This window comes from Thauera sp. JM12B12 (assembly GCF_039614725.1).
Lineage (GTDB): Bacteria > Pseudomonadota > Gammaproteobacteria > Burkholderiales > Rhodocyclaceae > Thauera.
The window spans coordinates 3,978,155-4,035,825 of record NZ_CP154859.1 but is presented as its reverse complement, the minus strand read 5'-3'; the positions used below and the strand labels follow the sequence as shown (position 1 = coordinate 4,035,825).

The window sequence follows — 57,671 nt, the reverse complement described above, 5'->3', positions numbered from 1 at the left end:
CAGGGCTCCGCTCCAGCGCGCACCCAGCAGCGCGCCGACGAGGGCGCCGGCGGCATTGCCGCCGAGGTCGAGGTTGCTGGCGATGCGTGTGGGCAGGAAGTTCTGCGCGCTCTCGAGCCCCAGGCTCAGCAGCGCACCGATCAGGGTCGCCACGAGCACCCGCCGTCCGAAACCCCAGCTCCCCGGCAGCGCGGCCGCGACGAGGAAGCCGAGCGGCAGGTAGCCGAGGATGTTGAACAGGAAGTCTTCGAGGATGAAGTACTTCGGCCATGGCGCCCACAGCCAGTCGAACGGTGGCAGCCCGCTGTCGCGCCAGCCGGTGAGCGGATGCAGGCAGGCATAGGCCACCAGCAGCGCGTACGCGAGGGCGAGGGCGCGGGGCAGGGTGGCAGCGGGGCTCGGCGGCATCGTGCAGGGCGTCGTTCGAGGGCCGGCGTGCGGGCCGGTCGTGGGCGCGAGGCCTCCGCGGCACCCGCCGGCAGGGCGCGGATGCAGCGGCGAAGGCGGCGAAAGCCCCGAGTTTAACGGCAGGCGGCGATCCGCAGGACGACAGTCGCCGGCGTCCGGTCCGTTCAGCCTGCGTAGCGGTTGCGCTCGATGCCGTATTTCTTGAGCAGCTTGCCGAAGGCGCGGCGTTCCTTGCCCGCGCGTTGGGCGGCGGCCGACACGTTGCCGCCGGTGGCGGCGATCAGCTGCTCGAGGTAGTCGCGCTCGAAGCGGGCGATGACGGTGGCCTTGGCGGTCTTCATGTCCATGTCGGCGAGCCCCTCGGGGGCGGCGACCGTCGTGCCACTGTGCGCGCAGTCCTCGACACCGAGCTCCAGGCGCAGCGCGCCGCCGTCGGCGAGCAGGAACTGGCGGTGCACCACGTTCTCGAGCTCGCGGATGTTGCCGGGCCAGGCGTAGGCCAGCGCCTGGTGTCGCGCCCGATCGTCGAGTACGGGCGCCGGCCGTTCGTACAGGCGCGCGAAGCGCTGCAGGAAGTGCTCGATGAGCTGCAGCACGTCCTCGCCGCGCGTGCGCAGCGGCGGCAGCGTGACCGACATGATCGCGAGGCGATAGAACAGGTCCTGGCGGAAACTGCCCTCCTGCACCATGGCCTCGAAGTCGCGGTTGCTGGCGGCGATCACGCGCACGTCGGCCTGCACCAGGCTGCGCCCGCCGAGCGGGCGGTAGTGCCCGTCCTGCAGGAAGCGCAGCAGGGCCACCTGGCCCTTGTGCGACAGGCATTCGATCTCGTCCAGGAACAGCGTGCCGCCGTCGGCGTCGCCCACAACGCCGGGCTGGCTCTCGCGTGCGTCGGTGAAGGCGCCGCGGGCATGGCCGAACAGCTCGTTCTCGACCAGGTTGTCGGGCAGGGCGCCACAGTTGATCGGCACGAAGGGCTTGTAGCGGCGCGGCCCGAGGTAGTGCATGGCGCGCGCCGCCAGTTCCTTGCCGGTGCCGGTCTCGCCCTGGATCAGCACATGGGCGCTGGTTCCGGCATAGCGCCGCACCAGATCCATCGCGGCGGCAAAGCAGGGCGCGCGGCCGAGCAGGCCGAAGTCGTCCAGTTCGGCCGCGCGCGTCTCCGTTCGTCCCACTGCGGCTGAAGGGGCCGCGGGCTTGCGTGCCGAGCCCAGGATCATCTTCTGCCTCCTCCCTCCGGGCGTTGCGCCGCTTCGCTCGAAGCCAGGCTGCGAGCGGTCTGCGGTCGAGTCGTTATGGATACGCGATGCGGATGCGCTGCATGCACCGCGCGTGCTTCAATCTGGTTGACTCGAGCGGAGGCGTCAAATGACGTTACATGTCGAACGTTTACGTCAAGTGGCGTCGGGCGGCGGATTGCCCTCGAGGTGTGGGGCGGCGAGCTGCAGCAGGTGATCGCGCAGGACGGCGAAGGCGGGCGGGGGCGTTGTCCGCTCCACCACCACCCGGTGCCGGCGAGCCCCGAGCGCGAGCGCGATCTCGTCGCGATAGCCGTCGCGGCCCGGGGCAGAGACCTGCGCCGGCAGCGCGAAGAAGGCGGGACGCTCGAGCAGGCCGAGGAGCGCGCGCAGCTCCGCATCAGACAGCACGCGTGCAGCGCTTGCGGGCCACGGACCGCTCCAGTCCTCGCCGCGCGCGCAGTTGCCGCGCTCGACCTGGGCGTAGAGCGCGCCGTCGGCAAGCACGCGGATCCGCAGGTTGCCGCGGCAGGTGATGGCCTGGATGCGCTGGAAGGTCACCAGCGCGGGCGGCAGCGATGCCGGGGCGGTCAACTCAGGCTCCACTCGGACTGGGTGATGTCGGGGCTGGTCATGCGGCCCAGGGCTTCCCACAGGGTCACGTAATGCCGCGGCAGCACGTCGATGCCATTGGACATCTGACTTGCCGTGTCGGCGCCCCACACGGCCGGGCCGGGCACGCCCGCCGAGGCGACCAGTCCGGAATAGAGCGTCTGTTGTGCGCCCAGGGTGCCCGTGGTGTTGTTCTGGTATTCGTCGGGCAGGCCGAGCATGTGTCCGAACTCGTGCTCACCGACCGAGTAGCGGTTGCTCGCGTAGCTGGTCTCGAAGGCGTGGTCGACGCTGATCACCGCTCGGCGCTGGCTGGCATCGCCGGGCACGCCGACCGGCCCGCCGCCCAGCACGCCGATCGGATGCGTCACGCCGAGCGATGCGAGGAAGGCGCGCACGGCCAGCGCGCGACGTTCGGCCAGGTCCTCGTTGTGGCGCAGGCCGCCTTCGGCGCTGGCGAAACCGTCGACATGCAGCGGAATCATCGGGTCGGACGGATTCCGGCCCTTGAGCGCATCGGCGAAGGCGGTGAGGCTGGGGACGGCGGCCGGCCGGATGCGGTCGGAATCCGGGTCGAACAGCACGGGCGAGGCGCCTGCTGCCGCGAGTGCGCTCTCGAGGCGCTGGCGCTCGGCGGTGGCCACCTGCGTACTGTTGAAGTCGGCTTCCTCGCGCACGTCCGACTGGTAGAGGTCGGCCGTGCCCGGCCGCTCGGGGTGGGCGACGTCGGGGTCGTTCACGGCCGACTTGTAGTCGATCCCGGGCCCGGGGCTCTTGTGTACGGTGGCGACGTAGTGCGCGTCGCTCGCGTCGGCGGTCTCCTGCGCGCTGACCAGCGGCAGGGCCCGGAAGCCCCAGCACGGCTTGGTCGAACGGATCAGATGGCGGCCGCTCCAGCGGCTCGTCACGCGGCCGATGAAGTCGCGTTTGAAATCCGTCTTCTCGGTGTCGTTCCAGAAGAAGCGGCTCAGGTCCTCCCCGGCCAGCAGGCGTTGCAGCAGGTTGAAGCCGCCCGGCGCGTTGTCGGCCGAGACGAACTCGAAGCGGATCTTGACGGTGACCGGCATCAGGCCGATGAGCGGAAAGTAGTCGGCGTCGAACATGCCGAAGGTGGTCGAGGGGATGTTGCGCTCGACGCGCAGGTGGCGCAGCGCGAATGCGTCGCGCCGGCGCCCTTCTTCCTCGCTTGCGCAGTCGCCGAACAGTCCGCCGAAGAGCGGCGGCGCGGGTGCGGCGGGAACGCCCGCCGGCAGCGGAACGCCCGCATCCGCCGGCGTGGGCGCCGCGCCGGCGGCGAGCGGACCGCCATCTGCAACCCCTGCATCGGCATCCGGCGCGCGCGCGATCATGTGTCCCGCGCTGCCATCGACCACATGCGCGAGTTCGTGCGCGAGCAGGCGTCGGCCCGCGTGCGAGCCGGGCTCATACCGTCCGGGCGCGAACACGATGTCGCTGCCCACCGTGAACGCCCGCGCTGCCAGGCCGCGCGCGAGCTGGCCGTCCTCGGCGCTGGTATGGACGCGCACGGCGCCGAGATCGGCCCCGAAGCGCGGCTCGAAGAAGCCCCGCGCCTGCGCATCGAGCGGCGTGCCCGCGCTCAGTGCCGGCAGCGCCGGCTGGCTGTCGGCCGCCGAGGCCGCGGGGGAGGGGGCTCCGGCCTCGGCTGCACGCATGATCCCGTGCGCACAGGCGGTGCAAGGCGCCGCCGGGCTGCACCCCGGGCAGGGCGCAGCCGACATCACTTCGTCTGCAAGCCGCTCGGCGCGCAGCTCGCTTGCATCCTGCGGCTGCGAGACCCTCAGCCCACGCCCCGCCAGAAAGCGCGGCATCCCCGCCGTGGGCACGCGGTCCGCCGCGGGCTGCACGGGCGCGCGCTCGATCCGTCGCCCCCTGGCCAGTGTGGCAAGTTCCATTCGACCTCCTCGCGGTGCCGCCTCGCTGCCGGCGCCGCCCTCGTCTGAAGCATAGTCCGCGCGCGCCCGATCGGCTGTCTCGCGCGCGGCACGCCCGGCGGAGCACGTCCGCCCGCGCTCAGTCCGCAGCCCCCTCGGTGCAGCCCGACTCGCCCATGTGCTCACGCACCGCCTGTTCGATGTCGTCCCCCCAGATCGCGTCGACCAGCAGGTAGCCGCCGAAGCCGACAAGGAAGCCGATCGCCGTTCCGAGCACGGGCGCTCCCGATCCGATCGCAGCGCCTGCCGCGCCGGCTGCCAGCGCGCCGCCGCCGCCCGCGACCGCGGTGCGCGCGCCGGTGGCGTAGTAGTCGATACGGGTGTAGTCGGCATCGAGGAAGGTCTCCTGGAAGGCCATCGAGCCGAGCGAGATGACGGGGGCGGCCACCGCACCGATGCCGGTGGACACGAACAGGCGACCGCCGAGCGCGGTGCCCGTGCTTGCCATGCCGGCGGTCTGGCCGGGGCCGAGCCCGCGCGTGGCCCAGTTCGAAAGGCCGATCCCCGCGCGGGTTTCCAGCCAGGCGCCGCCATAGCCGACAGGCACCGAGGTGGCGACGTTGAAGGCGCCGGTGGCCACCATGCCCGCGTCGAGATCGCCCTCCAGACCGTGATAGATCAGCCGCCCCGACTCGGTCAGCGCACTCAGGGCGCCGCTGATGCGGGCAGCACGCACGGCATTGCCGCGCGCGACGGTGTTGAGTGCCTCGTCGTGGGCGACGCCGTTGGCAACCAAGCGGTGGTACTCGACCACTTCGGGCGGGAACAGGGTGTTGCGCTGCAGGCGCGAGACCGCCTGCATGTTGAGACGCTGCAGTGCGAGCACCGAGGCGAGCGTGGCGCGCGCCGGCAGCACGCGAGCGCTGGCGCGCTGGGCGATCTCGCCGAATGCGACCTGGGCGCGGGCGGCGGCATCGGCGTCGCCCGAAAGCAACAGGGCTTCGAGCTGCTGCCAGTTGCGTATCGCGGCTTCCCCCTCGCCGACCGGTGCGTTGTGCATGAGCGCGTCGAACATCGGCGCGAGCGGCGCAGCAGCGGCGCGCTCGCGCCAGGCGGAGCGCAGCAGGGCGTCGGCGCTGCCCGCTGCGGCGGCGCGCAGGTTGCCGCCGAGCGCGCGTGCGCGCAACCTTGCCGTCAGCTGGGCGCGGATGTCGCGGTACGCCCGGGTCTGGCTCCGCAACGTGCGTACCTGGTCCCAGCTGGTGTAGGTGGTGCCGCCATGGGTGATCGGTTCGGCGGCGAGCGAGGCATCGATGAGCGCGCGCGCGCCCGCATCCATGCGCGAGGGGGCGGCCGATACGCGGCGCTCGATCTCGCTGGCGAATGCGGCGCGGCTCAGGTTGCCGGTCGACACCAGGGTCTCGACCGCAGCGCGCACCACGGCCACATGCTCTTCCGGTACCAGCAAGGCCGCGCCCGCGGAAGCCTCGAGCGGTGTGGCGAACTGCGGGTACTCGGGGCCGAGCAGCGCGGCAGCCTGGTTCAGGGTCGAGCCTTCCGCGCCCGGGCTCATCATGCGCATGAACTTGTCGAGGTAATGCTCGGGGCTCAGGTTGCCCGTCTCCAGGCCCTGCATCGAGTGCGTGATCGACTCGAGCTGGCCGCTGCGCAGATCGAGGACGTCGAAAGTGGGGGCGTTGGCCTGCAGTCGGTTCAGGTCGATGACCGACGGGTCGACGATCGTGCGCAGGTCGCTGCCCAGATGCAGCTGCTCGAGCATCGTACCGCGCCAGTTCACGCCCGCCCCGCGCATCGATGCGGCCGAGGTCGGGTCCGCGCCGGGCGTCATCACCGGTCGGAGGAAGGCGCTGCGCGCGTAGAGGTCGGTCGGGTTCGCATAGAGGTCCGTGGGCACCAGCGACACCACGCCCGCGGCCGCGCGCGTGCCCGGCCGCGGGGCGAACGGATCCTCCGTCATCCAGTCGTAGGGCGCCCCTGGCAGCATCGGCTCATAGCTCAGGGCAGGGGACGGCGGCGGGGGCGGCATGCGCACGGTGAGGGCTTGCTGCAGCGGGTCGTGAGCGGCGTAGAACGCCTGCAGGTCGACCTGCGGGACATTGTTCTGCGCCAGGAAACGCTCGAACTGGGCAGGGGTCAGGACCTGCCCGTCGTGGCGGAAGGGCAGCCCTTCCTCCCGGCTCGTGTCCGCCGGCACCACCGCCAGGGTCAGCCCGCCGACCGGGAGGATCTCGTAGAGCTGTTCCGGGACGGCGGTGATGCCTTCCTCGGCAAGCCAGCAATGCCCCATGTCTCCGCGACGGCGGCGCTCTGCGGCCAGTCGGCGGCGCAGGTTGGCGTGGTCGTAGCCCGCCTGTGAATCGGGTCGCCGGCTGCCGAGGAAGGCGACGACCCGGTGCCAGTGCGCAAGCAACTCGGCATTGGTCAGTGCGCGGGTCGACACCGCGCATGGGTCGTAGGCCGCGCCGGCGGCCGGCGGCATCCTCGACGGACGCGCCACGGGCCGGTTCATGGTGGGCCCCGGTACTGCGACCGTCGCCCCCTCCGCCGCCGTCATGCCGCCGACCTCGTCCGGGAACCGATGCACGACGTCGTTGCCGTCGGTGCCGCCCGAGGCCGCCGGTCGCAGGCCGCCGGCCAGGAAGCGCGGCATGCCGGCCTCGGGTGGCGTGCCTTGTCCCTCGCTTCGGCACGTGGTGGCAGCTGCGGGCGCGGTCTTCGCGGTCTTCGCGGTCCGCGATTCCGCGAGGCACGGGCCGTTCATGGACTGCGCCCCGCCCCCGCCGGCACCGCCTTGCCCAGCTTCCTGTACTCCGCCGCCACCGCCATCGCGATCTCCGCCTCGCCGATCGTTCCGCCACGCAGGCGTGCGCTCGCCGCGGCCGCCAGCACCACGTTGCGGATGTGCCCGCCGGCCAGATCGCAGGCGGCGGCGAGGCGGTTGAGCGCCGCGGCGTCCAGACTGTGGGCGTCGCCGAGGTGGGCGAGCCACAGCGCGCGGCGCTCCTCCGGGCCGGGCGTGGGGAACTCGAGGATGGCGTCGAGGCGGCGGGTGAAGGCGGGGTCGAAGCGCGCGCGGCTGTTGCTTGTGAGCAGCACGATGCCCTCGAAGCTCTCGATGCGCTGCAGCAGGTAGTTGGTCTGCTGGTTGGCGAAGCGGTCGTTGGCGTCCTTGACGTCGGTGCGCTTGCCGAACAGCGAGTCGGCCTCGTCGAACAGCAGCACGACCTCGGCGTGCTCGGCGCGGGCGAACAGCTCGGACAGGTTCTTCTCGGTCTCGCCGATGTACTTGCTGGTGACCGAGGCCAGGTCGACCCGGTACAGCGGCAGGCCCAGGCGGGTGGCGATCCAGCCCGCGGCGAGGGTCTTGCCGGTGCCCGACGGGCCGACGAGCAGGGCGCGCACCCCGGGGCGGTAGCGCGAGCGCGCTGCGGCGCCGAGCCCGCTGACCAGCGTGTCGCGCAGCCGGCAGCGCGCGAGCAGGCCGTCGAGCGCCTGGCGCAGCGCGGGCACGAGGACGAGGGCGTCGTCGTCGATGTCGTCTTCGAGCAGCTCGGCGAGGGCGCCGAGGTCGGCGCCGACACCGCTGCGCGCGGCGGCGGCGACATGGGCGCTGGCCAGCGGCTCGCCCGCGCGCGCGGCGGTGGAGCGGGCCGCCTGCCCGAGCTCGACGATGCGCCCGGCGCTGTGCCGGTGCTGGCTGGCGAGGCTGTCGAGCACCGGGGTGGGAAGGTTGTCGCCGAGCGCCTGTTGCCACAGCGCCCGGCGCTCAGCCGCCGGTGGCACGGCGAGCCGCCATTCGGCGATCGCGCCCTGCGCCTCGAAGCTGCCATCGGCGCCGCTCACCACCAGCACGGGCCCGCGATGGCCAGGGAGGGCGGGCAGGCGCTGGCGGTCGCCGGGCGCCAGGCGCAGGCACAGCACCGGCAGGCGGCCGCGCAGCCACAGCCAGGGACCGAGGCCGGGCGGCACCTCGCCGCTGACGAAGGCAGGTCGCGCGCCGAGCGCGGCGGCGACCTCGGCGGCGGCCGCGCGCGCCTCGCCGTCGAGCGCGGCACGAATCACCAGCACGCGCGCGCCGCCACGGGCGAGGCCGTCGGCGTGGCGGCGGGCCGCCGCGCGCGTCGACGGCGCCAGCGCGGGCAGCGCGCTGCAGTCGTTGTCAACGCCGGCGAAGCGGCCCTCGTGGCCGCCCAGCGCCATCACGATCGGCAGCGGCAGGCGCACGCTGCGCTCGCACAGCGGGCGATCCTCCGGCACGAGCTGGATCAGGCCGTGCGCCTGCGCCGCCCCGTCGGCGAGGCGGGACAGCGCCTCGGCTTCGCCCAGGCGCTCGCACAGCGAGGCGAGCAGGCCGAGGCTGGGGCGGGCCTCGCCCACCGGGTGCTGCAGCCAGATCAGCGCGCGGGCCGCCATCGGCTCGAGCTCGCAGGCGCGCGCCAGGGTGATCGCCATCGTCTCGGCCAGCGACAGGCGCTCGTGGCGGGCCAGGGCGTGCAGGGCGCGGTCGGCCTCGGGCGGAGCGTGCAACCACGCACCGAGCGCTGCGCGGGCGCGGGCCTGCTCATCCTCATCCGCAGTCTCGACTCGTGCGCTCTGCGTCTCGAGGCCGAGCCGGTCGCGGTGCGCGCGCAGCCAGTCGGCCTCGGCACCCTGGCCGGGTAGGCAGGCGGCGGCAAGCATCGCGAAGCCGAGCTCGGCGAGCGGAGGGGCGGGGGCGGTCGGGGCGGCATCCGCGCGCCCCTGTCCCGTGCCGGCGTCAGTCCCTGCGGCGCGGCCGTGTTCGGGGGGGCGTGCGGCTTCCTCCGGGCGTTTCATGACGGCCTTCGCCCGTAATGAAAGCGCACCACCCGCCCGAACCACGGCAGCCAGCCCGGGTCGATGTCCAGCCCGGCGCGGCGGATGCGCAGATCGAGCTGGTCGAAGGCCAGCCAGACGTCGGCATGGGTGGGCGTGATCACCATCTGCGCCCGGCGCAGGCACAGGCTGGCCGGTCCGATGCCGATGGCGATGCGCAGATGGCGGCGGCAGGCGGCGAGCCAGCGTGCGGCCTGGCGCCGCTCGTCAGCATCGACGGTGGAGCGGCCCAGCCACCAGGCGGGGTCGTCGTCGGCCACGCCCAGCCGCTGCATCAGCGCGCCCAGGACCACGGCCGGCAGTGCGCCGCCAGCGTCCGGGTGGGCCTTCAGCCAGGCGGGCAGGCCGACGCGTTCGAGCACCGGCAGCAGGAAGAGCAGGCCGCCGACGCGGGTCGGCGCGTCGATGGCGTGGGGTGCGCTGATCCAGCCGGCCGCGGGGTGAGGCGGATTGGCGCCGCGGACTGGGCTAAAGGCGTGGCTTTGCGCGATACCGTGCGCGGGATGCGCCGTAGGGCCGGCATCGGCGAGGCCCTGGCCGGCTGCCGCACCTTGCGCGCCGTCGCGCAGGGACGGGGTGCCAGGCGCGACGGGCGACCCTGCCGATGCGCGCCCGAGGGCCGCCAGGGCGCGGTAAGGCCTGGCGTCGGCGAGGGGCGGGACGATGCGCCAGGCGCTGGCGCGTGGCGCGACGCCGGCCGCCGGGTCCGCGTTCGGCTGCGGCGATTTCATCGCCGGCAGGCGCGTGCCTGCACGCGCAGGGGCGGCGACCGGGGCGAAGGCGTTTCCTGCGCCCGCTGCGTCCCGGGAGGGTGATGCTGCCGCGGCCCGTGCGCGGGCCGGGCGCAGTGCCGCGGTGGGTGACTGGGCGTCGGCACTCTGCAGCGGAGGCCTTCCCGTCTCCAGTTCCGTTGCCTGAGGGCTGCGGCGGCGCGGCTTCGTGCGCCCCGCCTGCGCCCCGCGCTCGGAGCTGCCACCCGCGTCCTCGATCCCGGCCAGGCCTCGTCCGGCAGCCAGCGCCTCCAGCAGCCGGCGTCGCGGATCGTCGCCCGCGAGGACTTCGCGTGCCCATGCCAGCGCGCGCTGCCAGGCCGGTGTATCGCCCGGCGCGCCCCCCGTGGCCGGGCGGCCGGGCGTGCAGCAGGGTGCGACCACTGCGGTATCGTCGGCATCGAGCGCCTGCAGCAGGCGCTCGGCGCCGCCCCAGGCCACGATGCGGGCGAACCAGTGCGGCAGCGCGGTCGCGGCCGCCTCGCCGCGCGCGAGCGAAAGCGCGATGCTGCGCAGCCCGGCGCCGATCCCCGCGTCGGGGCGGTAGCCGGGCACGGCCAGCGCCCAGCACCAGGCGCGCGCGGGACGGCCCGCGAGCAGCCGGGCGCTGAGGGCGAGGTGGGCTTCGAGCGCATCGGCGAAGTGCACTGCGCGCGCGGCGGCAAGCGCGGCGTCGTCCGCATCGCGCCCGCTGACCGGGGCGAGCGCGCGGCACGCGGACGCCAGCCCGATCGCGATGCCCTGCGCCGACACGCCGGGGGCGAAGGCGGGCAGGTCCAGGCGCCGCACCAGCACCAGCTCGGCGCCGTCGCCCGGCAGGCTGGCGGTGCGCAGGGCGTCCTCCACCAGCAGGCCGGCGCGGCGCGCGAGCGCGGCGCTGGGCGCGGCGATGTCGAGGCGATGCACGCTGCGCGCGAGGCTCATGACGCTACACCGCCTTCGTCCCCGCCAGCCGCGCCGAGCCCATTGCCACCGGGCTCGCGGCATCCACGAAATGCACCCGGGTGTCGGCGGCGAGATTCACCGACAGGCCTTCGACCTGGACCACGGTGGCAGCGGCAGTGGCGCCTGCGAGATCCTCGACGTTGGCGCGCGCCACCACGCGCGCGCCCTGGTAGATCAGCGCCTGCATGCCCACCCGAAGCTGCAGCGCGTCGGTCACGCGGATCGGCAGCCGGATCCCGGGTCGCACCGTCACCGGCTCGGGCAGGCGGCCCGACAGGATGCGGTTGACCGGCGCGTCGCTGGCGAGCAGCAGCGTCATGTGCACGACGTCGTTGATCAGCGCCTCGGCCTCGGCGTCGCCACTGCGGATCTGCGCGAACAGCCAGTCCACATAGGCCTGCAGGCGGCGGCGCTCGGCGTAGTCGATCTCGCCCCAGCGCGCGAGCCCGGCGAGGTTGCGCAGGCGCGGCGTGGCGTCGAACTGCGACAGGCGTTCGGCCCAGTCCAGGCGGATCGAGGGCAGCACCGTGCAGAAGGCCTCGTGCAGGCAGGCCGCGATGCGCGACAGCTCGTCGAACAGGGTGGCGGCCCTGTTCGCCACCGCGCCGCTGCCGTGCTCGCCATCGATCAGGTCGCCCAGCGACACCATCTTCTCGGCCTCGGCGCGCGCGCCCTTCCAGCCCAGGCCTGCGACCGCGGCGAGGTCGATGCGGGTGACTTCGGCGCGCAGCTGCTGCACCGCCCGCAGGCGCTTGCCGTGCAGGCTGACGATCGCGCCGGCCACCCCCTTGCCCGGCGCGGCGGGGGCCGGCTGGGCGGCGAGCTTGAGCTCGAGCAGCTGGCTGCGCAGCTGGGCCGACTGCATCGCCTTCAGCAGCAGATCGCTGCGGTCGAGGCGGTCGAGCAGCCCCGGCAAGGCGGCGAAACTGCGCGCCGGCGCCTCGCGCACCACGGCCAGCAGGTCGCGCAGCGCGTCGGGGGCGTCCTGGTGGGCGGCCAGGCAGGCCGGCACCGCCGGCGCGAGCAGGCCCGGGTCGAGCGTGCGTTGTGGCGCCGCGACGATGAGCTCGGCCTCGCGCGGGCGCTGGTAGGCGATGAAATGCACGTGCTCCTGCAGGATGCGGGCGCGCCGCGCGTTGATCGCCGCCAGCCGCGCCTCTTCCTCGGCGATCAGCGCGCGCGTCACCGCGACGTCGTGACGCGCCTCGGCCAGCTCCTCGCCGATCGCGCGCAGCCGGCCGTCGAGCGCGCGCGCGGTGGCGCGCAGGTCGTCGAGCACGCGCTGGCTCATCGCGATCGCGTCGCGGTAGCGCCGCACCCGGCCCTCGAGCTGGCGCATCAGCACCACCGTGTTGTCGGCGAGGTCGGTGCCGTCGGCGAACTGGGTCGACTCGTCGACCCGAAGGCGCTGCGGTGTCCGCAACAGCAGGGACATGCGCCACGGTTCGCGCAGCATCTGGGCGAAGGGCAGACTGCGCGGGCGGGCGTCGAGCAGCGCCTGGTCCTCGGCGCTGTCGCTGTCGATGGCCGGAATCGCCACGCCCTTCTGCACCTCGTCCGCGTTGGCGTAGAACAGCGCGGGGTCGCCGCGCGTGCCGTGGAGGTCGATGTCGAGGAACAGGCCGGGCGTCTCGCCGCCATCCTCGCGGGTCAGCGCCTCGGCATAGGCGGTGATCGCGCGCACCGCCTCGTAGCGCGTCGCGGTGCTGTAGTCCTTGGCCTCGGTGGCGCGCGGCGCCTGCAGGCGTTCGGCGATGCTCACCGTGCGCACCTCGGCCTTGCCCACCACCGGCGCGGCGTTGGTGATGTCCGAGGGCAGGAAGTCGCGTGCCCCCGAGATGGCGTACTGCGGCGCGGTGGCGCGCTTGATGAAGAGGTTGCCGGTGTCCGTCTTGAGCTCGGTGCCGAGCGTGTCGGCGAGCGTGCGCGTGTCGCCGGTCGCCAGTCGGGCGTCGAGCGTGAGGCGGCCGAGGTCCGTGCCGGCATCGAAGGCGAGCGTGTCGCTCGTGCCGACGCTCGGCGCGCGGGTGTCCGCCGTGCGGAGCTCGGTTGCGCCGGTGGCGATGGACGGCGACCCCTGAGCGTCCGCCCGCGGCGTGGGCGCTTCCTGCTTGAGTTCGTTGAAGAAGCCCGAGATGCGCTCGGTGGTGGCGACCGCGGTCTCGGCCTGGGCGATGCCGGCCAGCGCCGGGGACACCGCCAGCCGGGTGGCGGCCGAACTGCCGAGGATGATCTGGCGCACGCGGTAGATGTCGGTCTGTACCTTGACGAAGTTGAAGTCGACCAGATCGTCCGTGCGGTCGGCGCGCGCCTTGAGGTAGGCGATGAAGCCTTCCAGTCCGCGCTGGAAGAGCTGGTAGCGCTCGTGCGCGGACAGCGCGGTGAGCGCCGGGTCGTCGTACAGCGCCAGTGCGGCGGCGACCGCGCCGTTGCGACCGGCCGCGCCGGGCGCCAGCAGGTCGCGCGGGCTCAGGAAGTGCCAGCTGCCGCTCGGCCGGGCGCCTGCCGGCAGGCTGCCGGCAAACCACGGGCGCTCGTTGCCGGCGGCGTCGATCACGCCGCTGGCGCCGAAGCTGACGCTGCCATCGCCGACCAGGAAGCGCACGCCGCGAATCTCCAGGTCGGTGGCGCCGACGCCGGTCGCCTCGTCGGCGCCGACCTCGAGCCGCACCCAGCGCCCGGGTCGGGGCAGCGGGCCGGCGCGGCGCCGGACCAGGCCGGGCTGCGGCACGGCGGGGATGCGGTCCAGCCCCCACCTGGCCTGATGCAGGCGCTGGCTGCTGCGCCACTCGACCAGCACCTGCGCCGGCGGGGCGTTCGGGTCGAGCCAGACCCACACGAAGAAGCGCTCGCCGGCGCCGGCCCGCATCGTCGCGGTGGCGCCGTCGAAGCCGTGTTCGCTCACGGTCAGCCCGGCCGCGCCGGTATGGCCGCCGCCGGGCGGTGCGCCCGCAGCCTCGACCGGCAGCACGCCGTCGATGCGCTCGAAGGGCGCCCACAGGTCGTTGTGGGTGAGCATCGTCCACGGCTCGTCGCCACCGCCACGCGCATTGGCCGGCAGCACGCCGCAGAACCACTTTTGCCGCGCGCCGCCGGCACTGACGCTGCCGGTCATGCCATACGCGGCCTGGCCGTCGTACAGCGTGAAGGCCATGCCGTCGACCACCCGGCCGCCGAGGCCGACGCGCGCGGCCGGGATGCGCAGCTCGACCCAGCGCCCGGTGGGCGGCAAGTCGTCGATGCGGGTGCGTTCGCCGCCATCGGCTGCGCCCCAGGGGATGAGGTCCTCGCCCCAGTAGGCGCGGTGCTGCCAGCCGTCGGCATGCCACTGCAGCATCAGCGTGCGCGGCGGGTGGTCGGCGTCGAGATGGACCCAGGCATAGAGCTCGCTGCCGTTGGCGACCGCGAGCGTGTCGCTGGCGGCCTCGAAGAAATGCTGGTGGATGCCCGCGACCAGGCGCGAGCGGTGGCCGCCGCCGGCCGGGGGCGGTCCCCAGGGCGCGAGCGACTCCGGCTCCAGCGCCTCGGGGTCGGCGTCGATGGCGGGGACGTCCACGCTGCGGCCGCCGATCGCGCGCGCCAGCAGCGCGGCGCGGGTGCGCAGGCCCTGGCGGGCGCCCAGCCAGCGCGCGCGCACGAGCAGGAACTCGGCGAGCGTGGCGGCGAACTCGGGGTCGATGCGCTCGCGGATCAGCAGGCGCGGGTCGAACACCGCCTGCGGCACCGGCACCAGCAGGCGCACGCGCCCGCCGAGGGCGAGATCGATCGGGGCGAGCGCGGCCGATTCGCCGATCGCGGCGTCCAGCTGCTCGACCGGTACCGGCGCCGCGTCGAGCTCGAAGCTGGCGGGAAAGAAATCGCTGCGCAGGCCTTCGAGGTCGAGGGCATGGGCGGGCAGCAGTCCGAACGCGGGCAGGCGTGAGAAGCCTGCCGCCAGGGTGGCGGCGTCGGGCGCCGGCTCGCCGGCGGCGGCGATCTGTTCGGCGAGCTGTTCGAGCTGCGCCTGCCACAGCGCAGGCAGGCGCCAGCGCGTGTCCAGACCGTCGGCGCCGCCGCCCATGCGCGCCCAGCGGCCGCGCCCGCCAGCGCGCACCACGCTGGCACGATCGAGGAACAGCGGCGTCCAGTCCGCCGCGCAGGCCACCACGCCGAGGGCGACGCCGAAGGCCTCCCAGGGCAGGCGCTCGTCGGCGGCGAGCGCGCGCTCGGCGTCGAAGATGCGCCACGCCAGCAGGTTGCGCCAGCGCTGCGGGCCCGAGGGCGGCAGCGGCGGCAGGCTGCGCCATTCCTGCGGCCAGGCGTACCACAGCAGGCGCGCGCCATCGCCGATCCGCCAGTCCTCGAAGGCGATCGTGCCTTCGCCGCAGCCATGCAGCGGGCAGGGGTCGGTGGGGTCGAATTCGCCGATGCGGTCGGCGCACACCGGCTGCAGCACCAGAATGCCGACGCGCGGCAGGGCGTCGGGGTCGGCCGCGACCACCGCGCCCAGGGCGGGGCCGACGAGCTTGCCGGCGAGGGTGTCGCCCGCGCCGCCGGCTGCTCCCATGGCCGCGAATGCAGCCGGATCGGCGACCACCGGCAGCCGGGCAAGCGCGAGTTCGCGGGCGTGGGGTAGGTGGACGTCCTCGCCGTCGGCGCTCAGTGCGATGCCCTGCATCAGCGCCAGGCGCGCGTCGGCGAGACCGCTACCGGCGCCGTCGATCAGCGCCGCCTCCAGCCCCTGCACCACGCCGGGGGTGAAGGCCTGCCCGCGCAGCGCGACATGGGCTGCGGCCCAGGCCTGGCGGCCCGCGAGCGTGGGTGCGGTCAGCGCGCGACCGGGGAACAGGTTGGGCCGGCGCAGCCACCAGCTGGCGGCCTGCGTGACGTCTTCCGGGGCCAGCGCGAGCACGCGTTCGCCCGGCAGCGGGGCTTTGATCGGGGTGATGCTCACGATTCACCTCCTTGCATCAGGTCCCGCCGCTGGCGGGCTTGCGCCGGCGCGCGCGGGTGGCCGCGCCGGCGGGTGCAGCGGGCTGTGCGTCGGGCGCCGGGGCGGACTCGGGCGTCCCGCTCACGCTCGCCTTGCGGCGCCGGCCCGAGGGCGAGGTGGCCGCGGACGAGCCTGTCGCCTGTGCCGCAGGTCGGGGCGCGGCGCGGCTTCGCGGTCTGACGGTGGCGTCCACCACGGGGGTGGCCGGCGCGGGGGCGTCTGGCGCGGACACCGTGCTGCGGACGGGTTGCGGGCGCAGCACGCTCTGCGCCAGGGGCCGGATCTCGGTGCGGGTGGCGAGCGTGGCCTGCGCATCCGCCGTGCGCCAGTCGGCTTCGCCGCTGGCGATCTCGCGCAGCGCGGTCTTGCTCGGCACGGTGTCGGCGCGCGTGGTCTCCAGCCGCACCAGGCCATCGCCGACGCCGGGCGCCGACAGTTCGGCAGCCACCTTCAGCACCGCGGCCTGGTCGAGGGTCTCGGCCCGCGACAGCTCGCCGATCGCCGCCGCGGTCAGGGTGGGCGAGTCGGCAAAGCGCGGGCTGGCGAGCAGGCTGCTCACCTCGAGCGCGGCGCGTGGCGTCGCGGTGGCGAGCACGCGGTTGAGCGGGGTGTCGAGGCCGAAGGCGTTGAGCCGCGGGGCGAGTTCGCCGACCCGGTCCTGGCCGGCGACGCGGATCGCCTCACCGGCGAGCTCGTCGCGGTAGGCGAGGTTGCGCCGCCGCACGAACCACAGCTCGGGCAGGGCCGCCAGCCGCGCCCACTCGGCATCGGCCGGGTCGGTGGGGGTGAGCGGCGGCAGCGGGCGCGGAACGCGCAGCTGCTGCAGGATCTCGAGCGGCTTGCGGGTGGCGACGAGATTGATCGCCGCCGGGCGCAAACTGCGCAGGCGGGTGCCCGGCTGGCTGCCGAGGCGGGCGTTGACCGCGCGCCACTCGTTGCGCGGCACCGGGGCGAGGATCAGCACCGAGCTCGACTCCAGCGTTTCGGCCGCCGCGGCGAGGTCGATCGGCGGCAGCGCAAGCGCCTCCTCGACCAGGGCGGGGAGCTCGTCCTCGGGGACGATGGAGAAGTCGACCGCCATCTCGGCGGGGAAGTAGCGCTGGGTGAAGTCGCGCGGCGCGATCATGCCCGGCGGCAGGGGCCCGGCCGGCGGCAGCAGCGTGAAGCGCTCGCGCGCGGCGAAGCCGCGGCCGCCATTGGCCGCCACCGCGTCGGCGAGGTGGAGCTGGTGCTGCAGCAGGTGAGCGAGTCGCAGCGCGCGCGGCGAGTGTCCCAGCCCGGGCAGATCGGCACGGTCGGCACCGAGTTCGCGCCGTACCAGCGGGGCGTCGATCCACACCGGCAGGTTGTTCTGCAGCGCGATCATGGCCAGCGGCAGCACGTTGGAGGACAGCAGCGGGCCGGCGTCGCCGGTGAAGATGGTGGCGGCCGCGCGGGCGCGACGGGCCTCGAGCGCGTCGGCGGCGCCGTCGTCGTTCCACGGCACCAGCACCACCGCGGTGGCCTCGATGATGTCGGCGTCCTCGACGGTGCGCGGGCCGGTGATCGTGGTCGGGTAGGCGCCGACCGCGTTGTCGGTGAACTCCACCGGACGCAGCGCGAGCACGAACAGCCCGGTGCGGCTGCGCAGCGGTGGCTGCGGGATGCGGCCGAGCCCGAAGCGCGCCGACAGCTGCTCGGCCTGCGGCACGTCGGCCAGGCGCAGACCAAGCGCGCGCGGCAGCACGACGAGCTCGCCCGCCGGGGTCACGCCATGGCCGGCCGAGACCTCGATGCGGTCACTGCCGCCGCCGCTCACCACCAGGCCGGTCGCGACGCCGCTGCCGGCGGCGCGGCCGAGGTCGGCCTCGCGGGTGAGGATGTACTGCTGGTCGCGGATGAGGTCGCGCGCGGCCAGGAAGCGGCCGTCGAAATAGCGCGGGCGCTCGCGGCGCGGATCCTCGATGAGCACGCCGGCGGTGCGCAGCGCACCGACCTCGCTCGCGCTCAGGGTCACGCGGCTCTTGCCAGTCGTCAGGTCCATGGCATGTCCTCCAGCGCGTCCGCTGACGCGCGCAAATGCATTCGGGTGGCCGACGCGGGGTGCATGTCGCCCTCAGCGCCCCAGGCCGAGCGCACCGGCCATCAGGCCGAGATGGGGCAGGAAGCGCCGCCCCCAGTTGTCCACGATCACCTCGCCGCTGCGCGCGGGCGGGTTGCCCGCAGCGACGCCGACGAAGACGCGGGCGAGGAACACCGCGGTCGGGTCCAGCGCCGGCGGGTGGCCGGGCGGACGCGGCAGGTTGCCATCGGCGTCGGTGTGGCCGGCCAGGCTGGGCCAGGCGTCCAGCACCGCGTCCTGCAGCGCATCACGGCGCGCCTCGGGGGCGAGGGTGGAGAGGTCGCGGTCGGTCAGCGGCAGGCCGCTGAAGTCGTCGTCGAGCCCATCGCCGCGCAGCACCAGATGCACTTCCCAGCCATCGCGCAGGCGCGCGGTCTCGACCGCGTCGAGGGCATCGAAGGGGCCGCTGGCGAAGGCGGGCGCGAGCGCCTGGCGGCAGGTCACGAAGCGGATGAAGACGTCGGCGATCACCGCGCGCGCCGGCAGCACGCTGCCCTCGCCGAGCAGGCGGGGGCTGGCGAAGCGCGCCGGGTCGTCGAGCGCGGCGCGGCGCAGCGCGTCGCCGTCTTCGCGCGCGAGCTCGCCGGTGAACCAGCGCTCGACGCGCAGGCAGACCGGGACGCTGAGCTCGATCAGGCGTCCGAGGCGGTCGACCGCGAGCCCGGGCGCGATACGCAGCTCTTCCTCCGCGGCCTGTGGCGGCGGGCGGTGGGACACGCGCAGCCCCGCCAGCGTGCCGCCACCGTGCAGGCCGACCACCCCGCCCTCGTCGCTGGCGGGCGTCGCCAGGCGCCGGCCGCCGGCGCCGCTGGCGAAAGCGAGCGCGCGCGCGAGGCGGTTGCGGTGATAGGTCTGCTCGTCGGCGAAGTCGCGGGCGCCGAGCAGCATGCCGGTGGCGTAGTGGGGGCGCGCGGCCTGCGGCAGGGCGTACAGGGGGTCGTCAGCGGGCGGGCGCAGTGGGCTGTTCATGATTCGCTCCTCGGCTTGCGCGGCTTGCGGGCAGGCGCGGACCTGGGGGTGACGAGCGTGGTGTCGAGGCGGGTGGTCGGGGTCGTCAGCGTCGGCGACACCGGCACGGGGCTCACCAGCACCGGCTCGAGCACGGGACGGACCGGGTCGATCAGGCTGCGGATGACGTCGACCGTGACCACCGCGGGTGCACTGGTCTGGCCGGTGTCGGTCAGCACCACGAGCTGGAAGCGATGGCTGCCGAGCGCGAGCCCGGCATCCACGGTGATCGTCGGTGCGGTGGTCTTGATCGGCTGGCCGCGAACGAAGGTGGCCATGATGTCTCCCCGAGGGCGTCTGCGTGACGGGTTGGGCCGACCCTCAGGGCTGGCCGAGGTAGGTCCACAGGTAGGTGGTGACGCGACCGCCGCCGGCATCGAAGGAGCGGCTGCCATCGAGCTCGAAGCTGCGGCCGAAGCTGACCGAGCGTGGCGCGTTGAGCACCGCGGTCGGGGCGTCGGTGTCGGCGACGATGACCACCACGTCGTCCGGGATCGAGGTGTTGCCCGAGTCATCCACCACCACCAGGCGGAACACATGGCGGCCGAGCGGCAGCGGCCGGTTGGCGGACACGGTCACCTCGACGGCGGGGGTCTCGGTCTTGACTTCGGTGTTGATGATGAACTCGGCCATGATGGGCTCCTTGGTGGTGGCGAAAAGGCGCGGGGGCTAGTCGAGCAGGCGCCAGCGGTACTCGGTGAGGCGGCGGCCGGGGGCGGCGCGCGAGCGGCTGCCGTCGAGCATGAAGCTGCGGCCGTGGGGCACGCGGGTGTCGGCGCCGGCATCGGCGATCGGCGCGGGCGAGGCGGCGAGGGCGGCCGGCGCGCCCGACAGGCGCGGGTCGAGGCTGCCGACGCCGAGCACGCGGTCGCCGTTGCCGAGCGTGCTGCGGTTGGCGCGCGCGGGCTGCACGGGGCGGGGTGGCCCGAGCCAGGTGTCGACCCCGACCAGGCTGGCGATGCCGGTCAGCAGCGGCCAGGTCGCGTGGGCGATCTGCACCTCGACGTGGGCGGGCGCCTCGAGCTCGACGATGCGACGCAGCAGGCCGTGTGCCCCCTCGTGCTCCTGGTCGCCGTGCACCAGCACCAGCGTGCGGTAGGCCAGGCGCTCGTAGAAGGCGAGCACGGCCTCGCGCTCGCTGGCGCTGGCGACTTCGTCGCGGAACAGCGCGAGCAGCTCGACGCGCTCGGCCTCGGCCAGGATCAGCGTGTCGCCGACCACCGAGTTGCCGCTGATCACCAGCCCGGGCAGCAGCGGGTCGTCCTCGACGCTCAGGTCGACGCCGAGCAGCGTCGCCAGCAGGCGGCGGATGCGAAAGCCCTCGACGACGACGATGCGGCCGGCGCGCACACCGCCGTCGGTGGCGATGTCGAGCGCCAGCAGCAGGCCGCGGCGGGTGCCGTGGAAGCGCGCGAGCTCGGCGGCGTGGCGCAGCCAGTCGCGACGCCGCGCGGCGGGCAGCGCCGGGTCGAAGGCGACGCCGATCCAGCTGCCCAGCCAGTCCAGCCCGGGCTCGGCGACGGTGTCGGGGTCGGTGACCAGGTGTGCGGCGGCGACGCGGTCCTCGAGCGCGGTGAGCCAGCCCTCGACGTTGCCGAGGAAGCGCTCGAGGAAGTCCGCCGGGGTGCTCTGCGGCTCGCCGGGGGCGACGCGAGCATCGGCGGCGGCGCCGAACTCGGTCTCGTGATAGAGCCGTGGCAGGTACTGGTCGCGAACCGGGAAGCGCGGACCGTAGGCGCGCAGCGCGGCGATCTCGGGCGAGTCGCGGCCGTTGCCGTGCAGCGTGATGCGCACCCACAGGTAGCGTCCGCGCAGCGCGCGCACGCGCCGCCCGTGGCGCTGCACCAGCACCGTCCACAGGCCGGCACGGCCGGGCTGGGGCGCGCCCCAGGCGCCCAGGCCGGAATGGCCGGGCAGCTCGGAGGGCAGGCGCTCCCAGGCGGCGCGCGGCAGCGGCCCCGCGGGCAGCTCCTCGGCGGGTACCGCGCCGAACACATGGGGTTCCCAGTCGACGACGCCGTCAGGCGAGGGCTCGGCGGTGGCGGCGAGCCACACCACGAAGCCGCAGTCGGCCGGGATGCGGGCCTCGGCGTACAGCCGGTGCCACACCGTGGCGGGATCGCCGCTGTCGATCAGATGGTGGCGCTCGGCACCGAAGTTGGCGGCTTCGCCGCGGCGGGCGAGCCGGGACACCGACAGCCGGTGCAAGGGTTCCAGCCCCGGACCGGTGACCGGATAGCGTGGCGGCTGGTCGAGGCGATGGGCGAAGGGGGCCTCTTCGGCCTCGGCCTGCAGCGGGTAGATGTCGCCGCCGGGCTGCAGCGTGAGCGCCTCGCTGGTGGCGCGCGGGCGGAACACCGGCGCGTCGCGCCGACCCGGCACCCGCAGCGCGATCGCGCCATCGGCGAGCCAGTCGAGCGCATAGGCGAAGCGCACCTGCGCCAGCTGCTGCGGCGCGCCCAGCACGGCGCCGTCGGCCTCGACCAGGCGCAGCCGGCACGCGCCGTCGCCCGACCAGGACAGCAGCGCGAGGCGGCCGTCCGCGGCGGCCGCCAGTGCCTGCGGACGCTCGCCCGCCGGCCAGTCCAGCGCGGGTGCCAGTTGCAGGCGCGGGGCGTCGGCGTTCTCGGGCTCGGGGCGGAAGGTGGTGCTGGCGTAGTCGGCCGCCGGGCGCGCAGCGTGCATGCAGCCGCGCAGGCGTGCCAGACGGCCGCTGCCGCGCTCGAGCAGCCAGGCGCCCCCGTCGGCCGCCGCGGCGATGCGCCAGGCCTGGAAACCGGGGGTCGGCAACATGAAGTCGGGCCAGCGCGCGCGCAGGTCGTGCAGCAGCACGCGTCCGGCGAGCGCAACGTAGAGCACGTCGTCGTGACCGGCGGCGAAATCCTGCGGGCGCTCGGGCAGCTCGAGCAGGGTGGCCGGCGCCGGCAGATGGCTGCGTACCTGCAGCGCGCCGGCGGCTTCGTCCCACCAGGCGATGGCGCCTTCGCGGTCGATCGCGTGCGGCAGGCGCTCGAGCGCAGAAGCTGCGATCGCAGCGGCATCCGCGGCCATCGCGCCGAGGCTGCGCTCGCTCGCCAGGTGCAGCGCGCGGCAGCCCTCGCGATAGTCGGCGTGGCTGCGCCCCGGCCAGTGACGGTCGTCGGCGAGCAACCAGAAGCGCTGGCGGTTGGCGTCCATCAGCACACCTCGGGCACGACCGGCACCGCGACCGCCGTCTCGTCGGCGAAGGGGTTGGGCAGCGCGGCGAGCGACTCCGGCGCGGCGTTCGCGCCGCCCGCGCTGCCGGCCGCGACCTCGATCACCTGCACGCTCAGCAGCTCGGGGAGCTGCCAGGGCGCGAGCTCGAGCTGCTGCGAGCCGTCGGTGGTGTTGCGCGTCAGCAGGCGCCAGGTGCTCTCGCCGTCGATCTGCGCGCGCTCGAACAGGTTGAGGCCGGCGACCTCGGCCACGCCGGCGACGCGCGACACCTCGACCTCGAGCTCGCGCTCGCGCACCGGGCGGCGCAGCGGCCAGCCGCTGCCGGTGGGGCCAAGGGGTGGCAGCGGCCACAGCAGCCGGCGCAGGGCCTCGCGGACCTCGAACAGCACCGCGTCGCGGGCGAAGCCGTCGCGGATGACCACCGCCACCGACAGACCCAGCGCGAGGTATTCGCAGCCGATCACGTAGCACTCGGTGGCGAGCGGCGTGCGCGCGGCGAGGTGGGCGTGCACCCGCTCGATGAAGGGGCGGTCGGGGCGCGGATTGGGCGCCGGGCCGAGCGCGCGCGCCGGCAGCACCATCACGCTGACCACGCCGGGCACGTCGAAGCGGCGCTCGCGCGGCTTGAAGCGCGGCAGCACGTCCACCCGGCCGACCTCGGTGCCGGGCACCTCCTGCGCCAGGCGGCGATAATCCTCGGCGGTCACTGCGCGCTCGCGATGGCGCAGCAGGGCGGGGATGCGGCGCTCGGCTACGGCCAGGGTCTCGGCGTCCTCGCCGCCGGCGCTGGCCAGCGGCTGATGCACCTTGATCGCCGGCAGCGCGCGCGGGCTGCCGACCACGCGGGCGGTGGCGAGCTCGGTGAGACTGCCCGCCGGCAGGTTGCCCGCCCGTCCGCCGCCGAAGCGGCCATGGGCGAGACGGACGCGCATCTGGCGTTCCGGCACGCGGCCGCGCACACCGTCGCCGAAGCGCAGCGTGCCGGCCTCGGCGTCGAGCTCGAAGGCGCCGGTCTCGCGGGTGACGACGGGGTCGGCGGAGATCGCCGCGAGCTCGTCGACCCGCGTCCATTGCTGGTAGCCGCGGCCAGGTTCCTCGACCTCGATGCGCAGGCTCGCTGCATCGACCGAGCCGGCCGGTAACTGGAAGACCTGGTCGGCGGCGCCGGTGGACACGCCGAGCACGCGGCCGGCGATGGTGCTGCGCTGGTCGGCCTCGACCGCGTTGACACCGATCCACGACAGCCTGAGCTGCTCGACGCCGCTGCCGGGCCGCGGCCGCAGGCGCAGCCAGCCGATCAGGCGCGCGGCGCGCTCGGGGTCATCGAGCCGCGGCGGGTTGTCGCCGACGCCGGCGCGCGGGTTGTCGCCGACGTCGTTGGACGGCGCCCAGATCAGCGCCTCGTCGGGCATCGGCAGGCGCAGCACGCCGGGGCGGGTGAGGCCGGCGGTCGTGTCGTTGAGCGCGCCGGGCAAGGGTTCGATCGTGAGGTAGTCGGCATCGACGCCGTTGGCGCCCTGGGTGACGATCTCCCACATCACCGGGATGCGGGCGCGCGGCCCGATCTCCTCGAACAGCGCGGGCGCGGCGATCTCCGGCACCACGCCGACCGACAGCAGCGCGGCGGCGCCGCTGTCGCCGCCGCCGAGAGCGCTGCGCGCGGCGGCGTTCACCGCAGCCTGCTGTTCGGGGCGCGCGGCCGGGGCGAGCAGGGCCAGCCACAGCGCGCGGTCGATGCTGTCGGCGAACACGTCCACGCCCTCGCCCACCGCCTGGCCGTCCTCGAACAGCGGCGTCACCTGATAGCCGCGCGCTGCGCCGTCGATGCGGTGCACCCGCTGCAGGCCGTCGATCAGTTCGGCCATGCGGGCGCTGTCGGCCTCGTCGAGCGGGCGCTTGTAGCAGGCTTCGGCGCTGATCGGCAGCACGGTGGTCTCGGCCAGGGTCTCGAAGGGCAGCGCCCCCTTGATCGTCGCGCCCGCGGCCAGCGTGAGCCCGGCGAGTTCGGTGGGCTGGGCGAAGCTCAGGCTGAGGAGGGCCGAGGCTGGCTGGGCCGGGCGCAGGCCCTGGCCGAGCAGCTTCAGGAACACCAGGCGCTGGCGCTCGGGGATCAGGTTGGCGCGATACAGCAGCGCATCGCCCAGCCAGGCGAAGAGCTCGAGCAGGGTGCGCCCCGGGTCGCCCAGGCGCGGGTGGGTCCACTCGGGCGTGTGCGCAGGGATGCGGGCGAGCAGATCCTCGAGCAGGTCGTCGAAGCTGCGGTCGTCGAGGCGGGGTGGCAGGATGGGCATGTCAGCCTTCCTCCAGTCGGACGGTCACCGCCACTGCGCCGGGGCTGCCGGTGCGGGCGAGCCGGTAGGCGATTTCCACGCGCAGTTCGGTCGGTCGGTCGGGGACTTCGAGCACGTCGACGCGGTCGAGCAGGATGCGCCGCTCCCAGCGCTCGAGTGCCGCGCTGACCCAGTCGCGCAGCTGGCGGCGGGTGGCGAGGTTGTTGGGCTGGTGCAGCAGGCGGTCGACGCCGGCGCCGAACTCGGGCCGCATCAGCTGCTCGCCTGGCCGCGTGCTGAGGATGACGCGGATGGACTGGCGCACGCTGGCTTCGGCCGAGGGCCAGTCGAGCCGGCCGTCGGCGTCGGGCACGGCGAACAGCGGCCAGCCGACGAGCGGGCGCGGGAGCGGGCCGGTGCTCATCCGCCACCTCCACCGCCATCGCCGCCGCTCTTCTTCGGGAAGGGGATGCAGATCTTGAAGAACATCATCCAGCGCAGGAAGAGGTCGAACAGCGACAGGAAGATGTTGAGCACGATGAAGGCGCAGATCGTGATGATCGGGATGTTGAATCCGCAGATCCAGCCGATGTCCAGGCCCTGGCCGGCGGGCTTCTTGCCCTCGAGCATGTCGAGCGGGTCGCCCGAGAGCAGGTGCTGCATCGCGGCCGGCACGGTGAAGGCGACGTTGGGCTTGAGCTTCTTGAGCGTGGCCTTGTCGGTGGGGTCGGGCATCGCCACCTGGGTGGGCGGGGCGCCGCTGCCCTCGTACCAGGGCGCGATCACGAAGCGCGGGCTGTAGGCGCTCCACACCGTGCGTGCCGGGCAGGGGCCCTCGGGCTTCAGGCGCACGAAGGCGCGCAGCACGTACTGCGCGTCCTGCTCGTCGTAGCGTCCGGCCTGGCCGGCGAGCGCCTCGAAGCGGCGCAGCAGGCAGGCGTGCAGGGCCTGGGCGAGGCGCTGGGCGGTGTCCGCGTCGAGCGCCGGCCAGCCCAGCGGCATGGTCGGCGGATGCGCCGGGGTGTCGCCGTCGAGCAGGATGGCGGTGGCCTCGCGCAGGAAATCTCCGGCGGGCGTGGTGCCCTCGATCGGCTTGCCGGCGGCGTCGGCCAGCGGCAGGCCGATGCCGTCGAGCACCTGCAGCAGGGCCTCGGCCTCGGGCGCGTCCTCGAAGGCACCGAACTCGACCGCGAGCTGGCGCAGCAGCAGCAGCAGGCGCTGCATTGCGGCCTGGTCGGTGCCCGGGGTGCGCGCGAGGGTGGCGAGGCTTTCGGTGACGACCTGGCCCGGGCGCGGGAAGCTGTCGGGCAGGCCGCGCAGCGGGCCGACCAGGTGCGTGGTGAAGGCGCTCGAGCTGGCGCCGAAGCCTTCGTCGTCGAAGGCGGGGGCACCGCCCTCCGCGCGATCGCTGCTGGTGGTGGGCACCAGGCCGTAGAGCAGGGTGGCGCCGGCGGCGGCGCACACCTCGGGCGGGGCGATGAACATCGGCACCACCTCCTCGCTCAGCACGGCCTCCTCGCGGGCGCTGATCAGGGCCAGAACCTCGCGGTCGAGCGCGGGCTGGCGCGTGCCCGGGCGGCTCAGGCGGCGGCGGGCGTCGGGGTCGTGGCGCGGCGGCAGCGGCTCATCGCTGCTGTCGACTTGCACCCAGCCGCGCACGCCGTCGGCGGCGCGCATCCAGCCCTGGCGGATCTCGCGGCCCTTGTCGTTGCGCAGGCGGCGGATCACCAGCCCGGCCGACTCCACCTTCGCCGGGTCGATGCGCGGCAGCCCGGGCGTGTCGCAGCGCGCTTCCATGACGGCGAGGTGGAACTGGCGCTGGATGGGCTGGAACAGCTTGAGCACGGTCTGGCCCCGCGCCGCGCGGTGGAGGCCGTCGAGCGCGGCGGCGCGGTCCTCGCCGGCGGCGGCCTTCTCCCGTCCGCTGTCGGCCGCGGGGGCCTCGCGGCGCCCGCCGGGCAGCCCCATGCGGCCGCGGGCCGCGCGCAGCGAGTCGAGCAGGCCGCGACCCGCAGCACGCTTGCCGGGCGGGCGCGTGTCGGCGCCGGCGGCGAGCGTGGTGCTGCGCACCAGGTGGTCGCGCAGCGCGCTGCGGCTCGCCGGCTCGCGCAGCGCGGCCAGCACCGCTGGGATGAAGTCGTCGTCGCTGCGTTGCAGGATGGCAGGCGCGCCGCAGCCCTGGTCGGGCCAGGCGGCGACGTCGCGCGGCGGTCCGAGCAGGACCTCGTGGGGGTGCGTCACCATATGTTCCCCGCTCCCGGCGTGTAGCTGGTCGACACCACCGCCGTGGTCTGCAGCACCTCGCACTTGACGATGCCGGAAAACTTGGCCATCGCGGTGTTGACGTTGACCATGCCGGCGGTGATGTCCACCTGCGGTGCGTCGATCTTGAGCTTGGCCGCGGCGGTGAAGGCGATGCTGCTGGAATCCATCACCACGCGGTTGCCGTTGCTGTCTTCGACCGTGATCGTGCCGGGGCCGTCGCCGAGCGTGACCTTCTGCCCGGCGGGGGTCTCGAGCACGAGCTTTTCCTGGCCCTGCTGGTCGTCCAGGGTCACGACCACGCCGTTCTTCGAGCGGATGCGCTTGAAGCGGTTGCCCTCGCTGCCCAGGTCGGCGGGCGCCGCGGCGCTGCCGTTCCACAGCCCGCCCAGCACCAGCGGGTAGCGGGTGTCGCCCTGCACGAACACCACCAGCACTTCGTCGTCGACGTCGGGCATGAAGAAGGCGCCGCGCTGGTCGCCGGCGAAGGGGCAGACCACGCGCGCCCACAGCGGCGCGTCCTGCTGGTCGGCACCGTCGAGCGCGAACAGGCGCACCTGCACGCGGTTGAGCGACTCGGGGTCGTCGAGGCTGACCACGCGCGCCAGCGTGGCGGACTGCATCCACCCGGTTGCGGCGAGGAAGTGCGGGGCGCGGTCCATCAGCGGCCTCCCAGCCAGGCGCACTCACCGACGAACTCGGTGCGGTAGCCGGCCTGCATGTCGTAGCGGTGGCGGGCCTCGACGACGTAATAGGTGTTGTCGAAGCGCGGCGACAGGCCGCTGACGGCGACGTGGGTGCCGACGCGCAGCTGGGCGTTGCCCTCGGCGATGCCGTCCAGGCGCACGAAGCGGCGCGCGCGCTGGTCGAAGGCGGCGGCGGCGACCGCGCTCGCCTCTTCGTCGGTGGCGAGCGCGAGGTGGCCGAGGTGTTCGCTGCGTGCTTCGAGCGCGCGCGTCAGCCAGTCCGCGCCGCTGGTGCCGCTGCCCGGGCCGGCGTGGGCACAGCGCGTGGCCTCGCCGCTGACGGTGCTGCCGCTGACCGGGTTCCAGCCGCCGGCGGTGACGCGGCTGACCTGGTGGGCGAGGTCGGCGGTGACGCGGGCGCGGGCAAGCTGGCCGTGCAGTTCGAGCGTGAGTTCGCCACGGCGCACCTCGCCGCGCGGCGCGACCTGCAACTCCTCGCCGACGATCTGCAGGTCGGCGTCGAAGCGACCGAGCAGGCGGCGCAGGAAGGCGAGGTCGCTCTCGTTGAGCTGGGCCCAGGTCGCCACCGGCGCGTCGAGGCCCTGCACCGTCGGGCGCAGGCCGAGTTCGCCCGCCACCGCGCGCACCACGTCGGCCGGGCTCTGGTCGGTGAACACCTTGCTGCGCCGCGCCATACGCGCACGCCCGAGCGGGTCCTCGGCGAGCACGACGAGCTCGGGCGGCGAGCCCTGCACGAACTCGGCCTCGAGCGCGCTGACCACGCCGCGGAACAGCTCGCGCGCCTGGGCCTCGTCGCCTGCATAGACCTCGATCGCGGTGCCGAGCGCGAGCCGGCTGCCGTCCTCGAAGGCGGGCTCGGCGTTGCCGTCGCGGGTGCTCGCCCAGTTCGAGAAGCGCAGTTCGGCGGTGCTCATGCCGCCCTCGGTCTCCTCGATGCACATGCCGATCAGCAGCTCGGAGGCGCGTTCGTCGGCCTGGCCCGCCAGGCGCAGCGTGGGGCGCGCGCGATAGACGGCGGTCTGGCTGACGGAGGTCTCGGTGCTCATGGTGCCGCTCCTAGTCCGCCTGCCAGCGCAGGCGGCGTTCCTCGCGCAGGCGCAGTTCGCGGCGGATCTGCTCGGCGAGCGCGGTGCCCAGCGCCGGGCCGAGTCCGTCCCCGGCAGCACCGGAGCCGCGGCCCGTGTCACGCTCAGCCGGCTCGGGCTCGGGGCGGATCTGGGTGTGCATCTCTTCGATCATGATCGGCATGGTGGTGTCCTCCTCGCGTCAGCGGCCGCCGATGACGAAGTCGGCCTCGGCGCCGACCTCGGCCTTCAGCCCGCCGCTGCCCGCCGTGAGCCGGCCGCCGGCGGCGACGCTGGCACCGCCGGCGGCGCCGAAGTCCGCGCCGGCCGCGGTGGGCAGCAGCGCCGCGGTGTTCAGGCTGCGTGTGCTCTGGTTCGTCTCCATGCGCAGCCCGGAGAAGCCGGCGCTCGCACCGGCGCCGGCGCTGAGGCCCGCCCCCGCGCTCGCGCCCACGCTCAGGCCCGCGCCGAAGCCGGCGCTCGCGCCTGCGCCCACGGACAATCCCCCTCCGGCGGACAGGCCCAGGCCTGCACCCGCGCCCGCGCCCAGGCTCAAGCCGCCCCCGCCGCTGGCGAAGGCAGCGGGGGGCAACAGGTTCGCGCCTGCGCCCGCAGACAGGCCGGCCGAAGCGGACAAGCCTGCCCCCGCCGAGGCCGAGAAACCCGCGCCCGCCGAGGCCCCGATCCCCGCCGAGAAGCCGACGCTCGCAGACGCGCCCGCCGCAAAACCGACGCCGACCGAGGCGCCCACCGCCAGGTTCGCGCCGGCACCGAAGCGCAGGCTGTCCGCGCCGTTCGCGGCGGCGATGGCGCGCGCGGCACGTGGATCGCCGGCGGCATTGGCCACGCCCTGCGCCCCGCCCGGACCGGCGGCATCGTCCGATCCCGGCGCCACCACCGGCTCGGCCGGCAGATCGGTGTCGACCGAGGCCGGGTTGGCGGTGCCGCTGTCGAACACCACGTCCTGGCTCGACAGCGTGAGGTTGATCGAGGCGCGCAGCGGGATGCCGCCGGCGGCGAAGAAATCGATCGTCTCCTTGTACTGCTCGACCATGCCGGTGAAGGCATAGGCGCCCCAGCTGAAGCGCACCGTGGGCGGCACGTTCTTGTCGCCGCCGGCCGCGACCGGCTGCAGCAGCTTGGCCATCTTGTTGGTGGTGACGCGCACGTCCTCGCCGCTGTCGGTGGTGTCGAACACCAGGTCCATCGTCAGCTTGGCCGTGGTCTGGCTGACGTACTGCTTCTTCTTGGCGCCCTTGCCTTCTTCCTTGAGGGTGTTGGCGACGGTGTACTGCAGGCTGGCCGGGTTGAAATGCACCGGAACGGTGAGCTTCTCCCCGGTCAGCGTCTCGAAGCTGGCGGGTTCGTCGATGAGTTCGGCGGGCAGCTGCGGCATGGCCGGGTCCTCAGCTCACCAGCACCAGGCCCTCGTGGGCCAGGTGCAGTTCCTCGATGCCGACCTCGGTGCCCTTGGCGTTGAGGTCGGCGGCCTTGAACTTGACCGGCAGCGCACGGCGCAGCGCCCAGCGCAGCACCGGCTCGTCGCGGCCGTTGCGCATCTCGATCTCCACCTCCATGCGGTAGGCATAGGCGCCGCCGGCGACCTTGGCGAACCAGTCCCACAGCGCCTGGTGGCCGTTGCGGCCGCGCGTCATGCCGCGCTTGAGCACGACGGTGGCGAAGCTGACCGGGCCGGCGCGCTGCACCGCGCCGTAGTTGGCGCCGCCCACCTTGATCACCTTGGGCTCCATGGTCGCCTCCAGGCCGGTGCATTCGGCGAAGGCGCCCTCGCACAGCGGCACCTCGGCGCCGGTCGCGCCCTTGATCGGCTGCTTGCGGAAGCTGACATGGAAGCGGAACACGCCGAGCGGTGCGGCATCGAGCCGTTCCTGGCTGCTGCTGTCGAGGGGCTCGGCCATCACGCCACCTCCAGCGCGGGCGCGGTGGCCGACGCGCTGCCGCCACCCAGTTCGAGGACCACGGTGATGCGCTCGATGGCGGCCAGCGGCAGCAGACTGACCTCGACACGCAGGCGGCCGTTGTCGAGATCGTTCTGGCTCATCGTCGTGAGGTCGCAGCGCACGCTGAAGGCCTCGGCGGGGTCCTTGCCCCCCAGGCCGCCCTCGCGCCAGAAGGCGGTCAGCGTGTGCTCCAGGCTGCGCGCGACGCTGTGCCACAGCGTCGGGCCGCTGGCCTCGAACAAGGCATTGCTGCCCACCGTGCGCGCGGCGCGCAGCACGGCGCCGAGCAGGCGGGTGACGCCGCCGGCGCGCCAGGCCTCGTCGGTGGCGGTGCTGACGTCGGACTGCAGGGCCCAGCCGCCAGGCTGGGGCGCGATCACGCACACGCGGCGGGCGAGCGCATCGCTCGGGCTGGGGGCGATGGCGCTCCACGGCAGCACCGGCTCGCTGCCCGACACCATCGGCAGCGGGGTGCCGGCGATCGAGCGGAAGGTGCCGCGGGCGAGCGCGTTGTGGGCGATGAGGCCGGCGAGCAGGCCCTCGGGCGGCTCGAGCTCGCCGGGCAGGTCATGCGCCTGCGCGGTCCGGAGCCAGGGCCAGGCGAGCTGGATGAAGGCGCTCGCGGTGCCGGTGCCGGTGGTGTCGGGCGCGGCCAGCACGCCGGTCTGCTCGAGGTGGGCGAGGTAGTCGGTGCGCGCGCGGGCGTCTGCCTGGCTGCCGGGCTGGTGCAGATCGCGCGTCGGCAGCGGCAGGCTGGCGACGAGCAGCTTCTCGCGATGATGGCGGGCGAGCTGCAGCCGCGCCTGGCCGAGGGCGTCGCGCCAGGCGGCGAGGCCGGCCGCATCGCAGCGCGGCGGGGCGAGATCGCGCAGGCCGATATCCTGCTCGACCGCGGGTGCGACGTTGTCACTGCAGGCGACGAAGACCTCGGGTGAGGCGGGCGGCTCGATCGCGACCGCCAGCGCCTCGGGCGGCGCGGCGCAGAGGTCGGGCAGGTCGGGCAGGCACACCAGACTGACCTCGGGCAGGCCGTGCAGATGGCCCAGGCCGCGCCAGGATGCGGGGTCCATCGCGCTCGCCTGCGGGGCGAGCAGGGCCGCGAGGCGTTCTTCGCGGCGGGCGGCACGCTCGGCGGCCGGCTCCAGCCAGGGCCAGGGGTCGCCGCAGCGCACGATCAGCGCGCGTCGGCCGCCGCTGGCGAAGAAGCGCCGCACCGCCGCGCCGAGCGCGCTGGCGCAGCGCTGGCGGCCGCCGCCGAGCGGGCGCTCGTCCCAGGCGTAGAGGGCGTCGAAGGCAGTCCACCCATCGACCGCCACCGGCAGCTGCAGCAGGCCGTCGATCTCCGCCGCGGGTCGCGCCCAGGGGCCGTCGGTCCAGCGCGCGCGCGCCAGCGCCGTGCGCACCGCCGCCGGCAGCGCGCCGGGGCGGCGGCCGACGAAGCCGACGAAGCAGGCGATGTCGACCCGGTTGGGGTCGGCCTGCAGCGCCGGGGGCGCGATCTCGAAGGCGAGGCCTCTCATGATGGCGGTGCTCGGTCGGGATGCCTGTCAGGATGCCGGGGGCGGTGGCCGGTCAGGCCTGGATCTCGAAGCCTTCGGCCGAGAGCACGATCTCTTCCATCGCCACGTCGCCGCCGCCCTTGCCGGCCAGCGTGGGGCCGGTGTACTTCATCGGGATGCAGCCGCGCAGCAGCCAGGTGCGCACCGGGTTGCGGGCCTCGTCCATCAGCGTGATGGCGATCGTCTTCTGCGCCGCCGGGCCGTCGGTGCGGGTCTGCTCGATCCAGGCCCACAGGCTGTCGAAGTTGACGATGCCGCGCTTGCAGGTGACGTCGCTGACCTTGTGGATGCCTGCGACCTTGCGCACGTGGTTTTCCTTGTCGTTGCCGGCGCGGTATTCGGCCACCGTGACCTCGGTACCGATGCCCGACACGTCGGAGAAGCCGCCGAACTCCTCGCCGCCGTCGAAGTTGACGATGAAGTTGAAGGCGCCATAGGGCGTGATGCGTTCAGCCATGATTCAGTCCTCCTCGATCAGGCACGGGCATCGGCGGTCTTCTGGCCGATGCGGAAGATGACGAATTCGGCCGGCTTGATCACCGCCACGCCGATCAGGCACACCAGGCGACCATTGTCGAGGTCGTTCTGGGTCATGGTGCTGCGGTCGCAGCGCACGAAGAAGGCTTCCTCGGTCTTGGTGCCGAGCAGCGCGCCGTTGCGCCACTCGTTGTAGAGGAAGTCGGAGATCGTCTGCCGCACGTTGGCCCACAGGCGCTCGCCGTTGGGCTCGAACACCGCCCACTGCGTGCCGCGGTCGATCGAGGATTCGAGGTAGTTGAAGTAGCGCCGCACGTTGACGTACTTCCACTCGGGGTCTGACGAGGCCAGGCGCGCGCCCCACACACGAAAACCCCGCCCGGACAGGTAGCGCAGGCAGTTCACCCCGATCGGGTTGAGCATCTCCTGCTGGGCGAAGTTGATGTCGAGCTCGAAGCGCAGCGCGCCGCGCACGACCTCGTTGGCCGGCGCCTTCCACACCCCGCGCTCGACGTCGTTGCGGGCATAGATGCCGCACACGAAGCCCGAGGGCGGCAACGCGAGTTCGCGCGGGATGTCCTCGCGCCCCGGGCGGGCGAGCGGGTTGGAGACCACCACCCAGGGGTAGTACACCGCGGCGTAGCGCGAGTCGATCAGGCCGCGCAGCGTGCGTGCCTGGCCGGGCAGCTGGTCGGGCGGCAGGTCGAGCACCGCGATGCGGTAGGCGCGGCGGGATTCGGCATGCGAGATCAGCAGGTTGTTGATGGCCTGGGCGTCGGCGTAGGCCGAGGCGCCGGGGGCGGCGACGATGGAGATGTCCTCCAGGCCCGCGAGCTCGCCCAGCGCCAGCGCGTAGTCGGCCGCGGCCGGCGCGGCGCCGTCGCTGCCGTCCTCGAGGCTGAAGCTGGCCTCGAGCTCGCCGGCGGCGTTGGCCGCGGCGCCGGCGAACAGGGCGTTGCGCAGGTCGAGCGCGCTGACGCTGGCGCCGATGCTGATCGCGAACAGGTTCTGCAGGTGATCCGCGCGCCGTCCTGGCGTGGCCGACATGACGTGGCCGACCCAGGCCGGGTGGCTGCGGTCGAAGCCCAGCCCCTCGTAGCTCAGGTCCTCGCCGTCGGCGTCGATGGCGATCACCAGCAGGGTGGCCAGGCGCGGAGTATCCGCGGCGAGCGTGGCCTCGTCCTCGGCCGCATCGCCGGGGCTGGCCGCCGGGTGCCAGGTGGCGCCCACCTTGAGGTGCCAGGCGGTGGCCGCGCCGGCGCCGGTGGCGAGCAGGCTGCCGGCCGGGGCGTTGGTCATCGCGGTGAGCGCGACCGGGGCGAGCACCTCGCGCACGATGATGCGGCCATTGCCGACGGCACCGGGGAAGCGCGCCTGGAAGGCGACTGCCTGTGCCGCGGGGGTGCCGTCCGCGGTGACGTTGCCCGCCGCGGTGCCGGCCCCGCCGCCGACCACGCGCGAGACGTAGAGCCGCGAGCCGCCCTCGTTGAAGAAGGCGCGCACGCCGTGGGCGAGGTAGTTGGTGGCGGGGCTGAAGTCGAAGTCGGCGATGCCGCCGTAGATGCGCTCGAAGTCGCCGAAGCTGGTGAGCAGCTCGGGCACTTCCTGGGCGTCGGTGTCCACGCGGTAGGGGCCCTTGCGCGTCGGGCCGACGAAGGCCGTGGTGCTGGTGCCCACGCCCTCGATGGACTTGGCGCGGAAGCTGGTTTCCTCGACATAGACGCCGGGAGCAAGGTACTCGGGCATGGCTGGTCTCCTTTTATCGAGCGTGCCGGGCGGTATTCACGCCCAGATAAGCGGACTCCGATCTCATGGCAGGTCGAGGCCCAGGGTGAGCTTGAGGGTGGCGCGCGCGCGCAGTTGCACGGCGGCCTGCGCCGAGGGCAGGGTCGCGCGGCGGGTTTCGAGATCGGCCGGGTCCACGCAGGGCCGCTGCGCAGGCGGGCGGCCGTCGCGCACGACGGCGATCGGGGTGCGGCTGCCGAGATCGGGGTCGTGGCAGACCTCGAGCACGGCATCGACATGGGTGGCGACCACCGCGTCGGCATCCGCCGACCAGGTGGTTACCGGTACGCCGGCCACTGCCACCAGGGCTTCGCCGCGCCAGTCGCTGAGGCCGCGCGCCAGCACCCGGCCGCCGGCGACGACGCGCAGCAGCGCCCCACCGAGCGCGTCGCCACTGGGCTGGGCGCCGACGCTGACGCGCAGCGCGCACCAGTTGGTGCCCAGCGCCGCGCTCGGCGCCGGGTAGAGCGGGATGTCGATCGCGTCGAACAGCGAATCGGGCGCGTCGCCGTCGGGGTTGCGCGGCAGGCCCAGCGCGGCCAGCCGTGGCAGGTAGCGCCCGCTCGGGTCGTCGATGCGGACCTGCAGGGTTTCGCTGCCGAGTGCCGGGGTGGCCGGCGGCTGCAGGAATTCGGTGGCGTGGGCGGCGAGCCGCGTCCATTCGTGCACCACATGGAAGCCGCTGCGGTTGCGCACGATGCGCGCGCCCTCGCCGGTGATGCGCAGCGGGGCCTCGATGGTGGCGCCGGTGGTGGCGTCGATCGGGCGCAGCGCGGCCAGCACCCGCCACTCGAAGCGTTCGAGTTCAAACAGTTCGGGGGCGTGGGGGGCCGGCCTGCTCACGAGGCCTCCCTGCCATAGGCAAAGCGCGCGGCAACCACGCGGCGGTAGCTGGCATCGTCGGTGTCGGGGTCGATCCGCACCAGGCGCGCCACCCAGGACACCGACAGGCGGTAGGCCGGGGCGAGGGCGTCCCAGATGCGCATCAGGTCTTCGGTGGGCAGCTCGGAGGGCACGATCTGGATGACTTCCTCGCCGTCCCAGCCGGCGTCCGGGGTCAGCGAGGAGGCATCGAGCACCGGGTACTGGTGCAGCTGGCGCAGCGCCCAGGTCATCGACACCTGCTCCTCCTCGGCGCTCATGCCCCAGGCGCTCATCAGGTAGTGCAGGTCGAGGGCGAGCGGGCCGGCGCCCGAGTCGCCCTCGCGCATGCGCGGGCTCTGGCGGCGGTGCTCATTGACCGCGATGCGGTACAGGAACAGCGTGATGCGGTTGCCTTCCTCGATGTCGCCGGCGAGCTGTCCGGCGCTCACCAGCTCGAAATCGCAGGCCGGCAGCGCGCGCTCCGCCCCGGGGCCGGGGTAGGTGTTGCGCAGGAAGGTCACGATCGAGCTTCCTACCGAATGCACGCCGAAAACGTTTGCCATCGTTCGCCTTGCGCCTGTCTGTGCCAACCGGGGTGTGCCTGCTGCGTCCGTCGATCAGTGCGTCTGTTGCGTCCTCACTCAGTGCGCCCGGTCCGGGGGCGGTCGCGGTGCGGCGCCATACACGCTGCGCCCGTCGGGGGTGTGGGTGACGCGCACGGTCCGGAATGCGATCAGGCGCTGCAGCGCCGTCCGGACGTCCTCCGCCGTCGCTTCCAGCCCCCGACTGCGCAACCACCAGCGCGCGATGCCTTCCTCGCTGTCGACTGCCTCGGGGTGACACGCGAGGTAGGCCTCAATGGCCTCCATTAGCTCCCCGAGCTGTCGATCCTGCATGGTGGCAGTCTCCCGATCCGGATTTCGCGGGTTGCCACGCGAAATGCGTGCCAAGAGGCAGGTGAGCAAATAAAATGCAAGTAAAACAATGGTTTGTTTGTTTTCTTCTGTGTCCCGTGGGATCTGTGCCGGGATTGAGGTGGGTCGCGCACGACCCATCCGGCCGTGGCCTCGATACGGTCATCCGCCCGGCCGAAGGGGGCATCGGGCCGATCGGCGGGCAACTTCACGGTGGGTCGGTCTCGACCCGGGGCGGTCGTCGTGCGCATGAGGCACCAGGCTGGTGCGCGCATGGGCAGCCTTGGTGCGCCCGCCTCGCGCGGAGGTGGCAAAATCGCGGCGAATGCACTGCGATGACGCCCCTGACGTGTGTTGCATGATTCTTGCTGGGAGCTTGCGCTGCCATTTCTGCTCCTTGCGAGGCCCTCGTGTCCATCCACGTCAAGCTGAACCACGTCACCCACTACCGCTATGACCGCCCGGTGAACCTGTCGCCGCAGGTCGTGCGCCTGCGCCCGGCACCGCACTGCCGTACGCCGATCCTCGCCTATTCGCTCAAGGTCGAGCCTGCCGGCCACTTCATCAACTGGCAGCAGGACCCGCAGTCCAATTACCTGGCGCGGCTGGTGTTTCCGGACAAGACGACCGAGCTGCGCATCGAGGTCGACCTGGTGGCCGAGATGTCGGTCATCAACCCCTTCGACTTCTTCCTCGAGCCGGAGGCGGAGAAGATCCCCTTCGCCTACGAGGACGGGCTGCGCGTCGAGCTCGCGCCCTATCTGGTGAAGGCGCCCGCTCCGGCGCTGGGGGCCAGGTTCCTCGACTACCTCGAGTCCATCCCGCGCGAACCCAAGGCCAGCGTCGATTTCCTGGTCGGACTCAACCAGCGCCTGCAGCAGGACATCCGCTACCTGGTCCGCCTGGAACCGGGCGTGCAGACCCCGGAGGAGACGCTGACGCTGGCGAGCGGCTCGTGCCGCGACTCGGCCTGGCTGCTGGTGCAGCTGCTGCGCCACCTCGGGCTGGCGGCGCGCTTCGTGTCGGGCTACCTGATCCAGCTCACCCCTGACGTGAAGTCGCTCGACGGGCCGTCCGGCACCGAGGTGGACTTCACCGACCTGCACGCCTGGTGCGAGGTCTATCTGCCCGGCGCGGGCTGGGTCGGCCTCGACCCGACCTCGGGCCTGTTCGCCGGCGAGGGCCACATCCCGGTGGCGTGCACGCCCGAGCCCTCGTCGGCGGCGCCGATCACCGGTTTTTCCGACGAGTGCGAGTGCGAATTCGAGCACCACATGAAGGTCGAGCGGGTATGGGAGGCGCCGCGCGTCACCAAGCCCTACAGCGACGAGCAATGGGCGGCGATCGAGGCCCTGGGCCACCGCATCGACGGCGACCTGACGGCGCACGACGTCCGCCTCACCCAGGGGGGCGAGCCGACCTTCGTGTCGCTCGACGACCGCGACGGGGCGGCCTGGAACAGCGATGCGCTCGACCCCCAGGATCGCGACACGAGCAAGCCGAGCAAGCGCACGCTGGCCGAGAACCTGATGTTCCGCCTCAAGGACCACTATGCGCCGCAAGGCCTGCTGCACTTCGGCCAGGGCAAGTGGTACCCCGGCGAGCAGCTGCCGCGCTGGTCGCTGAACTGCTACTGGCGGCGCGACGGCGAACCGATCTGGCGCAATCCGGACCTGTTCGCGCGCGAACTGTCCGCCACGGCGGTGGACGAGGCGATGGCGGCGCGCTTCCTCGCCCGCGTCGGCGAGCGCCTGGGCGTGGATACGCAGTGGATGATGCCCGCCTTCGAGGACGCCTGGTATTACCTGTGGCGCGAGCGCCGGCTGCCGACCAACGTCGATCCGCACGATTCGCGCGTCGACGATCCGCTCGAGCGCGCGCGCCTGGCCAAGATCTTCGATCAGGGCCTCAAGCAGGTCATCGGCCATGTGCTGCCGATCGTGCGCCAGCATGTCGGCGGCGCCGGCAATGGCTCGCGCTGGCAGAGCGGGCCGTGGTTCCTGCGCGCAGAACGCCTCTACCTGATTCCCGGCGACTCGCCGGTGGGCTATCGCCTGCCGCTCGACTCCCAGCCCTGGGCGGCCAAGGGCGACTATCCGTGGATCCACGCCGCCGACCCCAACCAGGCCTTCCCGGTGCTGCCTGCACACGCCGAGCTGCGTCAGCAGCTGCGCCCCGCGGGTGCCGCCGGCAGTGCCACCATCGGCGCCGACAGCGGGCTGGGCTTCACCGCCCATGGCGGCGGCTGGACCCCCGGCCGCGCCGAGCATGCCGGCTTCCATGGCGCGCAGGGCGAGGCCGCGGTGCCGCTGCCCGGTGCCGCCGAGGCGGCGCTGGCGACGCGTGACGAGCGCATCGACCCCGCGCGCGCGCCGCGGCGGCACGAGTCCGCCGCCTGGATCACCCGCAGCGCGATGTGCGCCGAGCCGCGCGGCGGCCTGCTCTACCTCTTCATGCCGCCGACGGTGGCGCTGGAGGACTACCTCGAGATCGTCACCGCGATCGAGGACACCGCTTCCGAGTTCGATCTGCCGGTGGTGCTCGAGGGCTACGAGCCGCCGTCCGATCCGCGCCTGGCGAGCTTCCGCATCACCCCCGACCCGGGCGTGATCGAGGTCAACGTCCACCCCGCGGCGAGCTGGGACGAGCTCGTCGAGCGCACCAGCACGCTCTACGAGGAAGCGCACCAGTCGCGCCTGTCGACCGAGAAGTTCATGCTCGACGGCCGCCACACCGGCACCGGCGGTGGCAACCATTTCGTGCTCGGCGGCGCCACGCCGGCCGATTCGCCCTTCCTGCGCCGGCCCGACCTGCTGCGCAGCCTGGTGAGCTACTGGCACAACCACCCCAGCCTGTCCTACCTGTTCTCGGGGCTCTTCATCGGCCCCACCTCGCAGGCGCCGCGGGTGGACGAGGCGCGCCACGACTCGGTGCACGAGCTGGAGGTCGCCTTCCAGCAGATGCCGGCGCCCGGTGCCCAGGTTCCGCCCTGGCTCATCGACCGCCTGCTGCGCAACCTGCTGATCGACGCCACCGGTAACACCCACCGCGCCGAGTTCTGCATCGACAAGCTCTACAGCCCCGACACCGCCACGGGCCGGCTCGGCCTGCTCGAGCTGCGCGCCTTCGAGATGCCGCCGCACGCGCGCATGAGCCTCGCCCAGCAGCTGCTGCTGCGCGCGCTGATCGCGCGCTTCTGGCAGCAGCCCTACGCCCCCGGCCGCCTGCGGCGCTGGGGCACCGAGCTGCACGACCGCTTCCTGCTGCCGCACTGGGTGGCGGAAGATTTCCGCGACGTCGTCACCGAGCTGCGTGCGTTCGGCTACCCGATCGAGTTCGACTGGTTCGCACCGCACTTCGAGTTCCGCTTCCCGAAGTACGGCGCGTTCGCCGCGCGTGGCGTCGAGGTCGAGCTGCGCATGGCGCTCGAGCCCTGGCACGTGATGGGCGAGGAGGGCGCGCCCGGTGGTACCGTGCGCTATGTCGATTCCTCGGTGGAGCGCCTGCAGGTGAAGGTTTCCGGTCTCAACGACGACCGCCATGTGCTCGCCTGCAACGGCCGCGCCGTGCCGCTGCAGCCCACCGGCACGGTCGGCGAGTTCGTCGCCGGCGTGCGCTACCGCGCCTGGCAGCCGCCGTCCTGCCTGCATCCGACCATCGGCGTGCATGCGCCGCTGGTGTTCGACCTCGTCGATGGCTGGATGCAGCGCTCGATGGGCGGCTGCGTGTATCACGTGGCGCATCCGGGCGGGCGCAACTACGAGACCTATCCGGTGAATCCCTACGAGGCCGAAGGCCGCCGCCTGGCGCGCTTCACCACCACCGGCCACACGCCCGGCCCGATCGCCCCGCCACCGGCTGCGCGCAACGCCGACTTCCCCTTCACCCTCGATCTGCGCCGCCAGGGCTGACACGCCATGCAGGTCCAGCCGCACAGCCCGCCCGAACTGCTCGCCGGCTACGCCGCGCGGCCCGACCGCTACGACGAGCTGTGCCAGCGCATCGGCAGCGTGGTGGTGGTGCGGCCGCACTGGCGCGAGTTCCACCGCGCCCTCGAGGCCATGCCGCGCGCCGAGCTGGCGGCGCGCCGCGCCGCGCTGCGCCGCCAGGTGCACGAGAACGGCATCACCTACAACGTCTATGCCGACCCGCGCGGCTTCGAGCGGCCGTGGGAGCTCGACCTGCTGCCCTACATCCTGCCCGCCGCGGAGTGGGCGCAGATCGAGGCGGCGGTGATCCAGCGCGCCACGCTCTTCGACCGCATCCTCGCCGACCTCTACGGTGAGCAGACCCTGCTCGACCAGGGCCTGATCCCGCCCGCGCTGATCTACGGCCACAGCGGCTTCCTGCGTCCGCTGGTGGGGACGAAGCCGGCCGGCGGGCGCTTCCTGCACCTTTACGCCGTGGACCTCGCGCGTTCGCCCGACGGGCGCTGGTGGGTGGTGGCCGACCGTACCCAGGCGCCCTCGGGCGCCGGCTACGCGCTGGAGAACCGCAGCGTGGTCGCGCGCGTGCTGCCCGAGCTCTACCGTGCCGCCGGCGTCGAGCCGCTGGTGCCCTTCTTCGAGGGCTTCCGCGACAGTCTCGCCGAGCTCGCCCCCGCCGACGCTGCAGCCGCCGGCGAGGACCCGCTGATCGTGGTGATGACGCCCGGCCCCTACAACGAGACCTACTTCGAGCACGCCTTCCTCGCCCGCGAGCTGGGCTTCCCGCTCGTCGAGGGCCAGGACCTCACCGTGCGCGACGACAAGGTCTGGCTGCGCACCCTCGACGGTCTGCGCCGGGTGCATGTGATCCTGCGTCGGGTGGACGACCTCTGGTGCGACCCGCTCGAGCTGCGCGACGACTCGGCGCTCGGTGTCGCCGGCCTGGTGGCGGCGGTGCGCGCCGGCACGGTGACGGTGGCCAATGCGCTCGGCAGCGGCATCCTCGAGACCGGCGCGCTGCTCGGCTACCTGCCCCGGCTGTGCGAGCAGCTGCTCGGCAGCAAGCTGCGCATGCCCTCGGTGGCGACCTGGTGGTGTGGCGAGCCCGCAGCCTGCGCCTACGCGCTCAAGCACCTGCGCGAGCTGGTGGTGAAGCCCGCCTACCCGACCCTCAATGCCGGGCCGGTGTTCTGCCGCGACCTGCCGGCGGCCGAGCTCGAGGCGCTGGCGGCGCGGATCGCGGCGCGTCCCTTCGACTTCGTCGCGCAGGAGATGGTGAACATCTCGCAGGCGCCGGTGCTGGCGATGGACGGCGAGGCCCCCGGCGAACGCGTGGCGGACGACCGTCGCGCGCGCGCGCTGGTGGCGCGCAACATCGGCCTGCGCGTGTTCGCCGCGGCCAGCCCCGAGGGCTTTCGCGTGCTGCGCGGCGGGCTCACCCGGGTGGCGTCCGAGTCCGACATGCGCATCGTGTCGATGCAGCACGGCGGCGCCAGCAAGGACGCCTGGGTGCTCGCCTCGCCCGCGCGCCCGCGCCCGGCGCCGCGCATCGTCCCCGGACAGATCGCCCCGCCCGCGCACGGCGCGCGCGACCTCAGCCTGTCGAGCCGGGTGGCGGAGAACTTCTTCTGGCTCGGCCGCTACAGCGAGCGCGCCGACGCCGCCGCGCGCCTCGGCCGTGAGACGCTGATCCGCCTGAGCGCGCCGGTCGACGCGGGCGTGCGCGCGGGGGGCGGGGCGCGCGAGGGTTCCGCCGAGGACGGCGGAGACGACGAGCTCGCCACCGTGCTGATCGCACTGTGCCGGCAACGCGGCATGATTCCCGCTGCGCCCGGCGAGGCTGCCGCGACGACCGCGGAGCCCCGGCAGGAGGCCGCCGCCTCAGTTGCTGCCGGGCACGAGGGAGCGCGTGCGCGGCCGGCGGCGAACGTCGAGCGCGTCCCCGCCTCCGCGCAGCGGGCGACGCCGACCGCGGTGCTCGCGCAGGCGCTGTTCGACCCCGCGCTCGCGGGCAGCGTGGTCGCCAACCTGCGCCAGGTGCTGCGCCTGGCGGCGCTGCTGCGCGACCGCCTGTCGCCGGACAGCTGGCGGATCTACAACCGGCTGTCGGAGTTCGCCGCCGCGCCCGCGGCAGCGCCCGGGCCGGGCGACGCGCTGCAGCGCCTGGACGAGTCGCTGCTGTCCCTGGTCACGCTGTCGGGCTTCGTCATCGAGAGCATGCCGCGCGACGCCGGCTGGCGCTTCCTGTCGATCGGGCGGCGCATCGAGCGCCTTCAGTTCCTCGCCGCCGCGCTGTCGGCGCTGCTGCTCGCACCCTGCGCGGGCGGGCTCAAGGCCCTGCTCGGGGTCGCCGATGCCGAGCTGCGCTATCGCAGCCGCCACGCGCGCGGGCTGGCGCCGCAGCCGGTGGCGGAGCTGGTGATGCTCGACGGCGACAACCCGCGCGCGCTGCGCTACCAGCTCGACTCGCTCGCCGAGCACGTCGCCCTGCTGCCAGACGGCGCGGCGCTGGCCGAGCCCTTGCGCGCGCGGCTGGCGGCCCTCGATGCGCTGTCGCTGTGCGACTGCTTCGTGCGCGAACTCGCGCACGGACGCTCCGCCGCCGGCGCCAGCCACGCCACGGCCTGCGAGCCCTTGCGCCAGGTACTGGCGGACATCTGGGCGAGCGGCAACCAGCTCGCCGATGCGCTCGCGCAGCGCTACTTCACCCACCTCGACGCCCGCAGCCGGGCGACGGTGTCGCTGTAGGGCGGCGGCGATGGCACGCTACGACATCCTCCACGACACCACCTACCGCTACGACAGCGCGGTGATGCTGTCGCAGCAGATCGCCCACCTGCGTCCGCGCGAGCGCGCCGGCCAGCACACCTGCTGGCACCGGCTCGAGATCGACCCGGCGCCGGCCGACCGCAGCGAACGCAGCGATTTCTTCGGCAACCCGGTGACCGCCTTCGCGCTGCACGCCCCGCACACGCGGCTTGCGGTGCGCGCGTGCAGCCGCATCCGCGTCGACGCGGCGGCCTGGCCCGAGCCGGCGTCGAGCCCGCCCTGGGAGGCAGCGCGCGACCGCCTGCGCGACGGCCTCTCCGGCCACGCGCCGCTGCAGGCCGACGCGCGTGACGCCGGGCAGTACCGCTTTGCCTCGCCCTTCGTGCCGCTCGGCGACGAGGCGGCGGGCTACGCCGACTACGCACTGCAATGCTTCACCCCCGGGCGGCCGGTGCTCGAGGCCCTGCTGGCGCTGTCGGCCCGGATCCACGCCGACTTCCGCTTCGACCCGACGGCGACCAGCGTCGCCACCCCGGTGGCCGAGGTCTTCGCCGCACGGCATGGGGTGTGCCAGGACTTCTCCCACCTGATGATCGCCTGCCTGCGCGCGCTTGGCCTCGCGGCACGCTACGTCTCCGGCTACCTGCTCACCGAGCCGCCGCCCGGCCAGCCGCGGCTGATCGGCGCCGACGCATCGCACGCCTGGGTGTCGCTGTGGTGCCCCGGCGTGGGTTGGGTCGACGTCGATCCGACCAACGACCTGCAGCCCGGCACCGGCCACATCACCCTGGCCTGGGGGCGGGACTATGGCGACGTGTGTCCGTTGCGCGGCGTGATCCTCGGCGGTGGTGGCCATGCGGCCGAGGTCGCCGTCACCGTCATGCCGGTGGAGGCGGGCGAGACCGAGGACGAGCGCGCACCAGATTGATGCGTGGCATTCCATCGTGGTGCGCACCAAGGCGGTGCACGGCGCGACGACCCTTCGCGGCGCACGGTTTTGCGTGTCCCGCAGGCTTGGCACGCTTTCTGCTGGAGCCTGGTGGACGGGAGTCCAACCATGAGCGCAGACCACAACATGACCGCCGCAAAGCCCTACGACGAAATGCATGCCGCCGACGGCACGGTGCGTGCGCACTACCAGCCCTATGCCGACTGGCTCGCGCACACCCCGCGCGAGAACATCGCGCGCAAGCGCAAGGAGGCCGACCTCGCGTTCCACCGCGTCGGCATCACCTTCAACGTCTATGGCGCGGACGGCGGCAAGGAACGCCTGATCCCCTTCGACCTGCTGCCGCGCATCATCCCGGGCGATGAATGGCGCGCGCTCGAGACCGGCTTGCGCCAGCGCGTGCGCGCGCTCAACGCCTTCCTCGCCGACATCTACCACGGGCAGGAGATCCTGCGCGCGGGCCGCATCCCCGCCGACCAGGTCCTCGACAACGCCCAGTTCCGCGCCGAGATGCGCGGCGTCGAGGTGCCCGGCGGGCTGTACGCGATGATCGCCGGCATCGATCTGGTGCGCGCGGCGGGCGCAGACGGCAAGGGCGAGTACTACGTGCTCGAGGACAACCTGCGCGTGCCCTCGGGGGTGAGCTACCTGCTCGAGAACCGCAAGATGATGATGCGGCTCTTCCCCGACCTGTTCTCGCGCTACGACGTGCAGCCGGTCGAGCACTACCCCGACCTGCTGCTCGAAACCCTGCGCGCGGTGGCGCCGGCCGGCGTGCTCGATCCCACCGCCGTGCTGCTGACGCCGGGCGCCTTCAACAGCGCCTACTTCGAGCACAGCTTCCTCGCCCAGCAGATGGGGGTGGAGCTGGTCGAGGGCCAGGATCTCTTCGTCAAGGACGACACGGTGTACATGCGCACCACCCAAGGGCCGAAGCGGGTCGATGTGATCTACCGCCGGCTGGACGACGACTTCCTCGACCCCGAGGTCTTCCGCCCCGACTCGATGCTCGGCGTGCCCGGCCTGATGTCCGCCTACCGCGCCGGCCGGGTGACGCTGGCCAACGCGGTCGGTACCGGCGTGGCCGACGACAAGTCGATCTATCCCTACGTGCCGGAGATGGTGCGCTTCTACCTCGGCGAGGAGCCCATCCTCAACAACGTGCCCACCTACATGCTGCGCGAGCCCGACGACCTCGCCTACACGCTCGCCCACCTGCCCGAGCTGGTGGTCAAGGAGGTCCATGGCGCCGGCGGTTACGGCATGCTGGTGGGGCCGGCGGCGACGAAGGCCGAGATCGAGGAGTTCCGCCAGCGCATCCTCGCCGCGCCCGAGAAGTACATCGCCCAGCCCACCCTGTCGCTGTCGACCTGCCCGACCTTCGTCGATGCCGGCATCGCGCCGCGCCACATCGACCTGCGCCCCTTCGTGCTCTCCGGCGGCAAGGAGATCCGCATGGTGCCGGGCGGGCTCACCCGGGTCGCGCTCAAGGCCGGCTCGCTGGTGGTCAACTCCTCGCAGGGCGGGGGCACCAAGGACACCTGGGTGGTGGCTTGAGCCGCCCGCATACGCAGAATTCCGCAAGGAGAATCCCATGCTGAGCCGTACCGCCGATCACCTGTACTGGATGGCCCGCTACACCGAGCGCGCGGAGAACACCGTGCGCATGCTCGACGTCTCCTATCGCATGTCGCTGCTGCCCGGCACCAACGGCGGCGACACCGAGGGCTGGTCCGCGATCCTCGACATCAGCGAGCTGTCGGACGCCTTCGCGCGCACCGGCCGTCCGCTCACCGCGCGCGACGTGATCGAGTTCGTCGTCCTCGACCGCGACAATCCGTCGAGCGTGTGGAACTGCCTGCGCGCGGCGCGCGAGAATGCGCACTCGGTGCGCGGCACGCTGACCTCGGAGATGTGGGAGACCACCAACGCGACCTGGCTCGAGATCCGCGAGATGACGCCGCAGAAGCTGCAGGGCATGGATCTGGGCGAGTTCTTCGAGTGGGTGAAGTTCCGCTCCCACCTGCTGCGCGGCGTCACCTTCGGCACCATGCTGCACGACGAAGCCTTCAAGTTCGTGCGCCTGGGCACCTTCCTCGAGCGCGCCGACAACACCGCGCGCCTGCTCGACGTGAAGTACCACAGCCTGCTGCCCAAGGCCGAGGGCCTCACCAGCTCGACCGACTTCTACCAGTGGGGCGCGCTGCTGCGCTCGGTGTCGGCCTTCGAGACCTATCGCCACGTCTATCGCGACGTGATCACGCCGTACAAGGTCGCCGAGCTGCTGATCCTCAACCACGCGATGCCGCGCTCGCTGCATGCCTGCCTGGACGAGATCAACGACATCCTCGGCGACATCGCCAACCTGCACTCGGCCGAGGCCGCGCGCCAGGCCGGCGAACTGCACGCCACGCTGCACTACGGGCGCATGGACGACATCTTCGACGCCGGCCTGCACCCCTGGCTGGAGCGTTTTCTGGTTCGCATCAACCGCCTGGGCGACAGCATCGGCGATAATTTCCTGGTCCCGGTCGCTGCCTGAGCGCCGCCGCGCAGCGCCGGAGCACTCAACTCGACGGACTGAATCCATGACCTATTGCGTCGCCATGTGCCTCGACGAGGGGCTCGTCTGCCTGTCCGACTCGCGCACCAACGCGGGCGTCGACCACATCAACACCTTCCGCAAGATGACCGTGTTCGAGCGCGCGGGCGATCGCGTGCTGGTGCTGATGAGCGCCGGCAATCTCGCCATCACGCAGGCCGTGATCAGCCTGCTGCGCGAGCATGCCGCGGTGCAGGACCGCGACAGCCTGTGGAATGCTCCGACGCTGTTCGAATGCGCCCGCCTGGTCGGCGAGACCATCCGCAACGTGCACCGGCAGGACGCCGAGGCCCTCAAGCAGTTCGGCGTCGATTTCAACGCCAGCTTCATCCTCGCCGGCCAGATCGGCGACGAGCCGCCGCGCCTGTTCAACATCTACGCGGCGGGGAACTTCATCGAGGCGTCGGTCGATACGCCTTACTTCCAGATTGGCGAGTCGAAGTACGGCAAGCCGATCGTGGATCGCATCGTTACCTGCAAGACCTCGCTCGACGAGGCCGCCAAGTGCGCGCTGATCTCGATGGACTCGACGATCCGCTCGAACCTGTCGGTCGGGCTGCCGCTCGACCTGCTGATCTATCGCCGCGACGAGTTGCGCGTCGCCCGCCACGTCAGCGTGGATTGGGACAATCCGTACTTCGACATGATCCACAAGGAATGGGGCGCCAGCCTGCGTCGGGTCTTCAACACCTTGCCCAATCCGGACTGGGGCCTGTGGCCGGCGGAGGGGCAGGCCGTGCCGCGCATGGAGGTGGTCGCCAAGCCCGCGGGTCGCGAGGGCGCTTGAGGCTGCGATGCGCCGCCGGCCGCGATCCGCGCATTCCGGCGCGCGCGGTTGGAGCCGGCAGGCCGCCGGCTGCCTAGCGGCGACCGAGCCGTTCGAGCGTGCGCGCCTCCTCGGCGGAGAGGGCGCGTCCGGGCAGGGGGATGAGGCCCGGGACGCGCTGGCGGTAGCGCGCGTAGGCCTCGCCGTGGCAGGCGAGCAGCTTGCGTTCTTCGAGCAGGGAACCGAACCACAGGTAGAGGCTGATGCAGAGCGTGCTCACCAGGCGTGCCTCGTCCATGTCGCGGGTCCACAGGATCACCAGGCCGAGGCTGTACCAGGGGTGGCGCACGTAGCGATGCAGCGGCGACAGGCGCAGCCCGCCGGGGTCTTCGGCGCCACGATGCCCGGCGCGCCACTGGGCGCTGCCGCTGAACGCCGCCATGTCGTAGTAGCGGGTAGACCACAGGAAGCCGCCGGCCGCGGCGAGCGCGAGACCGTATGCCACCCACGCCCACGGCCCCTGCCAGGACCACAGCAGCGGTCCGCCCCACGCCAGGGTGAGCCACAGCGGGGGCAGCAGCAGGATGACCGCGAGCAGGTTGTAGGCGAGCCGGTAGGAGGGCGCGAGCGCCGGCCAGCGCGCCAGCAGCCGGCGCTTGAAACCGAGCGCGGCGAGCAGGGAATGCAGTCCCGCGTAGGTCAGCCAGCACAGCACCAGGGCAAGGATCTGGAAGGAGGAGAGCTTCATCGACGAGTATCCATGCGATACGTGGATGGAAAACAACGTTCCTGGCTGAAGGGTCTTGCATCTGTCTATGTTGCAGTGCAACATAGAGCCGTCCCAACACACCGTCTCAGCGCTGCGGTGTCACCCAACCGAAGGAGTACACCATGAACACCTCGCCCGAGAAAATGCTCGCCACCGCCCGCAGCACCGCCGAAGCCCGCGTCAGTGAGTTCGCCGCCGCCGGCGACAGCGTGCTCTCCGCCGTCGAGCACCTGACCGCACTCAACCTCAACACCACCCGCGCCGTGCTCGACGACGCCATCGCCCTCGGCCAGGCCGTGGCTGCCGCCCGCGACCCGAAGACGCTGGTCGAGCTGCAGGTCGGCGCCATCACGCCGGCGCTGCAGAAGAGCTACGCTTACTGCAAGACCGTCGGCGCGCTCGCCGGCCAGGCCCAGGCCGACGTGCTCAAGCTCGTCGAGGCTGGCATGTCGCAGTGGCTGCAGGTCGTCATCGTCACCCTCGAGACCCTGAACCGCAGCGCGCCCGCCGGCTCCGAGTTCGCCGTCAAGGCGCTCAGGACCGCGGTCGCCAACGCCTCGTCCGCCTATGAGGGCGCGACCAAGGTGGCGCGCCAGGTCTCGGAGACCGCGCAGGCCAACGCCGACCAGGCTGCTGCCGTGACCGTCGAGGCGGTGGAGAAGACCGCGCGTGCGACCGTGTCGATGATCAAGAGCGCCGCCTGACGACGACAGCGTGCTGCGCACGAAAAAAAGGCCAGCCCGACGGGCTGGCCTTTTTTTGATCCTGCCCCTGGCGCGCCGGGCTCAGTCCGCCTTGTACGGTCCTGCGCCGAGCCCGATCGGTGCCGGAGCGGCGGCCACGAGCCTGGAGAAGATGTGCGCGAAGTCTTCCTCGCCGGCGCGCGCGGTGGCGCGGGTGCCGGAGAGCGGGTCGTCGGCGATGAAGCCGGCGTTGGCGCGCGCCCAGTCCTCGGCGGTGAAGTGCTTGCGGATGAGCGGCAGCACCTCGCGCTCCTCGGTCATCATGTGGGTGCGGTAGAAGGCGGCGTAGTCGTTGAAGGCGGCCTTGAAGGCCTCGAAGTGGGCCGGGTCCTGGGCGTAGCCCTTGACCGCGGCCGCGAGCACCGCGATGCGGGCGTCGGCTTGCGCGTGCTCGGCTTCGAGGCGGTCGAGCGCGGCGTCGGCGTCGTGGGTGCGCGCGCGCAGCGGGCCGAAGAGGAATTCATCCTCCTTGGGGTGGTGGCGCTTCTCGGGGTAGGCGTCCAGGTAGTGCACCATCGCCTCGAGCAGCTTGTGGTCCGGCTGCAGGCGGCCCGCGCCGATCTCGCCGATCATGTGGCGGATGGCGTGGATGATCGCCGCCAGCGACTGGTGTTCGTCCATCAGGATGCGCATCGCGTCCATGGGGGTGTCCTTTTCTGTTGGGTCGGGCTCAGGTCGACAGCATCGCCTGGTGCTTGCCGCCAAAGCCCAGATAGGCCTCGATCACGCGCGGATCGTCGGCCAGTTCGTGCGCCGGGCCCTGCATCGCGATCTGGCCGGTCTCGAGCACGTAGGCGTAGTCGGCCACCTGCAGCGCGGCGCGCGCGTTCTGCTCGACGAGCAGGATGGAGACGCCACGCCGGCGCAGCTCGCTGATGATGCGGAAGATCTCGCGCACGATCAGCGGCGCCAGGCCCAGGCTGGGCTCGTCCAGCATCAGGAGCTTCGGCTTGGCCATCAGCGCGCGGCCCACGGCCAGCATCTGGCGCTCGCCGCCGGACATCGTGCCCGCCTGCTGGTCGCGGCGCTCCTTCAGGCGCGGGAACAGCGCATAGACCTCTTCGAGCGTCTGGCCGTGGTCGCGCTTGCCCGAGCGGTAGCGCTGGAAGGCGCCCAGGATCAGGTTGTCCTCGACGCTCATCTCGCCGAAGAGCTCGCGCTTCTCGGGCACCAGGTTCATGCCGCGCGCCACCATGCGCTCGACCTCGGGCACCACTTCGAGCGTGCCGTCAAAGGCGACCCGCCCCTTGGAGCCGAGCACGCCCATGATCGCCGAGAGCATCGTCGTCTTGCCCGCGCCGTTGGGGCCGATCACGGTCACGATCTGGCCCTCGCCCACGGTGAGGCTGGCGTTGGTGAGCGCCTCGACCTTGCCGTAGGACACGCACAGGTCCTTGACCTCGAGCACCGGGTTCTTTGCGGCCGCATTCGAGGCCGCGGCGCTGGCTTGCGTTTGCTGCTGTGTCATCGCGTTCTCCTCGCTCACTCCACGCCGCCCAGATAGGCCTCGAGCACCGCCGGGTTCTTCTGGATCTCGTCGGGCAGCCCCTCGGCGATCTTCTGGCCGAACTCCATCACCACCACCCGATCCACGAGGTTCATCACGAAGTCCATGTCGTGCTCGACGATCAGCGTGGCCATGCCCTCGGCACGCAGCTTCCTGAGCAGATCGCCCAGCGCCTGCTTCTCCTTGAAGCGCAGGCCGGCCGCCGGCTCGTCGAGCAGCAAGAGGCACGGGTCGGCGCACAGCGCGCGCGCGATCTCGAGGATGCGCTGCTGGCCCAGCGCCAGGCTGCCGGCTTCCTCATACATGTGCTCCTTCAGGCCCACGCGCTCGATCTGGTACGCGGCTTCCTTCAGGATGCGCGCCTCTTCCGCGCGGTCCAGGCGCCAGGCCGAGCTCAGTACGCCCTTGCCGCTTCTGAGGTGCGCGCCGATGGCCACGTTCTCGAGCACGGTCATCGTGGGCAAGAGCTTCACGTGCTGGAAGGTGCGGCTCATGCCCATGCGGGCGATCTCGCGCGAGTCGTGGCCCGCCACCGGCTTGCCCAGGAACAGCACCTCGCCCGAGGTCGGGGTGTCCACGCCCGAGATCTGGTTGAACATCGTGCTCTTGCCCGCGCCGTTGGGGCCGATGAGCGCGAGGATCTCGCCCGCGCGCACCTCCAGGCTCATGTCGTTGTTGGCGACCAGACCGCCGAACTTGCGGGTGACGTTCTTCGCCTCGAGGATCAGCTCGCCCGCCTTGGGCAGCGTGCGCCGCGGCAGGGTCTCGGCGTTCGCATCGATCGTCTTGTGGATGGCGCGCATCGGCACCAGTTTCTTGAGGATCGGCCACAGGCCCTCGCGCGCCCGGTGCAGCACCAGCACCATCAGGAAGCCGAACACGATCATCTCGAAGTTGCCGCTCGCCCCCAGCAAGGTGGGCAGCCAGTCCTGCAGCCACTGCTTGAGCACGGTGATGACGCCGGCGCCGACGATCGCCCCCCACACGTAGCCGGCCCCGCCGACCACCGCCATGAAGAGGTACTCGATGCCGATATGCACGCCGAACGGGGTCGGGTTCACGAAGCGCTGCATGTGCGCGTACAGCCAGCCCGAGGCACAGGCGAGCAGCGCCGCGATCACGAAGATGATCATGCGCGCGCGGCCGGTATCGACGCCCATCGCCTCGGCCATCACCCGGCCGCCCTTCAAGGCGCGGATCGCACGACCCTCGCGCGAGTCGAGCAGGTTGTGGGTGGTGAGCATGGCCACGAGCAGGAAGGCCCAGATCAGGTAGTAGATCTCGCCGCCGTCGTCCAGCGTCCAGCCGAAGAGGCTGATCGCCGGGATGCCGGTGATGCCGGTGTGCCCGCCCAGGCTCGCCATGGTGCCGAAGAGGAAATACAGGCTGATGCCCCAGGCGATCGTGCCCAGCGGCAGGAAGTGGCCCGAGAGCTTGAGTGTGAGCGAGCCGATCAGCACCGCGACCACCGCGGTGAGGATCAGCCCCGCCACCAGCGTGAGCCAGGGCGAGGCCCCCACCCAGGCGATCCACGCCGGCAGATCGGTGGCGGTGGTGAGCGCGGCGGTGGTGTACGCCCCCAGGCCCACGAAGGCGGCCTGGCCGAAGCTGGTGAGGCCCCCCACGCCGGTCAGCAGCACCAGGCCCAGGGCGACCATCGCATACAGGCCGATGTAGTTCAACAGGGTGACGTAGTACGGCGACAGGATCGCCGGCACCGCCAGCAGCAGCGCGAGGAAGGCGCCGAGCACCAGACGGTCGGTTCTCATTCTTCTTCCTCCACGTGGTGGCTACGCAGCGAGCGCCACAGCAGCACGGGAATGATCAGGGTGAACACGATGACTTCCTTGTAGGCGCTGGCCCAGAACGAGGCGAAGGCCTCGAGCAGCCCGACCACGAGCGCGCCGGCCGCGGCCAGCGGGTAGCTCGCCAGGCCGCCGATGATCGCGGCGACGAAGCCCTTCAGGCCGATCAGAAAGCCGGTGTCGTAGTAGATCGTGGTGATCGGGGCGATCAGCACGCCCGAGAGCGCGCCGATGAAGGCGGCCAGGAAGAACGTGAGCTTGCCGGCGAGCGCGGGCGAGATCCCCATCAGCTGCGCGCCGACGCGGTTGATCGCGGTCGCGCGCAGCGCCTTGCCGTAGAGCGTGCGCTCGAAGAACTGGTAGAGCGCCACGATCAGCAGCACCGACACCACCAGCACCCAGATCGTCTGCCCGGAGACCATCAGCGGACCGAGCTCGAGGCTGGCGTCGCTGAAGGACGGCGTCCTCTGGCCTTCGGCCCCGAAGAAGAGCAGCCCGAGGCCGACCATGGCGATATGCACCGCCACCGAGACGATCAACAGGATCAGCACCGGGGCGGAGGCGATCGGCTGGTACATCAGGCGATACATCATCGGCCCCATCGGCACCACGATCGCCAGCGTCAGGATCACCTGCAGCGCCAGCGGCAGCTCGTTGGCCGGCAGCGCCCAGAGCAGCCCGGCGAGCGCCAGCGGGTAGGCCAGGTTCCAGCCCGCCACGCCCGCGGCACGCTGCAGCTGCCCGGCCTTGAGGGCCTTGGCGCCGTCGAGCGCGCTCACCAGCACCCCCATCACCACCAGCAGCCACACCGTGGCCGGTACCGTGCCCGACTGCATCATCGCCAGCGTCAGCGCCCCGTAGGCCACGAACTCGCCCTGCTGGATGAAGATCACCCGCGTGACCGCGAACACCAGCACCAGCGCCAGCGCCAGCAGCGCGTAGATCGCACCGTTGGTGATGCCGTCCTGGCCCAGGATCAGTGCAATTGTCAAATCCATGGATATGCCTCGTGCGTGCCGGCCGCCATCGACCGCCGGCTGCTCTTGATTCCTTGCGCCGGCCGTGCGCCGGCGAAGCAAAGCGGGCGCGGGGCGCTCGCGCGCCCTGCGCCCGCTCAGGTGCTTACTTCAGCAGCGACCACTGACCGTCGCGGATCTCGATCATCACGCGCGAGCGCTCATCCAGGCCGAGGTGGTCTTCGGCGCTCATCGTGTAGATGCCGGTCGCGCCGGCGACTTCCTTGACGCCCTCGAGCGCGTCGCGCAGCGCGGCACGGAACTCGGTGCTGCCCGGCTTGGCGGTCTTGAGGGCGTTGGGGACGGCGGCCTCGAGCAGCACGCCGGCATCCCATGCGTAGCCGCCGAAGCTCGACACCGAGCCGGCGCCGTAGGCGGCCTCGTACTTCTCGACGTAGGCGAGCGCGGTGGCTTTCACCGGGTGGCTGTCCGGGAGGCTACGTGCCATCTGCACCGGGCCGACCGGCAGCAGCGTGCCTTCGCAGTCCTTGCCGCAGATGCGCAGGAAGTCGTTGTTGGCGACGCCGTGCGTCTGGTAGATCGGGCCCTTGTAGCCCCGCTCGCGCAGGGTCTTCTGCGGCAATGCGGCCGGGGTGCCGGAGCCGGCGATGAACACCGCATCGGGCTTGGCCGACATCAGCTTGAGCGCCTGGCCGGTCACCGAGGTGTCGGCGGGGTTGAAGCGCTCGTTGGCGACGACCTCGATGCCGGCGGCTTCGGCCAGCTTCTTGAACTGCTCGTACCAGCCCTCGCCATAGGCATTGGCGAAGCCGATGAAGGACACCTTCTTGATGTTGCTGGCGCCCATGTGCTCGATGATCGCGGAGGCCATCTGCTGGTCGTTCTGCGGCGTCTTGAAGATCCAGCGCTTCTTGTCGTCCATCGGCGCGACGATGCGGGCGGAGGCGGCCATCGAGATCATCGGCGTCTGGGTCTCGGCGGCGACGTCGACCATGGCGAGCGAGGCCGGGCTGGTGGTGGAGCCGATGATGACGTCCACCTTGTCCTCGGCGACCAGCTTGCGGGCGTTCTTGACCGCGGTGGTGGTGTCGGAGGCGTCGTCGAGGACGATGTAGCTGACCTTTTCGCCGCCGATCGTGGTGGGCAGCAGCGAGATCGTGTTCTTCTCGGGGATGCCGAGCGAGGCTGCGGGACCGGTGGCCGACAGCACGACGCCGACCTTGATCTCGGCTTGGGCGGCGGTGGCGGCGAAAGCGAGGCCGAGGGCGGCCAGCAGGGTGTTGCGCAGTTTCATGGTGTCTCCTCCAGTGGTGGTGCCGTTTGCCGGTGCGCCTGTTCCGGCGTGTCGTTGGCGCCCGCTCGGGTGGCGGTAATTCTGAAATAGGGAACTGGTTCTGGGAATTAGAAATGATACAAAAGAGCCAGTCAAGCAAAAAAAATGTATCGGTTAGGCCGCGCGCCTCAGGTCACGGCCGGACCGCCCGCGCGACCGGCGTCGGTGCTGGTCGAGCCCAGGCGTACCGAAAGTTCGGCGCAGGCGTGTCGCAGCGCGGCGAGGGTCGAGCCATCGGGGGTCAGGTCGAGCGTGCCCTCGACGCCGACGACCGCGATGCTCATGTTGATTTCGTTCTTGAAGTTGAACACCGGGCCGGCTGCGGCCTCGACGCCGCGGGCGAAATAGCCGCTCGAGATGACGGCGAGGCCTTGCGCGCGAACCTCGGCGAGCAGGCGGCGGGCGTCCTCGAGCGTGGCGACGCCGGGCGGCACCCGGCCTGAAGCGAGCTCCTGGCGCAGCAGCTCCTCGGTCTGCGACGCAGGCATCCATGCCGCGAACACGCGGCCGGCGGCCGAGCCGAGCAGGCTCAGGTGGGTGCCGGTGAGCACGTTGACGGTGATCGGCCGCCGCGGACGCTCCCAGCGCACGACGACCGGGCCGCGATCGCTCCACACTGCGAGGGCCACCGTCTCGTTGGTGAGATCGCGCAGCTCGCTGATCGCGGCGAGACCGAGGCGGATGCGGTCCACGCGGTCGAGGGCGACGAGACCGAGGTTGAGCGCGAAGGGGCCGAGGTCGTAGCGGGAGGTGAGCCGGTCCTGCTCGACGAGGCCCGAGCGGATCAGGCTCACCAGGTAGCGATGGGCCTTGGACGGGGGCATGTCCGCGGCCTGGGCGATGTCCTTGAGCATCATCGAGCGCTTGCCGCTGACCATTGCGCGCAGGATGCTCATGCCCACTTCGAGGGATTGCACGCCGTGCTTGCCGTCGAGTTCGTCGTTCATGAGGGCGGTGATCATAAAATTACTTATTGAAGAATTATTTTCTTTATATGTAACATAAGTCCGAACTGAGGAGAAAAGCAATGACCCAGCTGAAAGTCTATGCGATCGACGGCATCGTGCCGGTGGTGGATCCGAGCGCGTACGTGCACCCCTCGGCGGTGCTCATCGGAGACGTGATCGTCGGCCCCGGCTGCTATGTCGGCCCGTGCGCGAGCCTGCGCGGCGACTTCGGGCGGCTCATCCTCGAGCGCGGGTCCAACATCCAGGACACCTGCGTGATGCATGGCTTCCCCGGTACCGATACGGTGGTCGAGGAGGATGGCCACATCGGCCACGGTGCGGTGCTGCATGGCTGCCGGATCGGTCGCAACGCGCTGGTCGGGATGAATGCGGTGATCATGGATAACGCGGTGATCGGCGAGGCATCGATCGTCGCCGCCTCTGCCTTCGTCAAGGCGGGCGTGGAGATTCCGCCGCGCGTGCTGGTCGCGGGCATGCCGGCGAAGGTGATCCGTCCGCTGTCGGACGAGGAGATCCGCTGGAAGAGTGCCGGCACTGCGACCTACCAGGACCTCTCGCGCCGCAGCCTGGCGACGATGCAGGAAACCACGCCCCTGGTGGCGGTCGAGCCCGGACGCACGCGCATCCACATGCCCGAGGTGGTGCCGCTGGTGGAACTGCGGCGCAAGGAAGGCTGAGGCAGGGCGCGGCCGTGCAGGCTGTTCGCGGGCCGACCGCCATCCGCAGCAGGGGCCGCGGCGTCGTGGCGCCGCGATCAGGCCGTGTCGCGCAGCGGGTCGGCGTCCTGGAAGCGTTCGAGCAGTTGCGCCGAGGCTTCGGGCGTGCGCCCGTCGGCGAGCTGGAAGTGCGCCTCGAGGTGGCGCTCGGACGGCGTCAGCAGGCGCCGGTAGAGTTCGCGACAGAGCAGGCGGGCGCGCTGTCCGGGCCAGTCGGCGGACAGCAGCACGTCGGGCAGGCCGGGGTCGCGCAGCAGCAGGCGGCGATAGTCGTGGATCAGCAGGATGCGCACGAGGAAGGCGCTCTCGTCGTCGCAGTCGCCCGCGCCGTCGCGCAGCTGCGCGAGAACCGGCTGGTAGCAGGCGACGAAATCGCGATAGGTGGCGGCCAGGCGTTCCAGATTCCACGCTGCGCGAACGAGTTCGGCATCACTTGCCGCCGCGCCGAGCGCGGCATCGGCCGCCAGCAGCGGCTTGAGCTTGGGTACGAGCGCGCCGAGCCCCTCGCCGACGAGGGCATCGAAGGACGCGATCAGGTCGGCACTCGGATGAATGAAGCAGTCGCCGTTCAGGGTGCCGAAGCCCTGCCAGAACAAGGCGCGGCGCAGGCGCTCGCGATCCTTCGCGACGAGCTCGCCAACCGTCAACACCAGGCGCCAGCGCCGGTCCCAGCCCTGTGCGCTCGAGGCGTAAATGCGGCGCGAGGCGTCCTCGATGCGCTGCAGCCCGGAAGCAGTGAGCAGATAGTCCGTGCGCCGGCCGCAGGGTTCGCTGGCCAGCCACTCGTCGCGCACGAGGCGGAATACAGAGGTCCGCACCAGACGCTCGTTGAGCCCCAGGGGCTCGAGCAGCCGGATCAGGCTGCCCAGCCAGACGCGACCGCCGCGCGGCACGACGGCGTCACCGAAGGCGGAAACGATCAGCGACCCCGCCTGCACGCGGTCCTGCTTGCGGAATGCTTCGAGGCGGTCCTGAATGGAGTTCGTCACGGATCGATGGGCCAGGCGGGCGGTTGCCGTTGTTGCGGGCGCGAAGTCTATCGACTCCGCTGCCTGGCGCAAAGGGCTCCGGCGGGAGGCGGTGGCGGGCGAGTTCGTCGGCATCGTGTGGGTGTCCGGGTGGGCGCGCACGGCGGCGTTGTCGCGATCAAGGCGTGCCGCGGTCGGCGTGCTGCGTTCTGAGGTTCTTGATATGATACACAAAAGCAATACAAGAGTATCAAAACGGTATCGCAACGAGGGCGATGGCGGCTTTGAGGAATTTTCATAGTCCTGGATGAAAATCCAAAACAGCTAGAGAAAATAAACGTAAGTTACAGATAAAAAACAAGTTCCGTTTTTGAAAACCTGTTACGAAATGCAGAACATCGAATCTTTCGATGGCCTGAAAGAGATACAGATGATTGACATGGACTAAATCCATTTGTATCGTTTGAAGCACAAGATCACCTACCCGGAGAGACCAATGACCCATCCCCTGCTCGAGAAGCATCGTGCCACCCTGGAGGGCGCGCTCAGCGCCATCGCCACGCGCGGCTACTGGTCCCCGTTCCCCGAGATGCCGAGCCCCAAGCTGTATGGCGAAGCGGCACCGGACGAGGGCAAGCGCGCATTCGAGGCGCACCTGGGCAAGCGATTCGAGCTGGATCAGCCGGGGCAGACCGGCTGGCATGGGGGTGAGAGCTCGCCCTACGGCGTGGCGCTCGACGTCAGCTATCCGGTGTGCGATCCGGACGCGCTGATCGCCGCCGGCCTCGAGGCCATGAAGGGCTGGCAGGCGGTGGGCGCCGACGGCCGCGCCGGCATCTGCCTGGAGATCCTCGACCGCCTCAACAAGCAGAGCTTCGAGATCGCCCACGCGGTGATGATGACCACCGGCCAGGGCTGGATGATGGCCTTCCAGGCCGGCGGCCCGCACGCCCAGGACCGCGGCCTCGAGGCCGTCACCTACGCCTGGCGC

Annotated in this window: 44 protein-coding genes (2 of these 44 running past the window's edge); 9 read left to right on the top strand and 35 right to left on the bottom strand. The window is 72.3% G+C overall.

Annotation, left to right across the window (positions count from 1 at the left end):
- From AAG895_RS18255 to AAG895_RS18125, 27 genes are all read right to left on the bottom strand, one after another.
- A protein-coding gene (locus AAG895_RS18255) for a VanZ family protein (protein WP_345793392.1) crosses the window boundary here: on the bottom strand, positions 1 to 408 show its beginning. 693 nt of this gene lie to the left of the window's left edge; only the first 408 of its 1,101 coding nucleotides appear in the window; its start codon is at positions 406 to 408; its stop codon lies beyond the left edge, outside the window.
- Positions 409 to 572: 164 nt separating this feature from the next.
- Positions 573 to 1,628 (bottom strand): sigma-54 dependent transcriptional regulator, encoded by a 1,056-nt coding sequence (locus AAG895_RS18250; RefSeq protein ID WP_345793391.1) that lies wholly within the window; start codon positions 1,626 to 1,628, stop codon positions 573 to 575.
- A 174-nt stretch (positions 1,629 to 1,802) separates the two neighbouring features.
- Entirely contained in the window at positions 1,803 to 2,240 is a 438-nt protein-coding gene (locus AAG895_RS18245) for a hypothetical protein (RefSeq protein ID WP_345793390.1), read from the bottom strand.
- Positions 2,237 to 4,171 (bottom strand): DUF4157 domain-containing protein, encoded by a 1,935-nt coding sequence (locus tag AAG895_RS18240; RefSeq protein ID WP_345793389.1) that lies wholly within the window; start codon positions 4,169 to 4,171, stop codon positions 2,237 to 2,239. Before AAG895_RS18240 ends, AAG895_RS18245 begins: the two co-directional genes overlap by 4 nt.
- A gap of 118 nt (positions 4,172 to 4,289) precedes the next feature.
- Positions 4,290 to 6,821, bottom strand: a complete 2,532-nt coding sequence (locus AAG895_RS18235; RefSeq protein WP_345793388.1) for a hypothetical protein — start codon at positions 6,819 to 6,821, stop codon at positions 4,290 to 4,292.
- A gap of 107 nt (positions 6,822 to 6,928) precedes the next feature.
- Positions 6,929 to 8,986, bottom strand: coding sequence for an ATP-binding protein (locus AAG895_RS18230; RefSeq protein WP_345793387.1), 2,058 nt, complete (start codon positions 8,984 to 8,986; stop codon positions 6,929 to 6,931).
- Complete coding sequence (locus AAG895_RS18225; RefSeq protein ID WP_345793386.1) at positions 8,983 to 10,719, bottom strand: hypothetical protein; 1,737 nt, start codon at positions 10,717 to 10,719, stop codon at positions 8,983 to 8,985. Before AAG895_RS18225 ends, AAG895_RS18230 begins: the two co-directional genes overlap by 4 nt.
- Before the next feature lie 4 nt (positions 10,720 to 10,723).
- A complete protein-coding gene (locus tag AAG895_RS18220; protein WP_345793385.1) occupies positions 10,724 to 15,673 on the bottom strand; it encodes a hypothetical protein in 4,950 nt (1,649 codons plus the stop codon).
- A 16-nt stretch (positions 15,674 to 15,689) separates the two neighbouring features.
- Positions 15,690 to 17,735: a hypothetical protein gene (locus AAG895_RS18215; protein ID WP_345793384.1), complete on the bottom strand. Its 2,046-nt coding sequence runs from the start codon at positions 17,733 to 17,735 to the stop codon at positions 15,690 to 15,692.
- A gap of 72 nt (positions 17,736 to 17,807) precedes the next feature.
- Positions 17,808 to 18,782, bottom strand: coding sequence for a hypothetical protein (locus tag AAG895_RS18210; protein WP_345793383.1), 975 nt, complete (start codon positions 18,780 to 18,782; stop codon positions 17,808 to 17,810).
- Positions 18,779 to 19,099, bottom strand: coding sequence for a hypothetical protein (locus tag AAG895_RS18205; protein ID WP_345793382.1), 321 nt, complete (start codon positions 19,097 to 19,099; stop codon positions 18,779 to 18,781). Before AAG895_RS18205 ends, AAG895_RS18210 begins: the two co-directional genes overlap by 4 nt.
- Positions 19,100 to 19,142: 43 nt before the next feature.
- Entirely contained in the window at positions 19,143 to 19,454 is a 312-nt protein-coding gene (locus tag AAG895_RS18200; protein ID WP_345793381.1) for a hypothetical protein, read from the bottom strand.
- A 36-nt stretch (positions 19,455 to 19,490) separates the two neighbouring features.
- The gene (locus AAG895_RS18195) at positions 19,491 to 21,998 is read right to left on the bottom strand and encodes a phage tail protein (protein WP_345793380.1); all 2,508 of its coding nucleotides are present in this window, start codon (positions 21,996 to 21,998) and stop codon (positions 19,491 to 19,493) included.
- The gene (locus AAG895_RS18190) at positions 21,998 to 24,310 is read right to left on the bottom strand and encodes a putative baseplate assembly protein (protein WP_345793379.1); all 2,313 of its coding nucleotides are present in this window, start codon (positions 24,308 to 24,310) and stop codon (positions 21,998 to 22,000) included. Before AAG895_RS18190 ends, AAG895_RS18195 begins: the two co-directional genes overlap by 1 nt.
- A 1-nt stretch (position 24,311) precedes the next feature.
- Complete coding sequence (locus AAG895_RS18185; RefSeq protein WP_345793378.1) at positions 24,312 to 24,713, bottom strand: GPW/gp25 family protein; 402 nt, start codon at positions 24,711 to 24,713, stop codon at positions 24,312 to 24,314.
- The gene (locus AAG895_RS18180; RefSeq protein WP_345793377.1) at positions 24,710 to 26,533 is read right to left on the bottom strand and encodes a hypothetical protein; all 1,824 of its coding nucleotides are present in this window, start codon (positions 26,531 to 26,533) and stop codon (positions 24,710 to 24,712) included. The genes AAG895_RS18185 and AAG895_RS18180 overlap by 4 nt, the downstream gene beginning before the upstream one ends.
- The gene (locus AAG895_RS18175) at positions 26,527 to 27,213 is read right to left on the bottom strand and encodes a phage baseplate assembly protein V (protein WP_345793376.1); all 687 of its coding nucleotides are present in this window, start codon (positions 27,211 to 27,213) and stop codon (positions 26,527 to 26,529) included. The genes AAG895_RS18180 and AAG895_RS18175 overlap by 7 nt, the downstream gene beginning before the upstream one ends.
- Positions 27,213 to 28,304: a contractile injection system protein, VgrG/Pvc8 family gene (locus AAG895_RS18170; protein ID WP_345793375.1), complete on the bottom strand. Its 1,092-nt coding sequence runs from the start codon at positions 28,302 to 28,304 to the stop codon at positions 27,213 to 27,215. The genes AAG895_RS18175 and AAG895_RS18170 overlap by 1 nt, the downstream gene beginning before the upstream one ends.
- A 10-nt stretch (positions 28,305 to 28,314) precedes the next feature.
- A complete protein-coding gene (locus tag AAG895_RS18165; protein ID WP_345793374.1) occupies positions 28,315 to 28,506 on the bottom strand; it encodes a hypothetical protein in 192 nt (63 codons plus the stop codon).
- 18 nt (positions 28,507 to 28,524) lie between these two features.
- Positions 28,525 to 29,718: a hypothetical protein gene (locus AAG895_RS18160; RefSeq protein WP_345793373.1), complete on the bottom strand. Its 1,194-nt coding sequence runs from the start codon at positions 29,716 to 29,718 to the stop codon at positions 28,525 to 28,527.
- Between the two features lie 10 nt (positions 29,719 to 29,728).
- Positions 29,729 to 30,241 carry a phage tail protein gene (locus AAG895_RS18155; protein ID WP_345793372.1) on the bottom strand — a complete coding sequence of 171 codons (513 nt, stop codon included), beginning with the start codon at positions 30,239 to 30,241 and terminating at the stop codon, positions 29,729 to 29,731.
- Entirely contained in the window at positions 30,241 to 31,803 is a 1,563-nt protein-coding gene (locus tag AAG895_RS18150; RefSeq protein ID WP_345793371.1) for a hypothetical protein, read from the bottom strand. The genes AAG895_RS18155 and AAG895_RS18150 overlap by 1 nt, the downstream gene beginning before the upstream one ends.
- A gap of 52 nt (positions 31,804 to 31,855) precedes the next feature.
- Positions 31,856 to 32,299: a phage tail protein gene (locus tag AAG895_RS18145; RefSeq protein ID WP_345793370.1), complete on the bottom strand. Its 444-nt coding sequence runs from the start codon at positions 32,297 to 32,299 to the stop codon at positions 31,856 to 31,858.
- A gap of 17 nt (positions 32,300 to 32,316) precedes the next feature.
- Positions 32,317 to 34,065 (bottom strand): phage tail sheath subtilisin-like domain-containing protein, encoded by a 1,749-nt coding sequence (locus AAG895_RS18140; RefSeq protein ID WP_345793369.1) that lies wholly within the window; start codon positions 34,063 to 34,065, stop codon positions 32,317 to 32,319.
- Between the two features lie 63 nt (positions 34,066 to 34,128).
- Positions 34,129 to 34,947: a hypothetical protein gene (locus tag AAG895_RS18135; protein WP_345793368.1), complete on the bottom strand. Its 819-nt coding sequence runs from the start codon at positions 34,945 to 34,947 to the stop codon at positions 34,129 to 34,131.
- On the bottom strand, positions 34,944 to 35,531 hold the full coding sequence (locus tag AAG895_RS18130) for a DUF4255 domain-containing protein (protein ID WP_345793367.1): 588 nt from the start codon (positions 35,529 to 35,531) through the stop codon (positions 34,944 to 34,946). The genes AAG895_RS18135 and AAG895_RS18130 overlap by 4 nt, the downstream gene beginning before the upstream one ends.
- A 78-nt stretch (positions 35,532 to 35,609) precedes the next feature.
- Entirely contained in the window at positions 35,610 to 35,864 is a 255-nt protein-coding gene (locus AAG895_RS18125) for a hypothetical protein (protein WP_345793366.1), read from the bottom strand.
- Between the two features lie 428 nt (positions 35,865 to 36,292).
- Between AAG895_RS18125 and AAG895_RS18120 the strand changes: the two genes are divergently transcribed.
- The 6 genes from AAG895_RS18120 (at position 36,293) to AAG895_RS18095 (ending at position 46,915) form a co-directional block, all read left to right on the top strand.
- Positions 36,293 to 39,793, top strand: coding sequence for a transglutaminase family protein (locus AAG895_RS18120; RefSeq protein ID WP_345793365.1), 3,501 nt, complete (start codon positions 36,293 to 36,295; stop codon positions 39,791 to 39,793).
- A 6-nt stretch (positions 39,794 to 39,799) separates the two neighbouring features.
- On the top strand, positions 39,800 to 42,556 hold the full coding sequence (locus tag AAG895_RS18115) for a circularly permuted type 2 ATP-grasp protein (RefSeq protein WP_345793364.1): 2,757 nt from the start codon (positions 39,800 to 39,802) through the stop codon (positions 42,554 to 42,556).
- Positions 42,557 to 42,566: 10 nt separating this feature from the next.
- The gene (locus AAG895_RS18110) at positions 42,567 to 43,505 is read left to right on the top strand and encodes a transglutaminase family protein (RefSeq protein ID WP_345793363.1); all 939 of its coding nucleotides are present in this window, start codon (positions 42,567 to 42,569) and stop codon (positions 43,503 to 43,505) included.
- 147 nt (positions 43,506 to 43,652) lie between these two features.
- On the top strand, positions 43,653 to 45,083 hold the full coding sequence (locus AAG895_RS18105; protein WP_345795334.1) for a circularly permuted type 2 ATP-grasp protein: 1,431 nt from the start codon (positions 43,653 to 43,655) through the stop codon (positions 45,081 to 45,083).
- Positions 45,084 to 45,120: 37 nt separating this feature from the next.
- Positions 45,121 to 46,068, top strand: a complete 948-nt coding sequence (locus tag AAG895_RS18100) for an alpha-E domain-containing protein (RefSeq protein WP_345793362.1) — start codon at positions 45,121 to 45,123, stop codon at positions 46,066 to 46,068.
- Between the two features lie 46 nt (positions 46,069 to 46,114).
- Positions 46,115 to 46,915, top strand: a complete 801-nt coding sequence (locus AAG895_RS18095; RefSeq protein WP_345793361.1) for a proteasome-type protease — start codon at positions 46,115 to 46,117, stop codon at positions 46,913 to 46,915.
- Between the two features lie 73 nt (positions 46,916 to 46,988).
- Here the strand turns inward: AAG895_RS18095 and AAG895_RS18090 are convergent, their stop codons facing one another.
- The gene (locus AAG895_RS18090) at positions 46,989 to 47,642 is read right to left on the bottom strand and encodes a hypothetical protein (protein ID WP_345793360.1); all 654 of its coding nucleotides are present in this window, start codon (positions 47,640 to 47,642) and stop codon (positions 46,989 to 46,991) included.
- A gap of 143 nt (positions 47,643 to 47,785) precedes the next feature.
- Between AAG895_RS18090 and AAG895_RS18085 the strand changes: the two genes are divergently transcribed.
- On the top strand, positions 47,786 to 48,367 hold the full coding sequence (locus AAG895_RS18085) for a phasin family protein (RefSeq protein ID WP_345793359.1): 582 nt from the start codon (positions 47,786 to 47,788) through the stop codon (positions 48,365 to 48,367).
- 81 nt (positions 48,368 to 48,448) lie between these two features.
- On the opposite strand, the gene AAG895_RS18080 is transcribed toward AAG895_RS18085, so the two are convergent.
- The 6 genes from AAG895_RS18080 to AAG895_RS18055 form a co-directional block, all read right to left on the bottom strand.
- Positions 48,449 to 49,048 (bottom strand): hemerythrin domain-containing protein, encoded by a 600-nt coding sequence (locus AAG895_RS18080; RefSeq protein ID WP_345793358.1) that lies wholly within the window; start codon positions 49,046 to 49,048, stop codon positions 48,449 to 48,451.
- 28 nt (positions 49,049 to 49,076) lie between these two features.
- Positions 49,077 to 49,874: an ABC transporter ATP-binding protein gene (locus tag AAG895_RS18075; protein WP_345793357.1), complete on the bottom strand. Its 798-nt coding sequence runs from the start codon at positions 49,872 to 49,874 to the stop codon at positions 49,077 to 49,079.
- A gap of 14 nt (positions 49,875 to 49,888) precedes the next feature.
- Positions 49,889 to 51,682 carry a branched-chain amino acid ABC transporter ATP-binding protein/permease gene (locus AAG895_RS18070; RefSeq protein ID WP_345793356.1) on the bottom strand — a complete coding sequence of 598 codons (1,794 nt, stop codon included), beginning with the start codon at positions 51,680 to 51,682 and terminating at the stop codon, positions 49,889 to 49,891.
- A complete protein-coding gene (locus AAG895_RS18065) occupies positions 51,679 to 52,716 on the bottom strand; it encodes a branched-chain amino acid ABC transporter permease (RefSeq protein ID WP_345793355.1) in 1,038 nt (345 codons plus the stop codon). Before AAG895_RS18065 ends, AAG895_RS18070 begins: the two co-directional genes overlap by 4 nt.
- A 124-nt stretch (positions 52,717 to 52,840) precedes the next feature.
- Positions 52,841 to 53,989 (bottom strand): ABC transporter substrate-binding protein, encoded by a 1,149-nt coding sequence (locus AAG895_RS18060; protein WP_345793354.1) that lies wholly within the window; start codon positions 53,987 to 53,989, stop codon positions 52,841 to 52,843.
- A gap of 167 nt (positions 53,990 to 54,156) precedes the next feature.
- Positions 54,157 to 54,975: an IclR family transcriptional regulator gene (locus tag AAG895_RS18055; RefSeq protein ID WP_345793353.1), complete on the bottom strand. Its 819-nt coding sequence runs from the start codon at positions 54,973 to 54,975 to the stop codon at positions 54,157 to 54,159.
- Between the two features lie 80 nt (positions 54,976 to 55,055).
- On the opposite strand from AAG895_RS18055, the gene paaY reads away from it, so the two are divergent.
- Positions 55,056 to 55,673 (top strand): phenylacetic acid degradation protein PaaY, encoded by a 618-nt coding sequence (paaY, locus tag AAG895_RS18050; protein WP_345793352.1) that lies wholly within the window; start codon positions 55,056 to 55,058, stop codon positions 55,671 to 55,673.
- 77 nt (positions 55,674 to 55,750) lie between these two features.
- On the opposite strand, the gene paaX is transcribed toward paaY, so the two are convergent.
- On the bottom strand, positions 55,751 to 56,701 hold the full coding sequence (paaX, locus tag AAG895_RS18045; RefSeq protein WP_345793351.1) for a phenylacetic acid degradation operon negative regulatory protein PaaX: 951 nt from the start codon (positions 56,699 to 56,701) through the stop codon (positions 55,751 to 55,753).
- A gap of 475 nt (positions 56,702 to 57,176) precedes the next feature.
- Between paaX and paaN the strand changes: the two genes are divergently transcribed.
- Positions 57,177 to 57,671 carry the start of a phenylacetic acid degradation protein PaaN gene (gene paaN, locus AAG895_RS18040; protein ID WP_345793350.1) on the top strand. It continues 1,173 nt past the right edge of the window, so the window shows 495 of its 1,668 coding nt (coding positions 1-495); the start codon lies at positions 57,177 to 57,179; the stop codon falls past the right edge of the window.

Bases quoted from the DNA above. Each gene is read 5' to 3' on its own strand.
- AAG895_RS18250 (WP_345793391.1), bottom strand. From the start codon at position 1,628: ATGATCCTGGGCTCGGCACGCAAGCCCGCGGCCCCTTCAGCCGCAGTG.
- AAG895_RS18240 (WP_345793389.1), bottom strand. From the start codon at position 4,171: ATGGAACTTGCCACACTGGCCAGGGGGCGACGGATCGAGCGCGCGCCC.
- AAG895_RS18235 (WP_345793388.1), bottom strand. From the start codon at position 6,821: ATGCCGCGCTTCCTGGCCGGCGGCCTGCGACCGGCGGCCTCGGGCGGC.
- AAG895_RS18230 (WP_345793387.1), bottom strand. From the start codon at position 8,986: ATGAAACGCCCGGAGGAAGCCGCACGCCCCCCCGAACACGGCCGCGCC.
- AAG895_RS18225 (WP_345793386.1), bottom strand. From the start codon at position 10,719: ATGAGCCTCGCGCGCAGCGTGCATCGCCTCGACATCGCCGCGCCCAGC.
- AAG895_RS18215 (WP_345793384.1), bottom strand. From the start codon at position 17,735: ATGGACCTGACGACTGGCAAGAGCCGCGTGACCCTGAGCGCGAGCGAG.
- AAG895_RS18210 (WP_345793383.1), bottom strand. From the start codon at position 18,782: ATGAACAGCCCACTGCGCCCGCCCGCTGACGACCCCCTGTACGCCCTG.
- AAG895_RS18205 (WP_345793382.1), bottom strand. From the start codon at position 19,099: ATGGCCACCTTCGTTCGCGGCCAGCCGATCAAGACCACCGCACCGACG.
- AAG895_RS18200 (WP_345793381.1), bottom strand. From the start codon at position 19,454: ATGGCCGAGTTCATCATCAACACCGAAGTCAAGACCGAGACCCCCGCC.
- AAG895_RS18195 (WP_345793380.1), bottom strand. From the start codon at position 21,998: ATGGACGCCAACCGCCAGCGCTTCTGGTTGCTCGCCGACGACCGTCAC.
- AAG895_RS18190 (WP_345793379.1), bottom strand. From the start codon at position 24,310: ATGCCCATCCTGCCACCCCGCCTCGACGACCGCAGCTTCGACGACCTG.
- AAG895_RS18185 (WP_345793378.1), bottom strand. From the start codon at position 24,713: ATGAGCACCGGCCCGCTCCCGCGCCCGCTCGTCGGCTGGCCGCTGTTC.
- AAG895_RS18180 (WP_345793377.1), bottom strand. From the start codon at position 26,533: ATGGTGACGCACCCCCACGAGGTCCTGCTCGGACCGCCGCGCGACGTC.
- AAG895_RS18175 (WP_345793376.1), bottom strand. From the start codon at position 27,213: ATGGACCGCGCCCCGCACTTCCTCGCCGCAACCGGGTGGATGCAGTCC.
- AAG895_RS18170 (WP_345793375.1), bottom strand. From the start codon at position 28,304: ATGAGCACCGAGACCTCCGTCAGCCAGACCGCCGTCTATCGCGCGCGC.
- AAG895_RS18165 (WP_345793374.1), bottom strand. From the start codon at position 28,506: ATGCCGATCATGATCGAAGAGATGCACACCCAGATCCGCCCCGAGCCC.
- AAG895_RS18160 (WP_345793373.1), bottom strand. From the start codon at position 29,718: ATGCCGCAGCTGCCCGCCGAACTCATCGACGAACCCGCCAGCTTCGAG.
- AAG895_RS18155 (WP_345793372.1), bottom strand. From the start codon at position 30,241: ATGGCCGAGCCCCTCGACAGCAGCAGCCAGGAACGGCTCGATGCCGCA.
- AAG895_RS18150 (WP_345793371.1), bottom strand. From the start codon at position 31,803: ATGAGAGGCCTCGCCTTCGAGATCGCGCCCCCGGCGCTGCAGGCCGAC.
- AAG895_RS18145 (WP_345793370.1), bottom strand. From the start codon at position 32,299: ATGGCTGAACGCATCACGCCCTATGGCGCCTTCAACTTCATCGTCAAC.
- AAG895_RS18140 (WP_345793369.1), bottom strand. From the start codon at position 34,065: ATGCCCGAGTACCTTGCTCCCGGCGTCTATGTCGAGGAAACCAGCTTC.
- AAG895_RS18130 (WP_345793367.1), bottom strand. From the start codon at position 35,531: ATGGCAAACGTTTTCGGCGTGCATTCGGTAGGAAGCTCGATCGTGACC.
- AAG895_RS18125 (WP_345793366.1), bottom strand. From the start codon at position 35,864: ATGCAGGATCGACAGCTCGGGGAGCTAATGGAGGCCATTGAGGCCTAC.
- AAG895_RS18115 (WP_345793364.1), top strand. From the start codon at position 39,800: ATGCAGGTCCAGCCGCACAGCCCGCCCGAACTGCTCGCCGGCTACGCC.
- AAG895_RS18110 (WP_345793363.1), top strand. From the start codon at position 42,567: ATGGCACGCTACGACATCCTCCACGACACCACCTACCGCTACGACAGC.
- AAG895_RS18105 (WP_345795334.1), top strand. From the start codon at position 43,653: ATGACCGCCGCAAAGCCCTACGACGAAATGCATGCCGCCGACGGCACG.
- AAG895_RS18100 (WP_345793362.1), top strand. From the start codon at position 45,121: ATGCTGAGCCGTACCGCCGATCACCTGTACTGGATGGCCCGCTACACC.
- AAG895_RS18095 (WP_345793361.1), top strand. From the start codon at position 46,115: ATGACCTATTGCGTCGCCATGTGCCTCGACGAGGGGCTCGTCTGCCTG.
- AAG895_RS18090 (WP_345793360.1), bottom strand. From the start codon at position 47,642: ATGAAGCTCTCCTCCTTCCAGATCCTTGCCCTGGTGCTGTGCTGGCTG.
- AAG895_RS18085 (WP_345793359.1), top strand. From the start codon at position 47,786: ATGAACACCTCGCCCGAGAAAATGCTCGCCACCGCCCGCAGCACCGCC.
- AAG895_RS18080 (WP_345793358.1), bottom strand. From the start codon at position 49,048: ATGGACGCGATGCGCATCCTGATGGACGAACACCAGTCGCTGGCGGCG.
- AAG895_RS18075 (WP_345793357.1), bottom strand. From the start codon at position 49,874: ATGACACAGCAGCAAACGCAAGCCAGCGCCGCGGCCTCGAATGCGGCC.
- AAG895_RS18070 (WP_345793356.1), bottom strand. From the start codon at position 51,682: ATGAGAACCGACCGTCTGGTGCTCGGCGCCTTCCTCGCGCTGCTGCTG.
- AAG895_RS18065 (WP_345793355.1), bottom strand. From the start codon at position 52,716: ATGGATTTGACAATTGCACTGATCCTGGGCCAGGACGGCATCACCAAC.
- AAG895_RS18060 (WP_345793354.1), bottom strand. From the start codon at position 53,989: ATGAAACTGCGCAACACCCTGCTGGCCGCCCTCGGCCTCGCTTTCGCC.
- AAG895_RS18055 (WP_345793353.1), bottom strand. From the start codon at position 54,975: ATGAACGACGAACTCGACGGCAAGCACGGCGTGCAATCCCTCGAAGTG.
- paaY (WP_345793352.1), top strand. From the start codon at position 55,056: ATGACCCAGCTGAAAGTCTATGCGATCGACGGCATCGTGCCGGTGGTG.